Genomic DNA, 57,671 nt, shown 5'->3' with positions numbered 1-57,671 from the left:
GTTAAATAAATCCGAGAACACCGTCAGCGCTATCCCGCGTTGCCGGGTATCTCCAGTGGCGTAATAGGTCAGCTCCAGGGAGCAGCGACGTTTGCGGTCAAAAGTATCCACGTAGTCCTCTTGCACCCCGCGTACCCCGCGCATCCGTGCCCAAGAACAAAACTCCCGCAGTTCCTGGCCAACCTCCGGGGGTAGTAGCTCAGCCTCTGCTTTTACCTGGGACAAGATCTCCTCAAAGTCATCGCCGGGGTAATCCAAGAGTAGTGCGCAAGCCATAAGGGCAGCCGAGCGCTGCTCCGGCGCAAGTGCCACCGCGTTTACCGGGGGCGCCTCCTGCCGGGTAGGGATAAAGGAAACCTTCGCGCTCACCGCGGTGCCCTCCCGATTTCCACCGGGACTTTACCCGCGGACGCGCCCTGACCTACTGGGCAAATATATTCGCTGGGGGTGCGGGCAGCCTCCGGATGAGTGGTGGGGATAACGTAGCGATCTTTATATTTAGCGATCGAGAGCAGGCGGTACATAGCTTTTACCTGTTCTTCGCTCATGCCCACCGCCGCGGGGATATCCGGATTCGGCTGATCGCCCAGATTAATATCGCGCATATAGGAACGCATGGCGGCCAAGCGCCGCAAGGAGCGTTCCACTGGTCGCGGATCCCCAGCAGCAAATAGGTCTGCTAGGTACTCCAGAGGAATACGCATAGTGGCGAGAGCGGTCAGCAGGATCTTATGGTTCTCCCCGTCGGCTCCCGAAGCGGTTACTGCCTCTACTACCGGAGATAGCGGGGGAATGTACCAGACCATCGGCAGGGTGCGGAACTCCGGATGCAGGGGCAACGCCAGAGAGTATTCCACAATCAGCTTATAGACCGGAGAGTTTTGGGCGGCGTCGATGAAGGACTCCGGAATTCCGCTTTGCCGCGCAGCCGCAATTACTTCCGGATCTGTGGGATCCAACATGACATCGCGCTGAGCCTGGTAGAGATCGGTTTCCTCCTTGACTGCCGCGGCTTGGCTGACCCGGTCAGCGTCATAGAGGATTACCCCCAAGTAGCGGAGTCTGCCTACGCAGGTTTCGGAGCAAACCGTGGGGTCACCGGCCTCAATCCGGGGATAGCAGAGGGTGCATTTTTCAGCTTTGCCGCTTTTATGGTTGAAGTAAACCTTCTTATAGGGGCAGCCGGAAACACACATCCGCCAGCCGCGACAGGCATCCTGGTCAACCAGGACAATCCCGTCCTCGCTGCGTTTATACATCGCTCCCGAGGGGCAGGCGGCTACGCAGGTGGGGTTCAAACAGTGGTTGCAAATCCGTGGCAGGTAGAACATAAACGAATTTTCAATATCCGTTTTTACCTGCTGGTTCATCTTTTTGAGGATGGGGTCATCCTGCATGGTTTCGGTAGATCCGGCCAGGTTGTCATCCCAGTTCGGTCCCCACTCGATGTTCTTTAGGGGCTTGCCGCTCATCTGGGAGCGTGCCTGCGCCACCGGTAGTGCTTTAGAACCTGCCGGAGCCGACAATAACTTGTCATAGTCGTAAGTCCAGGGCTCGTAATAGTCGTCTATCTGCGGCATATTGGGGTTGGCGAAAATTTTAGCCAGCTGCGCTAGTTTGCCACCCGATCGCGGAACTAACTTGCCGGAGGCGGTGCGCCGCCAGCCGCCCTTCCACTTTTCCTGGTCTTCCCAGGTGCGCGGATAACCGAGTCCGGGACGAGTCTCCACATTGTTGAACCACATATATTCAGTGCCGGTACGGTTAGTCCAGGCCTGCTTACAGGTCACCGAGCAAGTGTGGCAACCAATGCACTTGTCCAGGTTCATAACCATGACCACTTGGCTCATTACTTTCATGACTGGTCTCCTTTAGAGAAAATGCAAACTGCCACTGACATTTAGAACTCCACCTCCTGGCTGCTGCGGCGAATATAGGTGACTTCGTCGCGCTGGTTGCCGGTAGGACCGGTGTAGTTAAAGGCGTACGAGAACTGCCCATAGCCGCCCAACAGGTGAGTTGGCTTGATAAAGATGCGGGTCAGAGAGTTATGGGTGCCGCCGCGTTTACCGGTTGACTGGTTAAGCGGAGTGTGGGTAATCCGTTCCTGCGCGTGATGCATAAATACCGTTCCCTCCGGGATACGGTGGGACACAATCGCACGGGCGCTAACCACCCCGTTACGGTTATGGGCTTCAATCCATTCGTTATCGCGCACCCCAATCTTGGCGGCATCCTGCGGAGACATCCACACGGTTTGTCCGCCGCGTCCCAAAGTGAGCATATAGAGATTATCGAAATACTGGGAGTGGATCGCCCACTTGTTATGAGGAGTGAGGTAGCGGACTGCGACCTCAGCACTGGGGGTGCCATCCCCGCGCACCATGCCCGGCGCGGGTTCCCCAAACAGGTGATGTAAATCCAGCGGAGGACGATAGGTGGGCAGGGATTCCCCGTAGGCACACATCCAGTCGTGATCCAGATAGTAATGCATCCGGCCAGTGAGGGTGTGCCAGGGTTTCAGGTACTCTACGTTTTGGCTAAACGCGGTGTAACGCCGGCCTCCATGCTCACTGCCTGACCATTCGGGGGAAGTAACGACTGTCTTGGGAGCCTGTTGCACATCGGTCAAAGTGATCTGGTAATCAGCGTGTCCGCGAGACATTTCAGTCATATCTCCGGCCGCGCCCACCTTTTCGGTGAGGGTCTTAAAGCCTTGAGTAGCCAGGCGTCCATTGGTGGTGCCCGAGAACTTCAAAATGAACTCGGCGGCAATCTGATCGGTGTCTAGGCGCGGACGCGGGCCAATCGCAGTCTCGATTTCTCCAAACTGTTCGCGCATTTCCTGCAGCTCTTTGTCGGGAGTGAAAGGCACGCCCTTAGTGCCCATCCCCATTTTTTCGATAACCGGCCCTAGGGAGTTAAATTTCTCCCCGATCTTGGTGTAATCACGCTCAATCGGGATAATCTTTGGCATATTGACTCCCGGCACCCAGCCACATTCCTCGCGGGGAATCACTACCCCCGCGGGATTAGCCAGCTCATCCGGGCTGTCGTGGTTCAAAGGAGCCGCCAGGAGATCCAGTTGGGTGCCCAGGTGATTGCCGGCCATCTTGGAGACTAGCTGTGCTAAATCTTGGAACAGCTGAAAATCAGTGCGGGCTTGCCAAGGCGGCAAGATCGCCGCGTTAAAAGTATGCGCATAGGGGTGCATATCAGTACTGGACAGATCATGTTTCTCGTACCAGGTGGCGGCAGGAAGCACCACGTCAGAATGCAAAGTGGTGGAAGTGTTACGGAAATCCGCAGTAACTACCAAATCCAACTTACCTTTCGCGGCCTGCTCGCGCCAACGAACGTTACGAGGACGCTGGCTTTCTGGTACTTCCTCCGCCTGGACGTCATTATCGGCGCCGATCATGTGGCGTAAGAAGAACTCGGTTCCCTTGGCAGATGACCCCAGCAGGTTGGTGCGCCAATTAAAGAGGACGCGCGGGTAGTTGACCGGGTTATCCGGGTCTTTCGCCGCGAACTCTAGCTTTCCGGCAGCTAGTTGTGCGGCTACATAGTCGGCAGGTTTTTGCCCGGATGCTTGCGCTTGCCGCCCCAGCTCCAAAGAAGACCGGTTGAACTGCGGGTATGCCGGCATCCAGCCGCGTTCAGTAGCTTCTAGTAAAGAATCCGCAATGTTTTGCGTGGGAACCTTCGCCGCGCTCGCGGGAGAAGTTAAACGGTCAGTGCTCAGGGAGTCGTAACGCCACTGATCAGTGGTTAAATACCAAAAACCGGTGGAGATCATTTGCCGCGCCGGACGCTGCCAGTCGAGGGCGAAAGAGTATTGCGTCCATCCGGTAATCGGCCGCACCTTTTCCTGACCGACATAGTGCGCCCAGCCGCCACCGTTAACCCCCTGGGTGCCACACATCGAAGTCAGCGCCAAGATAGTGCGGTAAATCTGGTCAGAGTGGAAATAGTGGTTAGTACCGGCACCGAGAACGATCTGGCTGCGTCCTTTAGAATCGAGGGCATTTTGCGCGAACTCGCGGGCAATCCGGATAGTGGCGTTAGCCGGCACTCCAGTGATTTCTTCCGCCCAAGCGGGAGTCCCGGGGTTGGAGGAATCCTGGTAATCCTCACCCCACATACCCGGGAGACCGGCACGTTTGACTCCGTACTGCGCTAGCAAAATATCGTAAACCGTGGTCACCAGGTGTCCGTCAACCTTGCGGATCGGCACCCCCCGCTTAATTGTGCCTGCACCCACGGAGCCACCTTTGCTTTCCCCGGCCACCAGGTCAAAGCGCGGCAAGGTAATTTCAGCGGTTTCTCCGCCCTCTTGATATAGGCTGAGCTGGGCGTTTACCCCCTCCATCTTTAGGTTCCAATGCCCTTTACCTTCCGCAGTGAATCGGTCAGCCAAGGTGCCACCCGGATCCTTGACACTGCCGTCGGCATCCATCACCAGGAAACGGAACTCCGGTTTTGGTTTGTCTTTAGTTTCTGCCGGCAGACTAGACACATCAGCGACGCTTAAGAATTTGCCCGGCACTAGTCCTTCGGGGGTTTCTTCTAGTTTCACTAGGAAGGGAGAGTCGGTATAGCTACGCATATAGTCCAAGAAATAGGGAGACTGTTTACCCACGTGGAACTCGTTTAGAATCACGTGTCCCATCGCGGTCGCCAGCGCTCCATCGGTACCGGGATTAACCCGCAGCCATTCATCCGCGAACTTGGTGTTATCGGAATAGTCGGGGTTAATCGACACCATCTTTTGTCCGTGGTAACGCGCTTCCGTCATGAAGTGAGCATCCGGGGTACGGGTAAGCGGCAGGTTTGAACCCCAAACTAGCAGATAGGAAGAGTTAAACCAGTCTCCGGCCTCGGGAACATCGGTTTGATCTCCGAATACCTGGGGGCTGGCGACCGGAAGATCGGCATACCAGTCATAGAAGGATAGGTTTACCCCGCCGATTAGCTGCAGGTAGCGAGCACCGGCACCGAAAGAAACCATAGACATGGCGGGGAGCACCGAGAATCCGGCGATGCGGTCCGGTCCGTAGTCTTTAATGGTGGCCACATTGGCGGCGGCTACGATTTCTAGGGCTTCCTCCCAGCTGGTACGCACCATGCCCCCTTTGCCGCGCGCCGATTTGTAGGCGGCGGAGGCTACCGGATCGGAAGCGACTGCTCGGAAGGCCTCTACCGGGTCGGGGTGGGTTTGCTTCGCTTTGCGGTAGGCGTCTAGCAGCACCGACCGTACGTAGGGGTGACGGATCCGGGTGGGGGAATATTCGTACCAGGAGAACGCGGCGCCGCGCGGGCAGCCACGCGGCTCATAGTCGGGCATATCCGGGCCGGTAGAGGGGTAATCGACTGCCTGCGCCTCCCAGGTGATTAACCCGTCTTTTACAAATACTCGCCAGGAGCAAGAACCGGTACAGTTCACCCCGTGCGTCGAGCGCACCACTTTGTCATGGCTGAAACGTTGCCGGTAGAACGCATCCGCTTCGCGTCCTCCGACCAGGAACATTTGGCGAGCGTCCTGGCTTACCTGCCCACGCCTAAGCTTCGCACCTAGTTTTAATAACGAAGAAACAGCCATTTTATTTTCCTTTAACTATTGTGCTTACTAAGTTTTTCTCCCGAGGACGCGCCCGCGCCCTCGAAAATAAATGCCTATCCGGGGAAGGGTGCGTTCTTGCGGGCGTACTGCCACCAACAGAGCGCGGAACCGATAACGCAAAAGACGGTGCAACCGTAGAAGAAGACGGCCGGAGAAATCATGGTCAGTGCTACCGACACTACGAAGGGACCGAAGGATGCTACTGCGGCAGTGAATCCGATGGCGCCACCTGCTTGGCGAGCGGGCATAATCATCGGCATCTGTTTGAAGGTGCCGGCATTGCCCAGGCCAGCGAAGAAGAACATCACCAGCATGGCAATCAGGAAACCGTAAAAGTCGCTCATGCCGTGGGGATTACTTAGGTAGAAGCCGGCAATGGCCAGGGTAACTGCCATTCCCACTCCAGAAATGAAAGTCCAGATCGCTCCGCCCATTTTGTCGCAGAAAGGCCCCCAGGCCATGCGGACCACTGAACCGATCAGCGGCCCCAGGAAGGCGAAGGAAGCGCCGGCAACCGCCAGTTTCAGGGGGGACTCGGCGCCGTAATTGTCATTAATGAGCAGGCCGAATACTGCCGATAGCCCCGAAAACAGTCCGAAGGTCATCACATACAGCACCGTCATGTACCAGGTGTTGGCGTTAGTGAAGATGTCGAGCTGCTGGCGAATATTGGCTTTAATTGGTACGTCACGTAGCAGGGTGAATGACAAAATGGCAGCTACGATGCACCAAGGCACGAAGAAAATCGCGGCGTTAGATACCCAAATACTTGCCCCGTCCGCGGTCTGCTGGGGGCTCATCCAGGTGAGTCCGAACAGTGAGAATCCCATTAGCATCGGGCCGACCAGCTGAATGATTGACATCCCGAGGTTCCCGATTCCGGCTTGCAGCCCCAAAGCAGTCCCCGAGAGTCGCTTGGGGAAGAAGTAGCCGGTAGAGGGCATATATCCAGAGAAGGAACCACCCCCGATACCGCACATGAAAGCTAAAGTTAGTAGCCACCAGTAGGGAGTGTTCGGGTTCTGTACCGCGAAGAACCAGCCCAGCATGGGAATCATATAAAGGATTGACGACCAGCCCACCAGTTTGCGGGTACCCACGATCGGTGGCAAGAAAGTGTAAATCAAACGCAAAAACCCGCAGGACAGGCCAGGCATCGAGGTCAGCCAATAAAGCTGCGCCTTGGTAAGGTCAAATCCGATCTCGTTAAGTTTGGGGGCGATTGCGGAGACCAGAAACCAAACTGTGAACGCCAAGATTAGGGAATAGGTAGAAATCGCCAGGGTGCGCCAGGCAAGACCAGAGTTTCATTTATCTGGATTGTTCGGTTCCCAGTCGGTTAGTACGTATTTAGACTTCTTCGTAGCTTCCATACCTAAAAACTTCCTTTAATGCTGGGTAACCCCTGTAGCCTTTCAGATTTTTACCGCTATTTCCGTGTTATGATGCCTCGCGATAGTATGTGCAGGTTACAGCGATATAGTTTCCTATGATGGTGACCCGGTTTGTGGAAAAATAATCTGGTAATCGCAAGCTTGCATTTGCGTAATTAATAGGAGGGATTCGCCTTGTCAGTAGACCCGCATGCGCATTTAAAAGAGAAAAAACTGCAAAAATTACGCGGTCGTGCCGCAGGTGCGGTAATAACGGTTTCAGACCGTTGTAAAATCGGCGAACGTCCAGATAGGTCGGGGCCGTTAGCGCAAGAGCTGTTGAGTAAGTACGGAATCAATGCTGATCGAGTGCGGGTAGTGAGCGACGGAATCGAGTCGGTGCAAAGTGAAATTCGCGCGGCTATTGCCGAGGGCGCGCGAGTAGTAATTACTACCGGCGGTACGGGGATTACCGAACGCGACCTGACGCCGGAAGCAACTGCCCCCTTGTTGGAGGCACGTCTGGACGGGATTGCCTGGCAAATCTGCCAGCAGGGTCTAAAAGCCACTCCGCTCGCGTCACTTTCGCGCGGCCTGGTGGGAATCACTGCTCGTGGCGCCGCGGGCGCGATCGTAGCCAATGCGCCCGGCTCGCGAGGTGGAGTGCGCGACACCCTGAGCGTCCTCGGCCCGTTATTGCCCCACCTATTAGAGCAGCTAGATCCCGAAGCTTTCCCCCTGGATTAAATATTCGGGCGCGCCCCCAAAGGCGCGGGGAATAGTTTTTCCTCCCGCCCAAAAAATAGGAAAATGACCAAAGCATTTTCCTATTTTTACGCCCGCCTAGCCGACTCGGATAAAACTTCTCCCCGCGCAGCAGATGTCTTCAGTAACCGGAAAGGGAGAAACACGCTTAGCTTGCAGGGGTGGGCTTGTACCGAGGGATAACTAACCGTAGCGGGGGAGTAGATTGTTCCGAGCAGGCGCGGTGGGCATAAGAATTCGGAAAACGGCGCTACGTTTTCCGAATTCTTGGGCAGGAGGGACAATCTACTCCCCCGCTCGACTTGCCCCGGTGTCCTCGTCTAGCTAGCGGGAAATGCGTAGCAGCTCGGTTACCGGGGCGATATCTGCGGGAGTGTCCACGTCGCGGGCATAGTTAGGGGAAATCTCGCTAGTGGCAAAACCGATTTCACCTAGTAATCCCCGCACTGAACGGTTTAAAGGATTAGATCGCGCCATCTCCATGAGCGCCCTCACGGTAAACGCCCCCAGGACATATTGGGTAACCTCTCCAACTTGCCCTAAAAGAATTTTTTCTTTTCCCGGTTCCTCCTCATTCATCTCCTGGAGTTGCCTGCCCAGCTGCCGCAAAGCAAAACCGGAAAGTGGAGCATCAACCGGGCAAACCCCGATAATATCGGAGGGCGAAAACACGAACGAGTCAGCTAAACGGTGCCAGCCTGCAACTATCCCGGCTGCCGGTCCCGAACCGGGGGGCTCCTCCATAGTGAGGAAAACCTTTTCGGGAACCTCAAGCCCCTCGGGCGCCACCACCACGGTGGGAACCTTCGCCAAGAAAGACAGTGTCCAGCTGATAAGGCGATCCCCGGCAATCAGCAGATCAGGTTTACTGCGCCCACCCAGACGTTTTCCCGTCCCGCCTGCCAGCACAATCATCCCATTGAGATGCTGCGGTGAACTAGTCATGATTTACATCCCTCCCGGTAGCATCCTGCTCGCAGCTGGGGCGCACCCAAGTACCCGAGCGTCCGCCTCGTTTTTCCAGGACGTAACACTCGCGGATAGATACCATCTTGTCGACCCCTTTCACCATGTCAATCAGGTTTAAAGCGGCCACGGAAGCGGCGGTGAGTGCCTCCATTTCGATTCCGGTGCGGTCAGCAGTGCGGCAGGTAGCGAGGATCTCTACCCCTTCCTCCGCCAGGTGGAGATCCACCGCGCAATAATGCACCCCAATCGGGTGCGCTAAGGGAAGTAATAGCGGGGTACGTTTGGATGCCGCGATTCCGCCGATACGCGCCACCGCCAAAGCATCCCCTTTCGGGACTTCTCCGGCTCGCAAAGCCGCCATAATCTTCGGAGAGCACTGCACAAAAGCGCGTGCCCGCGCCTCGCGCACTGTGGGTTGCTTGCCGGTAATATCCACCATATGTGCCTGCCCAGACGCATTTAAGTGGGGTAAGTGCTGTGCCTCTTTGTCTTCCATAACTGCTCCTTCTTCTTTCCTGGCGCCCGGACTGCTCTCTGGTGCTATAAATGTCTCCCTAACAGGGCAACACATCTACCAGACTCCATTGCTCCACTTCGGTTACGTCCTCCGGGATGATTGCCAGCGCATTCGCCTGATGTAGCGAAGCCACAAAGTGCGAACGCGCCCCTAATCGGTGAGTCGGAGTAACCGTGGGGGTGTCTCCTACCCGCTCTGCCTCGGTCAAATGTACCGGCACGAACTGTCGTTTACCGGCAGGGGACTTCCAGGCCACCTTAGTAGTGGCGGCGCGAGTCTGCAGCGCCGCACGCCCCTGTTTACCAGCCAAAGCAGCCAAAACCGGGCGCACGAATACGTGGAAAGACACGAACACACTGACCGGATTGCCGGGTAAAGTCGCCACATAAACCTTAGCCCCATCAGGAGCCGGAATAGTGCCAAATCCCTGCGGTTTCCCTGGCTGCATCGCCACTTTGGTAAACGCTAAACCTCCCGATAAACCAACTTGTTTAACCACGTCATAGGCGCCAGCGCTCACTCCGCCAGTGGTGACAATCAAATCTGCGCCCTGGGCCGCTAGACTCAGGGTTTTCGCGAACACTTCCGGTTCATCATCGGAACTGTAAACCCCCGACACGACTACCTCTTGGCGGCGCAGCAACGCTTCTAGCAGCACCGAATTCGAGTCTGGGATTTGCGCTCCCTTTAGGCTCGCGCCTGCCGGACGCAGCTCCAATCCGGTAGAGATTACGGCTACTCGCGGGCGGCGATACACCGGTAACTCTGAATAACCAATCGAAACCGCAGAAGAAAGTGCCGCGGGAGTAAGGACTGTTCCTGCCGTTAGTACCAGGTCACCCACGGCGGCGTCCTCGCCTGCTTTACGCACATTGGCTCCCGCACGCGGGCAACGCTCAATCGTGACCTCTTTAGGCAGGTCAAGTGGGCCAGGCGGCAGGGTAGTGTCCTCCACTTTAATCACGGTATCGGCACCGGCAGGCATCCGCGCCCCAGTCATAATCCGGATAGCATGCCCGGGAGTGAGCTGGTAATCCCCGTTATCGCCAGCGGCAATATCGGCCTCGACTGGCAGGGTTAAAGGCAAGGATTTTTGCGCCCCATCATCCCCGGGTGCGCTGGGCAATTCGGCTGGCCTGGGCGCACCGGCAGGCACCGGCTCTGCGGGTATTTCTGTTTGGGTAGCCGCCGGGATAGGCGTATTTTCGAGGACGTTAGGCAGATCGCCAGAACGTACCGCAAACCCATCCATCGCGGAATTAGTAAAAGGCGGAACCGGGAAACGGGCAAAAACATCTTCCGCCAAGGTAGCACCCAAAGCCTCCGCAACTGGCATCACCGTAGGTGGAAGCGAATTTACCTGGGCTAATACTTGATTCAGGTACTCATCTACCGGTTTCATGATTATTTATCCTTTCCGGATACCGTTGCTGGCTTTGGGGATCCGTTCCCAAAATGCACCACATTCCACTTTCCACTGGCGGCATCGACGATTAAGAGTTTTCCAATCAGTGGTTCGCCTACTCCCACGATCATTTTGATAGCTTCAGTTGCCAGAATCGATCCGGCCTGCCCGCAAACCGCTCCCAGCACGCCATTTACCCGAGAAGTGGGGGTAGTTCCCGCGGGTGGAGGCGCCGGATACAGGTCCCGCAAAGTGAGTCCCTCCGCGAATACTGAAATCTGAAAATTCATCGCTACCAAAGTTCCCCACAGGTGCGGGCGCCCCACCTCGGCGCAAGTATCCGCAAGCAAATATTTAGCGGAAAAATTATCAGTCGCATCAATCACCAAGTCATAAGCGCCGATAATACTGCGGGCATTGTCAGCAGTGATCTTCGGTTCCAATTGCACTCGCACATTCGGATTCAAAGCATGGACAGTAGCCGCAGCTGACACCGATTTTATTTGCCCCAAGCTAGAAGCGGGATGGATTACTTGGCGTTGCAGATTTGATTGTTCGACTCGATCGGGATCAGAAATACCCAAGGTGCCGACCCCGGCGGCACTCAAATAGGCCAGGGCAGGCGAACCTAAACCACCCGCTCCTACCACTAAAACCCGCGCGGCCTGTAGAAAATCAATTCCGCGTTCGCCGATCCCGTCCACGGTGGCGGTGAGGCGATCCCGCTCAAAAACCATGCGCGTCCTTTCCCGTAGCTACTGCCTTATACAATACCGGTAGAGTGCTTCAGGAGGGCGGCAGATGCTATTCGATGTAAAAATGACCGAAGAATCCCTGGCAGATCTGAGTTCATCTATGGGGGTAGCGGGTATTCCGGCCACTAGTGGCGCGCGCGTAGTCTTTAACGGCTGCGTCCGTAACCACGATGGCGGTCAAGGAGTTACCCACCTGATTTATTCTGCCCATCCGGAGGCCGAAAAGTTTCTGGTTAAAGCCGTCCGGGACGCGATCCAGATTGCTCTTTCCGAGGGCGAGGACGCGGTATCTGTCGAGGGTACTGGCGGTAGCGCTGAGAGTTTGGATGCAGTTTTTGTGCGTCACCGGATCGGGCGCTTAGAGATCGGAGAAACCGCCCTGCTAGTGGTAGTTGATGCCCCGCACCGCGCCGCCGCCTTCAACGTGAGCGCCGAAATCGTTGACCAGATCAAGGCGCAGGTGCCGATTTGGAAGGATCAATACTTCTCCAATGGAAGTAACCACTGGTCAAACTGTCCCTGAGTTCCGGGTCTGGCTCGGTAAAAGCACTCCGGGGACCCCGTGAGCTTCGCAAGGCTCAGCTCAAGCCCCTCTCGTATCTTTTACCGGCCGCGACCCTAATGTGGGGACAGGTTGACCAGTCTCGAAAAAAGAATTGGTTGTAAATCGGTGAGCTGGTGCGTATCCGAATCCTGGGAATGTGATTTTCTGTTTGTCCTGAGGCACAAATCCGCCCGGGCGCTAGCGCTGTTAGCGCAGCTTTTATGGCTTAACCCAGAGTTCCGGATGGTTAAGGAAGCGCTCGAATCCCAGCAGGCAAGCTCCCTGTGCGGCGGTGAAAGCTCCATGCTGTCCCGGTTTTACGGTTATGCTGGACCACCTGGAGGACAGTAACCGGTATTTCAGCTCCGACATGAGGATTACTTCCATATAGTCAAATAGCTGGGAGAAGTGACCACCCATGACCACAGTGTTTAAATCCAAAAGATTTAATACGTTAGCGATAGTGGTTCCCAGGGATTTCGCGCATAAATCAACAGTCTTTCGAGCTTGAGTGTTTCCCCTAACCATCTGCTCGATTAGGGGATCTACCGACTCATCCAAGGGGAGATTCGCGCGAGTAAACATCGCGTCTAATCCGGCATATTGTTCTAAGCAGCCATTGGAACCGCAACTACACTTCGGTCCACTGGTATCTACGCACATATGACCGATTTCTCCTGCCCATCCGTGCTGTCCGTAAAATAAACGACCTTCATATATCAATGCAGCACCTACCCCTACACCAGCCGATAAATACAGAAAATCGGAGGTATCGCCAATTTGGCCAGGATTTTTATACAGCACTGAATACGCGGAAGCATCCGCCTCATTTACCACTGTTAGCGGGGTAGCAGCATATTTGTGGGAGGTAAAGAAATCTGTAATTTCAATGTCAATCCAGCCCAAGTTTGGCGCGGTTACAATTCGATGTTTAGCGTCTGAAACTAAACCCGGGATAGCCATTATTATTGAAGCAATACGAACTTCTGTGGGTGCTTTCCACTCTTCTAGCATCTGCACACAGCGCCCTAGTATTACTTTTGGATCAGATAATCGAGCATTAATCGGTTGTGAAACTTTATAGAGTTCCGTGCCAGACAAATCTGTAACCACTAAGGAAATATATTGCAAGGCAACTTCAATACCCACAACGCAAAAAGTGCCACTTTTAGCAACCAATGGTGCAGATGGTCTCCCGATTGTGGTGCGAACCGGATCGAGTTCAGTAAGAATGTCTAAACCAATTAACTCATCTACTAGACGAGAGACCGTGGCCCGAGTTAATCCTGTCCTTTGTGCGACCTGCGCTCGTGATACGAATCTGTCTGCCCCCAAAACATTTTCCAGAATAAGAAGCAGATTTTCTTTTCTGATTGTTTGAGCGTTTTTCCCAGGTCTCATTTATCACTCCTTGAAGTAGAGCATAGGAAAAATGCCACCGAACTGGCAATACTTTGCTTCACAGCTATATTTATTCTGCCAGTTCGGTGGGGATTGATAAAAATTTATTTCGTTTATGCGAGTCTTATTTTAGGTTGCCCTTACGTAGACCATCCTCAATCTCCTCCAAGGAGCGATTACGAGTTTCGAAAACCTTGCTGTGTACAAACCAAATTGCCAGTACACAAGCTGCCGCATATCCGAAGAACAAGCTACCGGTCCCAAAGAAGTTGAGTAGGAAGGGGAAGGTTAGCGACACCACGGAGTTGGCACCCCAGTTAATGACCGCTCCGAAGGAGTTTCCGATACCGCGGATATTTAGAGGGAACATTTCCCCAATCATTACCCACATGACCGGTCCCCAAGTTGCTGAGAAAAAGGCGATGTAAATCGTTAACGCGATCGCGCAAATATACGCTGCGATATGTGATTGACTGGAAAAATGCATGCCGATGCTCATTACTAATAGAGAAATTGCCATACCGACAGCTCCTCCAATAAGCATTTTCTTGCGGTCAATTTTGTCCATTAACCAAATTCCGATTACGGTCACTATCACGTTGAAAACGCCGATTCCGATATGTGCAAGTAACGCTGCCGAAACCCCAAATCCGACATCAGTGAAGATAGTGGGGGCGTAATAAAGTACGGTATTACAGCCCATTATCTGTTGGAAAATCGCCAAGCCAATGGCTGCTATGAGAGCTGGACGGGCAGTCTTGCCAAACAGTTCGCTCCAGGTACCTTCTTCCATATCAACTTGGTGCTGAATTTCCTTAATTTTTGTCTCGACTTCGGCTTCATCACCTTTATACATAGCGCTCAAATAGCGCCTTGCAACTTCAGGGCGACCTACTTTAACTAAGTAGCGAGGACTTTCAGGTAGGATCAATGCCCCAATGAACAAAATGGCCGAGGGAAGCGCTGCGATACCGAGCATCCAACGCCACCCGGTGTATAAACTAGCGAAAGCGTAGTTAGTGACGTATGCCAGCAGAATCCCGGTCATCACCATTAGTTGGAACGAACCGGTTATGAAACCACGCTTGGAAACTGGCGACATTTCCGATAGGTAGGTGGGAATTAGAGCGGAGGCGGTTCCGACTCCCAAACCGAGGATTAGACGGGAAATAATCAGCACCGCAACCCCTGATGCGATGCCGGATCCAATGGCGCCAACGAAGAAAATTATGGAAGCCAGGAGGATGAGGCGGCGTCTCCCATAGCGGTCAGATAGGGGACCGATTACGGCGGCTCCCACTACTGCCCCTAGTAAGACGGAGCTAACTACCCAACCTTGACCCCAGGCATCAAGGTGGAGCTGGTCTTGAATAAATAGAATTGCACCTGAAATAACGCCGGTATCGTATCCGAAGAGTAGTCCTCCTAGGGAACCGAACAGGTATACGAAAGTCATCGAAATTTTATTTTTTCGCATTTTTATCACCGATTATTTGCCGCATCTTTGCAGCTTGCAGAGCTAGTTTTGTAAGTTCCTTTTGGGAACTCGTTTATTGAGAGTGGGGTTGGGTTCAGACAAAATGTCTGAACCCAACCGGCGTGACTAGATGTCAGTTAATAACTAGGCGTCAGCGAGAGCTTTTACCAAGTAGTTGTTCAAAGTAGCCTTGATGGTTTCTAGTTCCCCAGGTTCGTTGGCATTCATCAGTTCAGATTGCGTCTTGTCTAGGGAGTACTCCTCCAAATCTGCCAAAGTGAACTGACCGTCCTCAATCTTCTTGCCTATTCCCTGGTCAAAGGAGGAATAGCGTTTTTGTAGGATTTCATCGATGAAGCCATCCTTTTTTAGCTTGGCGGCAACCAGTAGGCCAGCCGCATAGGAGTCCATCCCCACGATATGTGCTGCGAATAGATCTTCCTCAGTGTAAGAGCTACGCCGCGGTTTCGCATCGAAGTTGAGACCGCCGCGAGGGCCGATGCTTCCTTCGGAAAGTACTTCCCACATTACTGCAGTGGTTTCGTACAGGTCGGAGGGGAATTCATCCAGATCCCAACCTAATAGTTTGTCGCCTTGGTTGGCATCTAGGGAGCCGAGCATCCCGGCAGAACGCGCAACCCTGATTTCATGCTGATAGCTATGTCCTGCAAGGTTGGCGTGGTTGCCTTCTAGATTGAGTTTGAAGCTGTCGTCCAAGCCGTAGGTCTTGAGGAACGCAATGCTGGTGGCGGCATCGAAATCATACTGGTGAGTGGTGGGCTCTTTCGGTTTCGGCTCAATCAGGAATTGGGAGTCAAGACCTATCTCTTTCGCGTAATCCACCGCAGCATGGAAGAACCTGGCCATATGGTCTTGTTCGCGCTTTAGATCTGTGTTCCACAAGTTTTCATAGCCTTCACGGCCACCCCAGAATACGTAGTTTTCTGCACCCAAACGTTTTGCAATTTCTAAACTGTGTTTAAGCTGGGCGCCCGAGTAGGCGAATACATCTGCAAAGGGGGAAGTTGCTGCCCCGGCTTGGAACCGCGGGTTAGTGAACAAGTTGCAGGTGTTCCAAAGAAGTTTTATTCCAGTTTCCTGTTGACGTTTTTCAATCCGGTCAACTACCTTGTCCAGGTTTTGATTAGTTTCCCGTAAAGTGTCGCCTTCGGGAGCGATGTCGCGGTCATGGAAGCAGAAGTATTCAACACCCAGTTTTTGATAAAACTCGAAGGAATAATCAACTTTGGCTAACGCCAGCTCCAGGGGGTCAGTTAGAGAGTCGTAGGGGCGTTGCGCGGTTCCCTCTCCGAAGGGATCCACCAACCGCTGTTGGAAGCTGTGCCAATAGGCGACTCCGAAGCGTAGCCATTCCGACATTTTCTTCCCCGCGACAACCCTGTCCGGTTGGTAGTAGTGGAATCCTAGTCCTTGTCGTGGATCGTCGTTTCCAACAAAGGGAATAGTATCCGTTTTCCATAAATCTGACATTTAAGTACCTCCTCGTACGAGCCCATCGGTAAGAGTGTTTTTTACACCTGAACCAGAGATAGACTATTTGTTGCGTAACAAAACAAAGCCTAGCACGGAGATAAAACAATTATCAAAGTGAGTTATATCACGCATATATCCTGCGAAAATAACCTTGACTAATCACTAATGGCTCAATAGCCTATGTTTGAGAATAAAACAAAGTAAGCATCGACGGAGTTGTCTAGCCCAGCGAAGGGTGAATAAGTACGCTCCATGCTATATAGGAGAAAAATGACTTTAGTAGCCGGGATAGATTCCTCAACTCAATCTTGTAAAGTTCTGGTAATCGAAGTAGAAACTGGGAAAATTGTCCGACAAGGGAAAACGCCTCATCCCGAAGGGACTGAAGTAGCACCTAGTTCCTGGTTAGAAGCATTTCGTGAAGCATCTACCCAAGCTGGCGGTCTCAATGATGTCGCTGCGCTCGCGGTTGGAGGACAACAGCATGGCATGGTGTTACTTGATGAAGCCGGAAAAGTGATTCGACCCGCGCAACTTTGGAATGACACCAAGTCAGCAGCAAGCGCAGCGGCATTAATCGAAGAAAAAGGGGCGGATTTCTGGGCTCAGGCGGTAGGTTCCGTTCCGGTTGCTTCCCTTACGGTTTCCAAGTTGCGGTGGCTAGCTGATCATGAAAAAGAAAACTTAAACCGGATCGCGGCAATTTGTTTGCCCCATGATTGGCTAACCTGGAAAATTCGGGGGTCAGGTGATTTACGTGACCTAGTAACGGACCTCTCGGACGCCTCTGGAACCGGTTATGTGGATTGTGAGGACGGATCTTATCGCTATGACATTTTGGCGCATGCGTTGCGAATATCCGAAGAAGAAGCGCGGAAAATAATTCTGCCGCGCATTGCGGACTCCTTCGAAAAAGTAGGTAACGCCAGCGCAGAGTTCGGTGGGGGTATTTTAGGACCCGGGTGTGGGGATAACGCCGGTGCGGCTTTGGGGCTAAACCTTCAGGAGGGAGAGGCTTCGCTATCTTTAGGAACATCCGGGGTAGTGGCGGCAGTTTCTAGCCATCCCCTCCAGGATTCCAAAAGCGGAGTTACCGGTTTCATGGATGCCACCGGAAAGTGGTTACCACTCGCGTGTACTATCAACGGTTCGCAAATACAAGACTACTTTTGCCGAATCTTAGGGATTAACTACCTCGAACTCGATGAGCTCGCTGCCAAGGGTGAAACCGGATGCGGAGGAATGACTTTATTGCCCTATTTTGCCGGGGAACGTACCCCGAATCTCCCTGAAGCAACAGCCAGTATTTTCGGGATGACTCCCGGGGCAATGACTAAAGAGAATTTCGCCCGTCTTGCATTTGAAGGTATAGCTTGCCACATGCGTGCTGCGCTTGAATCTGTGCGAGCTGGTGGGGTCACAGTAAATAAAGCGATGCTGATAGGGGGAGCAGCTAAGTCAGCGGTTTTGGCGCAGATACTTTCTGACATTTTGCAGATTCCGTTACGCCTGCCCGAGCCCGGCGAATATGTTGCTAAAGGAGCCGCCCGCCAGGCAGCAATCGTTGCTGGGGAAATACCCGGGCAAAACTGGGAGCCACAATTCAGTGCTGAAATACAGCCGAAAGAAGAAAATCCCGCGTGGGAACGCTATCTGCCCCTAATGGAAGAATTACTGTAGGTACATCCGCTTGGGCACTGTCATTGCTGCCGTCTCTTTTTCCGGTTCCGACCCTTGCGCGGAAAATAAGTTTTTCCCGCCTAGTGTCACGGGTCTGGCACGGTAAAAGCACTCCGGGGACCCCAATTTCCTCGCTTAAGCGAGGATAGGGAGTTGTAAGGAGAGGCAAATAGCTATGTTTCCGACTAAACAAGGTACCTGCGGCTTGCGTGTCCCTCTCGTATCTTTTACCGGCCGCGACCCTAACGGGCAGCAAGAAGTTTTCCCTCCCGCTGTCGTCCGCGTACAGGGGCGGATTTTGCCTCGCGCCCCGAAATCCGGAAAATGCTCTGGCATTTTCACGGATTTAACGCCCGCAGCCTACCCTGCGGCATAAATCCGCCCCTGCACGCTCAGCGCGTACCTTACGGGAATCTCGTACAAGCTGTACCCCTTGCGTGGGGGAGAAGTTTTATCCGATCAGGCTAGGCGGGCGTAAGAATCGGAAAATGACCAAGTCATTTGCCGATTCTTTGGGCGGGAGGAAAAACTTCTCCCCCACGCACTAGTCGGAGAACTGAAAACTCCTAGCCCCCCGCAAAGGGAGGGAGAACATCTAACTGTCCGTTAGTGGCGGATTCACCGAGGGGAGTGTCGCCATCGGCGAGGGCACCATCTACTAGGAAAGAACTAACCTCTAGGATCGATGCCAGATCGTTCTTGCTGGCTGCTTGGGCAATTTCTCGCAGAGTCTGGTTGGCAGTTGCCGGAACTCTAGCGCTGTCAACACCTGCTGCCTGGGCAGCCCCAGCGAAAAAACGTACCGTGATCACGCTTAGCCTCCGATCTGAGAAAGAGAATAGGTTCTGCGTCCTGCCCCTGCTATTTCGCGGTGACCAGCTGGTTTAGCTGCCTGAGCGGTGAGCCAAAGTTGAGCCAGCTCATCGTTAGAGGCACCTTGACGCAAAGGAGTAAGTAAATCGACAAAAGATAAAGAAAACAGGCAGGAATAGACTTTTCCATCGGCAGACAGGCGGGTGCGGTCGCAGGTGGCGCAGAAGGGCGCGGATTCGGAGGCAATAACCCCAATAATCCCGGCAGGATGGTCGCTGCCGGCCGCCACGTTCCAACGGCGCGCCGGAGCCGCCGGGTCAGTTTCAATCGGGGTGAGCGAAAAACATTCCTGCAGACGCGCGAGAATATCGCGGGCATGAGGGCGAGTCGCGGCGGAATCCCCTAAGGGGCCAATGGGCATAAATTCGATTGCCCGCCACTGGAAGTCGCGCCGCAGCGCAAAGCGAACTAGCTCCGGTATTTCCTCTAAGGACTGCTGATCTAAGATCACCGAGTTAAGTTTTATGGGTTTTAGGACGCTACCCGGTAGCTTGTCCAGTGCCGTGGCTACCTCGGGAAAACGGTTACGCTTTGCGAGGGCGAAATACCGTTCGGGATCCAACGTGTCTAAAGAAATGTTGATGCGCCCTAGTCCGGCTGCTATTAATGAATCTAACCGGGATGCTAAACCAATAGCATTGGTAGTCAGGGCAATATCTGCCGGCATCCCCGCCTGCATGAATGCCTGGTGAATCTGGTGGATAATCTCGGCTAAATCGGGGCGTAAAAGGGGTTCGCCTCCGGTTAGACGAACTTTACGAATTCCTAGAGACAGCGCCACCTGGGTTAGTCGCCCGATCTCGGCGGGAGTCAGTAAATCCTGGCGGGGAATCCAGCTGTCGGCGTCCTCGGGAAGACAGTAACTGCAGCGTAAGTTACACCGGTCGGTAACCGATAGGCGCAGGTCTGCTGCTACCCGTCCCCAATGGTCGAGTAGCTGTGACGAAGGCTCGTCACCTCCGGATTCGACGCGCATTACCCCTCCTGCCTGTATTACTCTGCGTGATGCTAGTTGACTAGTCTTCCCAGTTGTCAGCTAGTTCTTGCAGCTGGGCAATAACCTGCTTGGCGTCAGCGCCGTGACCAGCAAGATATCCGGCAAGAAAGGCAGTTAAAGGGGCTCCCGGGCGGGAAGGCCCATGGGCTACGGTTCCAATCAGGGACAGCAGTTCTGATTCCACCGCTTCCAGGGGATTATCCTCCAATTGCAGGTTTGTGCGCACTTGTTCTAACCAGCGATGCATCCGCGCCATCTTTTCTGGGTCGTCTTTCTTGCCGTGGCCGGCCATCATGTTCCCCCTTTCGCTTGCCGCGACCGGATTAAGGCCGCGCATCCGTCTTAAATATTAACGATACCAGGGAAGATAATCTTTGCTAAGGCTTTGTTTTCCGAGGGCGTAGGTCAGGAAAATAGGCGCGGATTTCGAGCAATCATTATTGCTTAGAAGCGGAGGATGCCTCGGAATGCTTCCGTTTTCGCAAAATCTTTCCGAAGTGCGAGCGCAGGCTACCTCCGGCTTTAATCCAGTCATTGATAGCGGAGATCCCCACTGCCAACAGGTAAAGCCCGATTAAAGCTGACATCTGGACGATCATCGGCCAGGCCGTAGGCAGGGGATTGGCGACTGCCGAGAAAACAGCGGCAATCACCACTGCCCACCGCCAGCCTTTGAGCATGGTTTTTGCTGTCATTACCCCCATAAAGTTCAGCGCCACCAAGATTTCGGGCGCCAGGCAGGACAGACCGAAGGCCAGCACCATGCGCATAAAGAAGGTGATATAGGAATCTGCCCTTAGCAGCATTAAGGCTCCGTCGGGAGTGAAAGAGTTAAGGATAGCAACTGCCTTGGGGATTACCCATATCCCAGACAGGGCGCCGCCGCTGAAAAGTAATACCCCTACTAAACCAAAACTGGCGATATAGATTTTTTCTTTGCGCTTCAATCCCGGGGCGATAAAAGCGCCAATTTGGAAAATCCACCAGGGCGCGGAAATCAATACTCCCAGCCACAGAGAAACCTGAATCCGCATATCAAAGGCGGCGCCAATCGTTTGGAAGTTAAGTTGCGGAGCTTGCTCACTGACGGCCAGTAGTGGTGCCTGCATCCAGTTCAAGGTAGGAGTAACTAAGAACCAGCCACCAATCGAGGCCATAAGTATCCCGGCCAGCGCCAACAGTAGGCGTTTTCGTAGTTCTACCAGGTGTTCGCTTACCCGCATGCGGGCTTGCGGGTTGTTCTTTTTTTGTCCCGGCATCGGGGGTTAGAGAACTATTTGGTTTCCGGCGAATCCGCGGTCTCGGACTGCCCGCTAGCCACTTCCGGAGAGGAAGCCTGTGTGTTCTGCGTGGGCGCCGGAGAAGAAGTCAAAATTTGTGGTGCCGGAGTTTCAGATGTTACCTGCTTGGGATTGTCGTCCTCGCTGAGATCTGAAAGTTCCGACTTGAGGACTTTCGCCGATTTGCCGATATTGCGGGCGATATCGGGCAGTTTGGAAGCTCCAAAAACGAGGATTAACACCAGGAGCAGAATCAGAATGTGTGTCGGTCTCACAGGGATGCCCTTCCTTTCTTGCAGACGGCATCGATAATTGCCTTCCCCAATTGTAGCGGGGTTCGCCGGCAAATAGGTGACTCCTATCGACAATAGCTAAAACTTCCCCGGTTAACCAGCAAATTTAAGGGGTAAATAGCGCTAGGTAGGTTAATGCTGTTTACCTCCGCGATAATCGTCCTCTAAACGGGGTAATCTGAGGGCGGGAGGCAAAACGTGAGCGAGTTCATTGAGGAAGAAATAGCGGGAGCCCAGGCCGTAGCGGATTTGATGGCGGGGAAGAAAACGATTGTGGTGGCGGGAGCCGGCATGTCCACCGATGCCGGGATCCCGGATTATCGCGGAACTGGTTCGTCGGGTATGCCCACCGTAGATATGGATCAGTTTTTAGGTGAGCTGTACTGGCAAAAATGGGTGTGGCGGCGTAATCAAGAAACCTGGAAAACGGTAGCGCGGCTGCAGCCCACCCCGGGGCATCAGGCTTTAGCGCGGCTAGAGGAGGCGGGGCTGATTAACTGCATCGCCACCCAGAACGTAGACGGCTTAGACCGGAAAGCGGGTTGTAAGAATGTGCAGCTGCTGCACGGCAGTTTTGAGGAGGTTCAATGCTTAGGGTGCGGAGCAGTATTTTCGCGTGACCATATTGACCAGGAGCTACGCAAACTTAATCCGGATGTAAAAGACGATCCCGATCCTAAAAATGTGGCAGTGCTAGCGGCAGCCGATGAGCAGGCAGCGCGTGCCTGCCAGTTCAACCTGCTGTCTTGTCCGCGTTGCGGCGGGACCATTAAACCGGGAATCGTGTTTTTCGGAGAATCCCTGCCCGGCGAGGCCATGGATCGTTCTTTCGCGGCGGCACGGGAAGCTGACGTGGTGCTGGCGGTAGGAACTTCCCTGGCGGTGCTTACGGGGCTGTGGGTGTTGCGGGAAGCCTGGGGAACCGGCGCCAAAGTGGCGGTGATTAACCGGGGACCTACGGCTGCAGATTCCCTCGCCGACGTGCGGGTATCTGGCGGCGCCTCTCAGGTACTAACCCAAGTAGCAGAGATCTTGCTGGATTAGCGCAGAGCAAGTAGTAACCACAGGTCGACTGTCGTGATATGTGGGCTAATGTCGAAAGGCGCACGCCCAGCAAGTGCACCCTGATCGGAAGCCCACAGGGAGCCTCCCGGCGAAATGATAAGGGAGCTTAAATGCCTAGAGTCGGTTCCACGCGCTCCCTCCTGCGCATATGCGGAACCGACTCTAGGTTGTAGTTTAGGGGTTATCTTGACACACGTTCCCCTAAAATAGCCGGAGCGACCAGCTTATATAAGTATAGCAAAAAGATGGAAGAAGCCTAATCTTTTTCATGTGCTACAAGTCATAAAATGCTACACCCTGTGGCTTTATCCGTAGCTAAGGTTACGGAGTTTTAAGAACTCTAAGCTAATGACAGGCTAGAATAGCATTCGACATTAATTAACTTCCAGGAAGTCGCGATGGAAATCTTTTCTCCTTTTCATTACCTGCCGGTAGCAGATTCTTCGGCAGACGTCTCCACTTTGCTTTCTGCGCTAGCTAAACAAATGACCGGGGACGCAGATCTCCCTCCTAATCTAAATCGCACTCGCCTGAAAAAATCGCAAGTACTTTTCCCTTTCCCCAAGAGTACGGGTCGCCCGAAGGGACTGGCAGACTATGAAACCCGCAAGCGTCAAGTGCCAGAATCCGCGGTCTTAGCCTTGCCGGCACCGGCAGGGGGTGCCGTTATTTGTTACTCGCAGCTCAGTATTAAAAATATGGCGGAAGCAGTAAATTCCGCGGTAGGTAGGCCGGGACGCTGGATTCTTACCGCTCCAGTCACCGAGATTGACGGCATGATGATCCTGGCACGAGCCATTGCGGTAAATATTCCTCCGATCATTGCCGCCAAAACCACACCGGCTAGCGCCCTCGAGATTGTGAGGGCCGTGGAGCGAGCGAAGGATCGCAGCGACAAAGATCAGGCACCTATCTATATGCAGATCACTAAGGAGCAACTAACTCAGCTCCTGGAAATTCCTCCTGCACAGCGCAGCGCTCTGAGCGAGGTATCAGTACTGATAGTTACCGGTTTAACTAGTCACGATCGTCTAAGGTGCGCCGCGAGAGAAGCGGGAATAGATATTATTCCCGGCTACGGGATCCCTGAATCGTGTGGACTATGCGTACTGGATGGCAAACCAGTAGCCGGAGTGCACGTAGCTACTATTGGGGATCGGATTTGGCTTTCTGGGATCTGCATGATGGCCGGTTATCTGGGTAAACCTGGACAGGTGGAGTGGGTTACGCGAGGACGGCGGCGTTGGATGCGTAGCAAAGACGCGGGTCATATGCGCGGGTCGCGTCTAGTCGTGGACGGAAAAATGCGCGATGTAATAGCCACTGCGGGAGTTCATATCCAAGCCTCCTTGGTGGAAAGAGTAATCCAGGATCTACCGCAAGTTGACCAGGTAGTAGTGGTGGGAGTACCAGATCCGAGGTGGGGTTCCCTGGTTACTGCAGTCATCAAGCCGGCATCAGATATCGCGGAGCAGCTGCTAAATCCTCAGCATAATTTAGCGGTAAAGCCAGCCGTTTCGGCAGGGCTTTCACGCGGATCCGTCATAAAAGTTGATGCTAAAAAAGTACGAGACCTGGCCGGGCTTCCTTCTACGGAGGTAGAGGAATCGAAGCCGCAACTAACTCCCTTGGAAGCGGCGATGGCCGCAATGGCCGCCAAGATCAGGGGAGCCGATGTGGATGTGGTTGCCGCCGCAGAAACCGGGGAACTGCCGGCCGGAATCTACGAGGTGGCGCGGGGAACCGCTAATCCCACTTCCGAAGGAGAGATTGTCTTTCCAGCTGCCGATGCTGCCCCCGCGACCCCGGTAACTCTGCCCGAGGATCTAGAGGGCGATTTAGAAGAAATGGAAATCGCGGCAACTGAGATCACGGGGAGCAGCAACCGTCCCGAAGCGGGAGACCGTCCCCATAGCGCCACGGTTCCTACCGAGGATGAATCCGAACCATCCACCGATTTAGCGATGCTGGTGCGAGCCTTGGTGACCGGCCAGCTGGATCGGGCACATGCCCCCCGCGCCCTCGTCCTTGTAAATGAAATTCCTACTGATCTGCAAGGAAATCTTGATCGTAGCGCCTGCCGGCAACTGGCTACCCAGCGAGTCGCAGCCGGGGAAGCTTGGATTAGATAATCCGGCGACAGTCAAAGAAGTTTCATTACTGTGAAAACGAAGAAAAGCGATAATGCACCGCGAATAGAAAGGAATCTAAGCCGTAATGGCAACTGGTTCACAATGGATTGAAGCTGCCCGCCCGAAAACCTTACCCGCCTCCCTGGCGCCGGTGATTATGGGGATTGGCGGGGCAATTGGCCTGGGACACGCCTCGCTAGGAAAATCAGTATTAGCCCTGTTAGTGGCGTTAGCCTTCCAGGTAGGCGTGAATTTCTCTAATGATTATTCCGATGGGATTCGTGGCACCGATGCGAGCGGAAAACGGGTAGGGCCCCAGCGCCTGACCGGTGCGGGATTAGCCGCCCCCCGCACGGTGTTACTCGCGGCCTTGAGCTGCTACGCCTTTGGAGGGATTTGTGGAATTGCCCTGTGTATCTGGGCAGGTAGCTACGGCTTGATTGGGCTCGGGGTGCTGGCTGCCTTGGCGGCTTGGTTCTACACCGGAGGAAAACATCCATACGGCTATTTGCCCGGGATATCCGAAGTCATGGTGTTCGCCTTTTTCGGTCTTTTGGCGGTGCAGGGAACTATCTGGGTGCATGCCCATATGTTGCCGTGGCGCACCTGGACAGCGGCCAGTGGTATCGGGCTACTTTCTTGCGCCCTATTGTTAATAAATAATCTGCGTGATATTCCCGGAGACCGTCAGAGCGGAAAAAATACGCTAGCGGTGAAGTTAGGGGATAAAGGCTCACGGTACCTCTTTGTTGCCTATCTTTATGTGGCTTTGGTGCTGGGGGTAGTATCCTTCAGTGTCCGTTGGGAAGCGCTAGTGTTTGGCCTCGCCCTGGTGATTTGGGTGAGTTATCCGCAGATGAAAGTGTTGCAGGGAGCGCGCGGGAAAGAGCTGATAAAAACCTTAAAACAGGTGGGGCAAATCACCTTGGGGTATGGGCTGGCTATCGCGGTTCAGTGGGCTTTCCACGGTATTTAGACAGACCAAAAAATTTATAGTTGTTAGGCTGGGAACATGGCTGCGGTAGTTATTGCCCTCGTACAGATTCTGCTAGCGGTATACGCGCTAGTAGATTGCTTGCGCACGGATAAATCTGATCTCCCCGGGCGACTTCCGCGGGCGTTTTGGCTGTTAATTATCATTGTCTTACCGCTTTTTGGTCCGCTCGCATGGATCGTGATTTCTTGGGCGAGCAAAGCCGAAAGCGCTGACGGCAGGATAGAGATTCCCCGCAATCCGCTGGACATTTTCCGAGGAAGCGGGCAGGGTTCCCGCTCGCAGGAAGTAGAGATACCTCAGGCGCCAGACGATAACCCCGATTTCCTGTTCTCATTAGAGGCAAAGATGCGGCGGGAGAAGCTGGCACGGGAAGCCGAAGAAGAGGCGCAGCGGCGAGCGGCGAAAAATCAGCAGAATCGCGATAATGGGCATGACGCCGCTGGCAGCGGGGAAAATACCTGGGGAAACGGGGAAACTACCTCAACAGAAGGCACCGGAGACGACGAAGCCGACCCGGACGCGAACCCTCCGGAAAAGCCTTCCGCTCACGATTAAAGCGCTACCAGTGCTCAGCGTAGCCACAGTAACTGCACTGGCCGGGTCATTTTCAGCCAAATACTCTGCGCATTATGGGCTCGGCCGGCGTTTAGTTTCCTTGATTTAGAGCGGCGGCGGAAGTTCCCGGTACCATATCGGAAGCCTGAGCTAATAGCGGAGCCGCCGGTTCGCAGTAGTCCAAACTGATCAGGGTGTTTCCTAAGAAAGTCAGAGAAGTAAGCGAAGCTAGGGCGCATTGCCGGCGGGTAGGAATATGCGCGAGCGGGCGACCTTCCACAAACAGGCGGAAAGACCAGATAGGCAGCTGGTGCGACACTATCAAGATTTCTCGAATCGTAGCGCCATCGGCGGAGCGGCCCAGGCGGGAAGGATCGGTAATCGGCAGGTGGAGAGCAGAACGCACCGCTTCGGTAACCCGGCTGGCTTGGACGGCGTAAGGCTCGCACCAGGAAGGACGGAAAACATTACGGTAGCGCGGCCAATTGCGCGGATGGAAGAGGGAGGCGCGGTTACCGTTAACCACTTCGCCCTCGAACATATTCATCGACTCTAAAAGCCGTTTATCGGTGTGAATAGGCAGATCGAATAGCTTAGAGGCCGGAGTAGCAGACTCGACCGCGCGCTCCAGGGGCGAGGAAACGATAGCCTCTAAATAGGCGCCCTTTTCCAAGAGGTATTCCGCGCTCATCTGCGCCATTTGCTTGCCGAGATCGGTTAGGTGATAGCCGGGAAGGCGCCCATATAAAACCCCATCCGGATTATCGACTTCGCCGTGGCGCATTAGGTGAATCGTGGTTAGGTTCTGCATATCCTCCACCCTAGCAAACCGGTTTTGCTAACTAGGGTGCGCAAAACCTAGCTAGACCGTTAGGCTAGAGGCGTGAGCGCAGAACCGAAGGTAGCAGCCTTCTTCGATCTTGACGAAACCGTGATTCGGGGAGCTAGTTCCTGGATACTCACTCGCGAGCTTTTTAGACACGGATTTTTTGGGATTTCCGACCTATTCTTTGCCGCGCGTCACGCCTTTCTCTATGTGGTGTTGGGAGAAGATCAAAAGCGTATCGAACAGGTAAAAACTCGGGCTTTACAGGTGATGGCCGGGCATACTTGCGAAGAGATTATGGCCATTTCGCAGCGGGTATGCGACCGATTAGAGAAAAAGCTTTTCCCGCAGGCACAAGGACTCATAAAACGACATCAGGCAGCCGGGCACGATATTTGGTTGATCTCCGCCGCGCCCTCGGAACTTCCCCAAATGTTGGCCGAGCGTTTAGGGATTACCGGAGGCATCGGCACCCAAGTTGCGGTGAAAGGTGGGATTTACGAGGCGCGGCTAGCATCCGAACTTATGCACGCCCAAGGCAAGCGGGATCGGGTGGAGGCGCTGGCGGCAGAGCGCGGCTACGACCTTCAATCCTGTTTTGCTTATTCAGATTCCGATAACGATATGCCGCTACTAACCCTGGTGGGCAAGCCTTCGGCTATTAATCCTGATATTTGGTTGCGGGTGCGCGCCTTGCAGCGCGGGTGGCCGGTGATCGATTTTCGCCGTCGCTCCCGGATCAGTAAAGCCCTGCAAAAAGCCAAGGCCAAGCGGCGCGGTTTTAACCTGGTTGGATTGGGGCAACGTTTCTGAGTAACCTGGCAAATGCCTACTGAGAAGGAGCCATTTTGAGCGAAAAGAAACCGCCGGCAGCCGCTGGTCTAGATAAGCAGCCCGAAGAAGTATCTGGAATGTTTGACCAGGTGGCCGCCCGTTACGACTTGACTAATGATGTGATGACTTTCGGGCAGCATCGGATTTGGCGGCGCTGTCTGCAGCAAGTGGTGGCACCGCGACCAGGGCAAAAGATTCTAGACATCGCCGCTGGCACCGGCACTTCTTCCCTGAGCTTCCACCGGGCAGGCGCCGAAGTTACCTGCTGCGATTTTTCGGCAGGCATGGTAGCGGAGGGGAAAAAACGTCACCGCGAACTTAACTTTGTTGTCGGTGATGCCCATGACCTACCTTTCGCGGATCAGTCTTTCGACACTGTTACCTGCTCTTTCGGTTTTAGGAATATGCATGATCCGGCGAAGGCACTGCGGGAACTGGCGCGAGTAACCAAGCCGGGAGGCAAGCTGGCGATTATGGAGTTCTCGACCCCGCCCTCATCCCTGATTGCCCGGCTATACGAGCTGTACATGCGCAACGTATTGCCCACTGCCGGACGCCTGGTCTCTTCAGATTCAGATGCCTACACTTACCTGTTTGATTCCATTTTGGATTGGCCAAACCAAGAGACTTTGGGGCACCTAATCCAAGAAAATGGTTGGGGTGAGGTCTCTTATCGCAATCTAACGTTAGGAACGGTGGCGATTCATCGCGCATTTAAAGAGAACTAATAGCTGATTACTCGGATAACTACGAATGGCTATGACCGGGAAATATGGAGATTTCCTGAAAGTCGTATCTAATTAAGTAATAAATCCCTTGCTTAATCACTTAGAATATGTCATGGACTTAGGTCCTGGAATAATTAGGTTTGCCAGCGTAAACCTCTGTGGCTTTAGGCAAATAAAAAAGCAGGTTAGCCTAGGACAGGCGTGAGGAGGCTGCCTAAAATCCTCGGTTTGCCTACCGACATCAAGGTAGAGGCAGGAACGAAACATGGCACGGGAGGGGCGTTCAGGCATGGCGGATCAGCTTGCAGGCGATCGCTGTCAGGTGCTGGTAGTGGGTGCCGGCCCGGCAGGGGCTGCCACGGCCTATCACCTAGCTAAAGCCGGCATTGACATCCTCGTGTTAGAAAAATCTGCTTTCCCACGGGACAAAATTTGCGGTGACGGTCTAACCCCCGGAGCGGTTAAAGAAATTTTGGCGATGGGGATTAATCCCTTAGCAGAAGGATGGCAGCCCAACTACGGGTTGAGCGTAATCGGGGGCGGACATCGGATTACTTTGCCGTGGCCGAAAAACGGATCCCTGCCCGCCTATGGTCTTACCCGCCAGCGCACCCAGCTAGACCACCGGCTAATTAAACAGGCAGTGTCCGCGGGTGCCCGGCTGGTGGAAAATACCGTGGTTCAGGACTTACTCACCGATGGTGATGGATATGCCCGCGGGGTCAGCGCCATAAAGCGCGATCCTAAGACTCGCAAGAAACAGGAAGTCAGTTTCAGCGCGCAATACGTGGTGGATTGTTCGGGAGCGAATGCCCGGCTGGCTTCGCGGCAAGGGCGCACTCCCCTCAAGAATCGTCCGCTAGCGGTAGCTGCGCGGGCGTATTTCCGCTCTCCCCGGGGCAATGAAACCATGATGGAATCGCATCTAGAGCTGTGGGATGGCAAACCCGGTAAATCCAATTTGCTTCCCGGGTACGGTTGGCTATTCCCGATGGGTGATGGGCTGGTCAACGTGGGTTTAGGGTCAGTATCCTCGGGAGCCCAATCCACCAAGTTGCCGTACAAACAGATCTTCCAACGGTGGGTCGCTAATCTGCCCGAGGAATGGGGACTGACCGAGGAAAATATGGTGGGGTCGCTGCGGTCTGCCCCCTTGCCAATGGCATTTAATCGCAAACCGGCTTACGAAAATGGACTACTTTTGGTCGGTGACGCTGCCGGAATGGTATCTCCTTTCAACGGGGAAGGAATCGCCCCGGGGATGTTCGCCGGACGGCGCGCCGCTGACGCTTTAATCCAGGCGCTGGGACGTACCACGCGCGCACAAGCAGAACTCGCCCTCCGGGAATACCCTCGTGACCTGCAAGATCAATACGGGGGTTATTACAGTTTGGGTCGTGTGTTTGTGCGTCTGATCGAGAATCCCAAAATTATGCATGCCTGTACCAAGTACGGGTTGGATAAACCGGCGCTGATGCGCTTTGTCCATAAGATGCTTTCTGATGGTTATGAACGCCGCGGCGGAGTAGCCTCCGACAAGATGCTGCGAATTCTGACTAAGGTGGTAATACCGTCATGAAGAACATCGGTCAGAAAGAACAACTAATCCGGAATCTAACCGGAAACTACAGCAGTAACTTCGCTAAAGCTAGCGGAGCGGATAAAAAGGATGTGGAGGCCAAATGAGTCCATCGGCATCACTGTTAATCATGGGTGCGGTCGCGATTGTGCTGGCCGTCGGCGGTTTGGTACTGTCGGCAGTTCTCGGCCCGGGGCGCAAGACCCGCACCAAACTGGCGACTTATGAATGCGGGATTGATCCCAATGTTCACGAGGACGCTCGCGGGCGTTTCCCGATTAAGTACTACTTGATTGCGATGACGTTCATTGTCTTCGACGTGGAAATGGTGTTCCTATACCCGTTCGCGGTATCAATTGGGCATTTTGGTCAGGTGATGGCCATTCCGGTATTGATCGACATCCTACTGTTCATTGTGTTGGTGCTGGTGCCCTATATTTATGAGTGGCGCCGCGGCGGACTGGACTATTAAGAGAGAGGTACAGCATGTCTTTTGATAATGAGCTGCCGGCAGGAGTCGCCCTCACCAGCCTAGACAAGTTTATGGGTCTTAACCGTAAAGCTAGTGTCTGGCCGGTGACTATGGGGCTAGCCTGCTGCGCTATCGAAATGATGGCCACCGGCACCCCGCGCTTCGATATTTCTCGTTTCGGGATGGAAGTTTTCCGCGCCTCTCCGCGGCATGCAGATCTGATGATTGTATCGGGCAGGGTTTCCTGGAAGATGGCGCCGATTATCCGCAATTGCTACGATGCCATGCCAGAGCCTAAATGGGTTATTTCCATGGGTGCCTGCGCTTCCTCCGGCGGGGTATTCAATAACTATGCGGTAGTGCAAGGCTGCGACCACGTAGTTCCAGTTGACGTCTATCTGCCCGGATGCCCCCCGCGTCCCGAAGCCCTGATCCACGCGATTATGGTGCTGTGGGATCAGATCCACTACCGCACTCCTATTACGCAAAAAGAACGGCTGGAGATCGCCCGTAAAGCCGAAAAGGCAGCCTTGGAAGCGACTCCTACCTCCCAGATGAAAGGACTGTTGGCGTGAGCGAAGACGACAAGACAGTAGTCCTCCATTCCGATGTTGAGGACGGGCCAGTAGCAGTCGAGGTAACCGCTCCGCGCGGTTTTACGGCCGGCTCAGATATGGGTACCCGCCATGGTCTATTCGGGGTGCACGATGACGGTGACACCACCGGTTTCACTGAAATGCAATTGCGTCGCCAGATGCCGGCTGAAAGCGGACGTCCCTATGGCTCTTGGTTCGATGAAGTGGTGGATATTTTAGAAGAGCTTATCGAACAGTCTGACCTGGAAATAGCACAGGTAATCGAGCGAGTGGTAGTCGACAATGATGAACTGACTATTTTTATCGCCCGCCAGCACTTGCCACAGGTCGCCAGATGGCTCCGCGACGATCAAGATCTGCGTTTTGAGCTATGCCTGGGTGTTAACGGCGTGCACTATCCGCATGACACCGGGAAAGAGCTGCACGCAGCCTATATGCTCTTTTCCGCAACCCATAACCGCCAGCTGCGTATAGAAGTTACCTGCCCGGAATCTGATCCTCGGATTCCCTCGGTGGTAGCTACCTATCCCGGAAATGACTGGTGGGAGCGCGAAACCTGGGATCTGATGGGAATTATCTTTACCGGTCATCCCGGTTTGACCAGAACTGCTTTACCCGACGACTGGGTAGGACACCCGCAGCGGAAAGACTATCCGTTAGGCGGTATCCCGGTGCAATTTAAGGGCGCGACAGTTCCGCCCGCCGATTCTCGGAGGTCATACAGCTAAATGAAATACACTGACGAAAAGAACAGCCCCCTGCTCCGAGCTGCCGGTCCCGCCCTCGACAGTCTAGTAACCGAGGACACTCCGCAATACGATCTGCATGGCGGAGACTGGGAAGAGATGGCGTCCGAAGTCGAAAAACTCGCTAATGAGCGGGTCGTGATGAATATCGGACCGGTTCACCCCTCGACCCACGGGGTATTACGCCTGATTGTGGAACTCGATGGAGAATACGTTCGCGATGTACGGGTGGGAACCGGATACTTGCATACCGGTATCGAAAAGAATATGGAATACCGTACTTGGACGCAGGGGGTTACCTACTGCACCCGAATGGACTATGTAGCCCCCTTCTTCCAGGAAGTCGCCTACTGCTTGGCAGTAGAAAAACTTCTAAAGAAAACCGCTGAGATCCCGGAGCGGGCTAACCTAATCCGCATCCTAATGATGGAGTTAAACCGGATTGCCTCGCATGTGGTGGCCATCGCCACCGGTGGTAACGAGCTCGGTGCTACCACCATGATGACTATCGGGTTCAGGGGACGCGAAGAAATCCTGCGGATCTTCGAACAGATCACCGGTTTGCGTATGAACCACGCCTATATTCGTCCCGGTGGGGTGGCACAAGATTTGCCGCCTGGGTGCACCGATTATATTCGTGATCTGCTCCCCAAGACCCGCCGTGATATCAACGAGCTGCAGGATCTAACTTTGCAGAACCCGATCTTTAAGGCTCGTTTTTGCGATGTAGCGGTTTTGCCTTTATCGGGACACATGGCGATGTCTATGACCGGTCCTTCCGTGCGGGCAGCTGGATATCCCCTGGATATGCGGAAGATGCAGCCCTATTGTGGATACGAAAACTTCGAGTTCGATGTTCCCGTAGCTGACCAGTCCGATGCTTATAACCGGACTGTGGTTCGCTTCGACGAATGTTACGAATCCCTCAAGATTATCTACCAGGTGCTGGATCGCCTGGATGAAACCGAGGGCGAACCGGTGATGATTTCCGATCCACAAATTAAGTGGCCGGCACAGCTGAGCGTAGGTACCGACGGGCAAGGTAACTCTCCCGAACACATTAAAGAGATCATGGGTAACTCCATGGAATCCCTGATTCAACATTTCAAGTTGGTGACCGAAGGCTTTAGAGCACCGGTTGGCCAGGCCACGCAGCTGGTGGAACACGCTAAAGGCGTAATGGGAGTACACGTGGTCTCAGATGGGGGCACTCGTCCCTATCGGGCGCACTTCCGTGACCCCAGCTTTGCTAACCTGCAGTCCTTATCCCTAATGGCACAAGGCGGTACGATCTCTGACTTGATCGTCACGCTGGCCAGTGTGGATCCCGTCCTGGGAGGTGTCGATCGCTAATGAGTTTTTACGATTTTGAGGTCGAGCAAAAGTTCCGTGCAGAAGCAGCGGAAATTATTGCTCGCTATCCACAGGGGCACGAACGCAGTGCTATGATCCCGTTGCTGCACCTAGTGCAGAGCATCGACGGATACGTCACCTCCAACGGTATCGGACTAATCGCCGATATTCTTAACTGCCAACGGGCGGAAGTCAGCGCGGTTGCCACCTTCTATACCCAGTTCAAACGGCACCCTAACGGTGAATACACCGTGGGGGTATGCACCAACGCCCTCTGCGCCGTCCTCGGAGGGGATAACATCATGGAGACTCTAGAAAAAGAACTAGAGGTCGGAAATGATGAGACTACCGCTGACGGCAAGATTACTCTTGAGGCACTGGAATGCAATGCTGGCTGCGACTATGCGCCGGTAGTCATGGTTAACTGGGAGTTCTTTGATAATCAAACTCCCGAATCAGCGGTGCAATTGGTGCGCGATATTAAAGCTGGAAAACCGGTGCATCCCACGCGAGGATCCGAGGCGGCTCCTACTTTCAAAGAGGCCAGCCGGATCTTGGCCGGATTCCCTAATCCCGAGACTGCAAATCAGGGCGTGGCTGCCGGTCCCGCCAGTTTGTGGGGACTAAAAGTAGCCGAAGAACAAGGTATGCAAGCCCCTGACCCCGGGCAGTTTGGAGAACCTGAAGCTGCTCAGGCTGGGGATACAGCTTCGGGCGGTGCTGCTAATGAGGCCGGAAAAGATCCGGTCGGCAAGGAGCATTCCTCTGCTGATCATAAGGAGGCGGACAAGTGAGCGAAAACGGAAAGTCTGAGATCCGCCGGGTTCCGCTGACCCCGATTATCACTAAACAGTATCGGGAGCCGGAGAGCTGGACGCTGCAGGCCTACCAGAAAACTGGCGGGTACGCCGGCCTGGAAAAAGCCAAGCAAATGGAACCGGCGCAAATTCTGGATGCAGTCAAGCAAGCCGGCGTGCGCGGACGTGGTGGTGCCGGGTTCGGTACTGGTCTGAAATGGTCGTTCCTACCGCCTGATGACGGCGGTCCGCGTTACCTGACCGTTAACTGCGACGAATCCGAGCCGGGTACCTGCAAAGATATCCCGATGATTTTGGCTAATCCGCACGCGGTTATCGAAGGGGTGGCCATCACCTGCTTGGCTATCGGTTGCGATCACGCTTTTATCTATATCCGGGGCGAAGTCGTTCACGCCTATAATCGCCTGCTAGTGGCAATTAAAGAGGCCGAAGATGCCGGGTTATTGGGTGATCTGAAGCTGATTGCCCACGCCGGTGCCGGTGCCTATATTTGCGGGGAAGAAACCGCGCTGCTGGATTCCTTAGAGGGCAAGCGAGGGCACCCCCGTTTGAAACCGCCCTTCCCGGCAGTCAAGGGGCTTTATGCTCGTCCTACGGTAATCAATAACGCCGAAACTATTGCCCAGGTATCTACGGTCTTCCGTAATTCGGTGGAATGGTATGCCTCGATGGGACAAGACAAATCTCTAGGTTACGGCATGTTTAACCTTTCTGGACACGTTAAACATCCGGGTCTTTATGAGGCACCGTTTGGAATTACCATGCGCGAACTGCTGGAATACTCCGGCGGGATTCGCGAGGGGCACACCTTAAAGTTCTACACCCCGGGTGGATCCTCGACTCCGCTATTTACCGCCGATGACTTAGATGTCCCCTTAACTTACGAGGACGTGGCATCCGCCGGATCCATGCTGGCAACCCGCGCCCTGCAAGTCTTTGATGAAACTACTTCCGTAGTACGGGTAATTAGCCGTTGGACTGATTTCTACCAGCATGAATCTTGCGGTAAATGCACCCCCTGCCGTGAGGGTACCTATTGGATGAAACAGATAATGCACCGCTTAGAGGCCGGCAAAGGTCAAGAGGGCGATGTAGACCTGCTTTACGATATTGCCGGCAATATCGCGGGACGCAGCTTCTGCGCCCTCGGTGATGCAGCGGCCACCCCGGTGCGTAGCGGAATCGACAAGTTCCGCGAAGAGTTCGAGGCCGGATATACGACTCCCTGGTGGGAGGCATTCCCGCCCGCCGCCTCGGAGGTTTTTAATAAAGGAGGCGCCCTGTGAGTGAGCAAGTCCAAATCAATATTGACGGCCAGGACATTGAGGTCGCTAAAGGTACACTGCTAATTCGCGCAGCCGAAAAACTGGGAATCCATATTCCGCGGTTCTGTGACCATCCGCTGCTAGACCCGGCAGGAGCCTGCCGGCAATGCCTGGTAGAGGTGGCGATGCCGGGACGTGATGGGGTAGTTCGTCCCATGCCCAAGCCTCAGCCAGCCTGCACGATGACCGCGATGGCCGGGATGGAGATAAAAACTGCCGCGACTTCGGAAGTAGCGCAGAAAGCTCAGCACGGGATTACCGAATTCCTGTTGATTAACCACCCCCTGGATTGCCCGATTTGCGATAAGGGCGGGGAATGCCCACTGCAAAATCAAGCCATGTCGCATGGCACTTTGCATACCCGCTTTAGTGATGAAAAGCGGCTGTGGCCAAAACCGGTAGAGCTTACTAGCCAGATTTTGATTGACCGGGAACGCTGCGTGCTGTGTCAGCGCTGTGTGCGGTTCGCTAACCAGATTGCGGGCGACTCTTTCATCGCTTTGCAAGGACGCGGGGGCGGTTCCTCTCCCCGTGACGATCACGATTTCATGGGTGAAAACATTGGCGCCTTTGACCAGAAGATCTTGGGAATCTCCGATTCTGACGGTTCTCACCCGAGCCTTCGCCTCAATCCCGGTGCTGAAGCGTTTTCGGACTCTCACGGCAAACCTGCTCCGCTTTCTTCCCCGGCCGCCATCGGCGCTGGCGTGGACGAGAAAGACCAGGCAGGCAGGCTGTTTAGCTCCTATTTCTCGGGCAATATCATTCAAATCTGTCCGGTAGGGGCACTGACCTCAAAACGTTATCGCTTCCGGGCACGGCCTTTCGATTTGGTTTCCACCCGGGGAGTCACCGAACAGGACGCTTCTGGTTCTGCTTTGCGCACCGATATTCGTCGCGGAACCATCACCCGACGCCTAGCGCAAAAGGATCTGGAGGTAAACGAAGAATGGATCACCGATAAAGATCGCTTTGGTTACCAGTGGCAATTCCAGTCTTCCCGGATTAAAACTCCGCTGGTGCGTGAGGACGGGAAACTGGTTCCTACCTCGTGGTCGGATGCTTTTGATCGCGCCGCTAAGGGACTGGCAGCAGCTGGGAAAGGAAAAGTTGGTTTCCTCCCCGGTGGCAGGCTAACTTTCGAGGACGCCTACACCTGGTCCAAGTTTGCTCGCGTTGTTTGCGGAACTAATGATATTGATCAGCGCACCCGCGCGGCTGGCCGGGAAGAAGAAACTTTCTTAGGCGCCTATTTCGCGGGTGCAGGAATGCCAATAACCTACTCTGACCTCGAAAAAGCCGGTCAAGTGCTATTGGTAGGTTTCGAACCTGAGGACGAATGCGGTGCGGTATTCTTGCGGTTGCGTAAAGGGGTACGCTCCGGAAGCGTAAAGGTAGCTACAGTGGCTCCTTTCGCCTCTCCCTCCTCGGTAAAAACTGCCGCCACCGTACTGTTCGCCGCTCCCGGAACTGAGCCGGAAGTAGTAGCCAATGTAAAAGCAGAGGCCGAAGGGGACTTCGGTACAGTTTTTGCCGGCCTTAAAGACGAGGACGCAGTAATCGTAGTTGGCGAACGCGCCGGTACCGTTCCGGGCTTACTAGCGGCTGTTAATGATTTGGCAGCTCGCAGTGGAGCCCGGCTAGCTTGGATTCCGCGCCGCAGCGGCGAACGCGGGGGAGTAGAAGCCGGCACTTTACCCGGCTTGTTGCCCTTTGGCCGCGATGCGCGGGACGCGGAAGCCCGCAGTGATCTAGCTGCTGCTTGGAATGCGCAACTGCCAGATACTCCTGGCCGTGATACGCAGAAGATTCTAGAGGGCGCATGCTCTGGGGAACTGTCTGCCCTGGTGCTCGGTGGTCTAGACTTGCGCGACCTGCCAAATCAGGAGTTAGCGCAAAAAGCCTTAGCTGCGGCCTCCTTCGTGGTTTCCCTGGAAGTTAATCTCACGCCGGCTGCTCAGGCAGCGGACGTAGTTTTCCCGGTGGCGCCAGTTTCGGAGAAACCCGGTACCTTTATTAACTGGGAAGGCCGATTGCGTCCCTTCGGACAGGCCCTGGTTTCCCATGACATGCCGGACTGGGAAGTGCTGGGCAAGTTAGCCCAAGTGATGGGAGTGGAATTGGGGATTGATTCCCTGAAGTCCCTTTACGCGGAAGCTAATGAGCTTATGGACTGGGATGGCAAACGGGTAACGTTTGCAGGTGCCACCCCTGCCGAGTTGGTAACTCCCCCCGATAAGCAAGTGGTGATCACTTGCCATAAGACTCAGATCGATGAAGGTCTTTTGCAGGTGGGAGCCACCGATATGCAAGCGGCTGGGCGCGCCTCGTTTGCGCGTATCAGCCCGGAAACTGCGCAAGAGTTTGGCATAACAGATGGCGGCGCTATCAGCCTGATAACGGACGGGGGACAAATCCAGGTGCCCGTGGTACTAACCAAAATGCCGCAGCGTGTCGTGTGGGTGCCCGAATGTTCAGCCGGCTCACACGTGTATGAATCTTTGGGCGTCACCAGTGGCGCCTTAGTCCAGTTAGAGCCCAATGCGGAGGTGCAGCAGTGAATACCACAATCCTGCTAAGCGCAAGTAGTACTGGTGCCGCTGATTTCAGTAATGACACCTGGTGGATAACCTTGATAAAGGCAGTATTCATCGTGGCATGGCTGATTATCAGTGTGATCATGGCCCTGTGGGTGGAAAGGCGCGGCCTGGGGCGAATTCAGACCCGACCGGGGCCGAATGTGCACGGTCCACTGGGGCTTTTCCAGGCGCTAGCCGATGCCATCAAGCTACTAACTAAAGAAGATATCTTCAAACGGAATGTAGACAAGGTGCTTTATCTACTGGCACCGGTTATTACCGCCGCTTGTGCCTTCTGCATTTACGCGGTGATTCCTTTCGGACCCGATCTGCATATTGGCAGTTTCTCCACCCCCTTACAGCTGACCGATTCTAATGTGGCGGTGCTTTATATGCTCGCCGTTGCAGGTCTGGGCGTTTACGGTATTATCCTCGGCGGCTGGGCGTCCAACGGGCACCTGCCGCTTTATGGTGCAACCCGCTCCGCGGCGCAGGTAATCAGCTACGAGCTGGCAATGGGAATGTCTCTGGTATCAGTATTCGTAGTTTCCGGTTCCATGAAAACCTCGGAGATTGTGGCTGCGCAAAGCCCCATGTGGTGGTGCGTCGCCCTCTTCCCCGCTTTCGTAATCTACGTGATTTCGATGATGGGTGAAGTTAACCGTTTGCCTTTCGACTTGCCTGAATGTGAAGGTGAGATCGTCGCTGGGCATATGACCGAGTACTCCTCGATGAAGTTCGCCTGGTTCTACCTGGCGGAATACATCAACATGTTTAACGTATCGGGGATCTGCGTGACCCTGTTCCTGGGTGGTTGGCGTTTCCCCGGTGGGGATGCGATTCTCGGGGGCGCGCTCAACAGCGGACTTTGGCCATTCCTGTGGTTTGGAATCAAAGTTTGGGCGGTCATGTGGTTCATGATTTGGGTACGCGGTACCCTGCTGCGGGTTCGCTATGACCAGTTAATGATGCTCGGTTGGAAGATTCTGCTGCCGGTATCGATCGCCTGGATGGTAGTGGTAGTCGTGATGCGGGTAGTTACCGTCTATGGAATCGGCAGTATTTCGCAAAGAATGATGGCGATTGCGGCCGTCTTCGTAGTTGCCCTTATCATTATTTGGATAACCGGGGGCAAGGCCGATCGCAAGGCTCTAGAAAAGCAAGCACAAAAGGATGCCGCAGCCAGCGAGCCCTTTGACGCTTTTAAAGGCGGATATCCGGTGCCACCTCTGCCAGGGCAAGTACTACCTCCCAGTCCGCGCTCCTTGGTGCGGGCGAGTGCCGGGGAAGATCACCTGGTAGCCAACGAAGGGGAATCAAATGAGTAAACGCAATCCCACCAGGGAAGATATGAGCTTTGAGCCCGATGAAAAGGGCGCGTTAGGCGAGTTTTTCGCTCCCGTAGCCGGATTCGGGGTTACTTTTCGCTCCTTCTTCCGTCCCACGGTAACTGAGCAATACCCCTATGAGGCGCCGCATGTGCAACCACGGTTTCACGGACGCCATCAGCTGAACCACTATCCCGATGGTTTGGAAAAATGCATCGGATGTGAGCTTTGTGCCTGGGCGTGCCCCGCGGATGCCATCTATGTAGAGGCCGCGGCTAATACTCCGCAGGCACAGTATTCACCCGGGGAGCGTTACGGCCGGGTTTACCAAATCAACTATCTGCGTTGTATTTTCTGCGGAATGTGTATTGAAGCCTGTCCCACCAGAGCTCTTACCATGAGCAATGATTTTGAGATGGCGGATTATCACCGCGAAACTATGATTTACGAGAAAGATCAGATCCTCGCTCCTCTTGAGGACGGGATGCTTTCGGCTCCGCACCCGATGGTGGAAGGAACCACCGATGGTGATTATTACCGGGGGAAGGTGACCGGTGTGACCCAGGCGCAACGTGATTGGGTCGCCGAGCACCGTCCAGACGATCCGACTCTTAAACAGTCGGGGGTTAAGGAGGTTCAGCAATGACATTGCTAGCCCAAGCCGCAGCTACAGATTTTAGTACGGGACAAACCGTATTCTTCTGGGTCACGGCAGTAATCATGGTGGCGCTAGCGCTCGGCGTACTGTTTTGCCGAACCGCAGTACACTCTGCGATCTGCATGGTAGGGGTAATGCTCTGCCTAGCGATGATGTACGCCTCGCAGGGGGCCTACTTTATTGGGGTAGTGCAAGTCGTGGTCTATACCGGCGCCGTCATGACCTTGATACTGTTCATTATCATGATGGTGGGGGTCGCTGCCTCGGATAACTACTTGCGTACCCGTCGTTTCCTCCGCTGGGGTGCAATTTGTGCCGGTGCTTTCGGAGCGATTTTCGTGGCAGTTATGCTAGTCAAGGCGTATTTACCAAAGTTTGGTCAAGTTCCGGATATGCCTACTGGCTCACCCCAAGGTACCACCGATTCTAACCCGGTCAAGATCGCGATGAGCCTGTTCACCGAGCATATTTACACTATGGAAGTAATCGGCTGTCTGCTGATCATCGCGGTAGTCGCGGCGGTGTCGCTAACTCACGGCGATCGTCTCCATAAGCTGTTTAAGCAGCCCGAGACGGCGCAGGCGCGGATGGAAGATTATGCTAAACGGGGTATTCATCCCGGTCAACAGCCCGCCGCGGGTGTTTACCAAACTACTAACGCGACCGACACTCCCAACATTTCAGGCGAAGATCAACGTCCGATCGTCAACTCGGTTTCCCCGGCGCTGCGTGCCCGCAACGCTGACCGCTCGCTGGGAGAAGCGGCACCTCACTTGGTAGAGAAGATTCGCGCCGACCTCGGAGCGAACCCCGCGCAAGGGGTACACTCCACTGCGGCCTCGAAAGCAGTTGCTAAATCTGGAGCCTGGGGGATGGCCGGCCAAGACGCTCCTAGTGGATTGAACGCCCCTAAGACCCGGGTAGTCACCCCCAAGATTGAGGGAACGCCCCCTAGCGATCCGCCGGCCGCATCCAACCTGGATGCCTCACAAACGGAGGTCAGTGAATAATGTCTTTGACTTCATATCTAGTATTGGCAGTCATCCTCTTCTTCATCGGTGCGGTGATCGTTTTGACCCGCCACTCGGCGGTAATCGCTCTGATGGGAGTGGAGTTGATGCTTAACTCCTGTAACTTGATGCTGGTGACTTTCTCCAATATGCATCAAAACATTGAAGGGCAAGTGATGGCCTTCTTCGTCATGGTGGTAGCCGCCGCAGAAGTGGTGGTAGGCCTGGCGATCATCGTCTCGATCTTTAGGACGCGTCGTTCGACCTCGGTCGATGAAGTGCGTTTGATGGGACGCTAGGGGGTATAGAAAGTAATGAACTCGTTGTTGCTAAATACCGCGGCAGAGCAAATGGCAAATGTGTCGGCTACGGGACTAGCGGAATACGCTTGGCTGATGGTGGCAATTCCACTGTTATCTTCCGCTTTTCTGCTGGTATGTGGTCGGGTTACCGATAAATGGGGACACTGGTTGGCAGTTGCTGCCTCCTGGAGCTCTTTCCTGATCGGCTTTATTATTTTCTGCCAAATGATCGGGCAGGCGCCAGCTGAAAGATCGATTTTAGCTCCGGTGTTTACCTGGTTTAAGGCCGGAGGCGGAAATGAGACCATTGAGCTTTCCTGGAATCTGCTCCTGGATCCGCTCTCGATGACCTTCGTACTGCTGGTTACGTTTGTGGGTTCTCTGATCCACGTCTATTCCGTGGCCTATATGGAACACGATCCGGATCGGCGACGTTTCTTCGCCTACCTGAACTTCTTCGTGGCCTCGATGCTGACGCTGGTGCTATCGGATTCCTATGTGGCATTGTTCTTCGGTTGGGAGGGCGTCGGCCTGGCATCCTACCTGTTGATCGGCTTCTGGAATCACGAACTAGCCAATGCGGTAGCCGCCAAGAAAGCCTTCGTAATGAACCGCGTCGGTGACCTGGGTCTGCTGCTGGCCATGATGGCCATGTACGCGGAATTCAATTCCATGAAGTTCGTCGATGTACTGGGAGCTTCTCGCTCGGGGGATATGACCGGCGGCTGGGCTACTGCCATCGGGCTGTTCTTGCTACTGGCTGCTTGCGGTAAATCCGCGCAGTTCCCGCTGCAAGCCTGGCTCGGCGACGCTATGGCCGGCCCCACCCCGGTGTCGGCACTAATCCACGCGGCCACCATGGTTACCGCCGGTGTGTACTTGATTGTGCGTTCTGGCGATATCTTTGTGGCCTCTCCGACTGCCCAGCTCTGTGTGGCAATCGTCGGGGCGATCACCTTACTGTTCGGGGCAATCGTGGGTTGTGCCAAGGACGATATGAAGAAGGTACTGGCTGCCTCCACTATGTCCCAGATTGGCTACATGATGCTTGGCGCTGGTTTGGGGCCCATCGGCTGGACACTAGCTATCTTCCACCTGTTCGTACATGGATTCTTCAAAGCCCAGTTGTTCCTGGGCGCCGGCTCGGTAATGCATGCGATGAACGAGCAGGTAGATATGCGTCGGTTCGGCGGTCTGCGTACGGTAATGAAGGTTTCCTGGATCTGTTTTGGTATTGCCTGGTTGGCGATCTTGGGGATTCCCCCGTTCTCGGGTTTCTTCTCCAAAGAACCGATTATCGCAGCTGCCTTTAACTCGGCGGCCTTTGGAACCACTGGGGCTTGGATCTTCGGATTGATCGCCATGGTGGGCGCGGGAATCACTTCGTTCTACATGTCGCGGCTGTTCTTCATGATTTTCCATGGCGAAAAGCGGTGGACAACCGAGTTTGACGGTGGCAGCGATGTGCATCCGCATGAAGCTTCCTGGTTGATGAACGGACCGATCGTGGTGCTGTCAGTGTTCTCTCTGGCCATGGGGATGGTGTTAGGCTTCACCGATAAGTTCACCCAGTGGCTCGAGCCAGTTACTGGCACTGCAGCTGCTACGGAAAACGCTTCGGTTTCCGTGCTATCCCACGTCGCGATTTCGGTAATCACTTTGATCCTGGTTCTTTGCGGGCTGGCTTTGGCGTTCGTAATGTACGTTCGCAAGCCGGTACCGAAAGTTGCTCCGGCCTCCAACGCCCTGGTGGAAGCGGCTCGAGTGGATCTGTATCAGGACACGGTTAACGAGTCGGTCGCCATGCTACCGGCACAGCTACTTACTGTCGGAGTTGGGGGCGCTGACCGCGGCCTCATAGATGGCATCGTTCGGGGGATCGCCTGGTGTGCTGGGGCTCTAGGACGTGCCCTTAGCCATGTACAAAATGGCTACATCCGTGCATACGCCAGTTACATTCTGGGCGGCGTGCTTTTAGCCCTGGTCCTGGTTGTCGGAAGCCAATTGGTTTAGGGGCAGGAGGAAAAGATAAATGGAAATTACAGTCTTGAACTCAACTTTCCCGGTGCTAACGCTGCTAGTAGTGCTGCCAGCCCTGGCGGCTTTGGCGCTGTGGCTGATAAAGCCAACACGGATTGCCGCGCGGCAGATCGGTCTCGCAGTATCCGCCTTGGTCTTGCTGGGCACCATCTACCTGGCGCTGAATTTTGACTACGGTAAAGCGGCCGCGTACCAGTTCGCAGAAACCCACAGTTGGATTCGCGCCCTGGGAGTTTCTTGGGCGCTGGGTGTAAACGGCCTCGGACTGGCAATGCTAGTGCTTTCGGCACTGCTCACTTTGATCGTGCTGATTGCTTCGGCGCATGATGTAGAAGGCGAGAACAAACCTTACGATGACGCCGGGTATGTGGGTCTTACCTTAGCCACCCTGGCATTTATGATGCTGATTTTTGCAGCTCGTGACGTCTTCGTGTTCTACCTGGCATTTGAAGCCATGCTAGTACCGATGTTCTTCCTGGTTGGCCGCTACGGAAATGGGGCAAAACGGAAAGCCGCAGCTATGAAGTTCCTGCTTTATTCCCTGGCAGGCGGACTGGTTATGCTAATCGGCATCGTGGGAATCTATGTTTACTCTCCGCTGGCTGCGGCCTCTAATGAGCAGCACGCTCGCCTGTACCTCATAGAGAACTTGGCCGGAAAGCTGCAAGCTAGCCCCGGGGTAGAAATGGCGCTAATGATCAGCTTCTTTATCGCGTTTGCGGTCAAAGCGCCGATGGTGCCAGTACACACCTGGCTTGCAGACACCGCCGAGAACGCCCGTCCGGGAACCTCTGCTCTGCTGGTAGGAATCCTGGATAAAATCGGTACCTTCGGGATGATCACTTTATGTTTGACCATCTTCCCGAATGCCTCCCGGCGTGCCGCCTTGGCTTTCATTATTCTGGCCGTGATCTCCGTAATCTGGGGTTCACTGACGGCTTTGGCGCAAAAGGATCTAATGCGCCTGATTTCCTTCACCTCGGTAGCGCACTTTGGTCTGATGGTGCTGGGTATCTATGTTGGCAACACCGTGGCGCTGGCTGGTGCCATGGTTTATATGGTGGCGCACGGCCTCTCGATCGCGGGTATGTTCTTGATTGGCGGGTTCCTCACTGAGCGCGGACATAGCCAAGACATTGAGGCTTACGGCGGTATGCAGCGGGTGACTCCGTTGATTGCCGGTACCTTCTTAATCTCTGGATTAGCTGCCATTGCCTTGCCCGGTCTTTCTGGTTTCGTGCCGGAGCTGATGGTACTGATTGGTACCTTCCGCCTCTACCAGTGGGTAGCAGTGCTCTGCTTGGTGGGAGTAGTCGCGGGCGCGGTTTATGTGCTTTTGCCTTACCAAAAGATTTTCACCGGAAAGGCTCCGGAACATCGCAAGTCGATTAAGGATTTGGATAACCGGGAACGTTGGGGAGTCGCTGCCCCGTTGATCGTGCTGATGCTGGTGATTGGTTTGCATCCACAACCGCTGGTTGATCCAATGTCACAGGTTGCCGATCAGGTGATTGTCACCCAGGATGTGGCGTTTCAAGTAGAAGGGACCGGAAAGTGAGCTTAATGAACGCTACCGTGATTAATGACTTTAGCGAGCTCGGTTTTAACTGGGCGCTAATGGCTCCGGTATTGGTGGTGCTTTTTGGGGCAATCATCGGGATTCTGCTAGAGGCATTCGTACCCGCAAAACAGCGCTGGGGCGTGCAATGTGCCTGGTCAGTTGCAGTAGTTGCGGCTGCCTTGCTGGCGTTTGCGCCCTCATTCGGGGCCTTCGATCTGCAAACTGGTCAGCGGCTAGTACGCGGAGAGCTAATCGTGGATGGATTCTCCATGTTCTCCCAGCTGGTGATGCTGATTGTGGGTTTGCTGGCGCTGCTTCCGATGATTGATCGTACCGGAAATCGGGTTTCTGCTTTCGCCGGACAGCCCTCAGATATTCCCGGTTCTTTCCAAGAAGAACAGACTGAGAGACGTGGCTATCAGCGCAGCGAGGTGCTGCCGCTCAGCCTATTCTCCCTAGGGGGAATGATGCTGTTCCCCATGGCAAACTCGATGCTCACCTTGTTTGTGGCACTAGAGATAATTTCGCTGCCCCTATATGCGATGAGTGCCATGGCGCGTTACCGTCGCCTCCTCAGCCAGGAAGCTGCGCTTAAGTATTTCGTGCTGGGAGCCTTCGCTTCGGGATTCATGCTCATGGGTATGTCTTTGCTATACGGCTACTCCGGGTCCCTGCTGTTGGATCAGCTAGCATTAGCGATTCCTTATCGAGTAGCTTCTCCGGCACTGCTGATGACTGGTGCTGCATTGATGATGGTAGGTTTGCTCTTCAAGATTGGTGCTGCTCCCTTCCACGCTTGGACCCCGGATGTGTATCAAGGTGCGCCTACCCCGGTGACTGGTTTCATGGCTGCGGGAGTTAAGGCGGCGGCATTCCTCGCGATGCTGCGCTTCTTCTCCACGGTGGTGGTACAGTTCGAGGCGAACTTCAAGCCCTTCTTGTGGACAGTCGCCATTTTGACCATGGCGGTAGGGACATTCTTCGGTTTGGTGCAAGATAACATCAAACGGATGCTTGCCTACTCCTCGATTGCCCATGCCGGCTTTATTTTGATTGCCTTCACTAAGGGAGCCTTAAACGCTAATGGGGCAGTCCTGTTCTACCTGTTGACCTACGGGATCGCCACCATTGGTGCCTTCGCGATCATCTACCTGGTTCGGGTTAGCAATGAGGACGGGGTCGGAACTGCAGAGCAACATTCCATGTCCGCATGGGCTGGTTTCGGGAAGACTCACCCGGTTTTAGCTGGCTGCATGATGCTGTTCTTGCTGTCCTTCGCAGGGATTCCGCTGACTGCCGGGTTTGTAGGTAAATTCCTAGCCTTTAGTGCTGGTGTGCAAGGCGGGGCAACTGCGCTGGTTATCTGTGCGGTGATTGCTTCTGCGATTACTGCCTTCTACTATTTCCGCCTGGGTAAGATCATGTTCCTAGATCCGGTGGCAGAAAATACTACGGTAGCTCCCCATGCCGAGATCACTTATGTGGCGATAGGTATGTGTGCTCTCTTGACAGTGCTTCTGGGGATTTTCCCGGGATCAGTTCTCGATATTTTACAAAATACCGCTATTGTTATCCCGTGAGTAACTTGTCCCAGTCGCGTATCGACGAGCTCGAAGATCAGATTTCCGATGGCCTGGCTCAGGTGGAGGAGCGCCTGAGCCAGGTACTATCAGATGACCGCGGGGTGCTTGACGATATTGTCGGGCACTTGGCGAAAGCCGGTGGCAAAAGAATGCGTCCCGGTTTGGTGCTCCTGTGCTCCCATCTGGGTGAGCGTCCTTCCTCTGAACAGATTCTGCGTGCCTGCGTGGTTGTCGAGCTTACCCATCTGGCTACTTTGTACCACGATGACGTAATGGATTCGGCTCCCACCAGGCGCGGGGTGAACGCGGTGCAACGCGTGTGGGGTAATAACCGTGCGGTACTGGCAGGTGATTTAGTCTTTGCTCGCGCCTCACAAGTGGTTGCCACTTTAGGGCCGGACGCAGTGTTGCAGCACGCGGTAACTTTTGATCGCCTATGTCGCGGGCAGTTGAACGAAACTTTTGGCCCGGAATCCGGTCAAGATCCGGTGGAGTTTTATATCCAGGTGCTGGCGGATAAGACTGGTTCTTTGGTAGCGCAGTCGGCGCGCTTTGGCGCGGAGCTTTCCGGAGCCTCGGAGGCCGTGACGGAAGCGGTAGTCCAGTTCGGCGAAAAGATCGGGGTAGCGTTCCAGTTGGCAGATGATGTTATTGATCTGTCCTCTGACAGTGCCGATTCCGGTAAAACTCCCGGCACGGATTTGCGTGAGGGCGTAGATACTATGCCGATTTTGCTGCTGAGGCAGGATGCGGCGCGCGGGGTTCTCGATGAGGACGGGCAAAAGATTTTGGCGGAGCTTAGCCGAGGCACCTTGGTTAGCGATGATGCGGCACTGGAGCAGGTAGTGCAAATGCTGCGAGCGCACGCGGTGCTGGAACGTACCCGACAATTGGCTTTTTCTTGGTGCGAGGACGCGAAAGCAGCGATTGCATTTCTTGAAGATAACGAAGTTAAAGCCGCGCTGGAAAAGTTTGCCGACACTTTGGTTGATCGTATCGCTTAAGTGTGGCGAGTGCCTTAGCGCGGCTGACCTAGAAGGCACTGGCTGCCTACTGGAAAATCTACTAGAAAACTACTAGAAAATTTTCCAGTAAAATATATTCAGCAGGTTTATACTCTAGGTATGTCGCCGAACAATATAGACGCCATTCTTGCTTCCAATATCGAGGACCGCACTAGACAGTTATGTTTGCGGGACGAAGATCAGTGGTTTGAACGTAAAGCGATAGAAGTATCCCCAAAAATGTTGGCTCGCACTCTCATTGCATTCGCCAACGCCGAGGGCGGTACGGCAATAGTGGGAGTTAAAGACCAGAACATTCAAGACTTAAGTAGGTACACAAAAAAGATTAACGAGCTACGCCTTGCTCCCAGTGCGCAGTTTTGCAGTCCGCCGATTGATTGCGAGGTAAAGGAAGTAGCCACAATTCTCCAAGATGGTGGTTCTAAATTTGTTTTAGCTTTTTTAGTAACTCCTAGTGGCCAGGTGCATCACGGTACTGACGATAGTTGCTACCTACGTCGTGGAGACCGTTCGTTGCGTCTGAGCTCGGAGGAAATTCGCCGTTTAGAGTACGACCGAGGAGCTAGGCAATTCGAAGCGGAAACTGTCCGCGACCTCACCATCGATGATTTACCTCAAAAAAATATTGCCCCTTTCCTGGAAGCTACTGGTGCTACCCGCGGGAAAAAGCACCTGCTTCGTTCACGTGCACTTTGCGACAAAGATGGACGCATCAATAATGCGGCATTTTTACTGTTCGCTGATTCTCCACTTGCACTCCTACCAGGAGCTTATGTCCGGGTGTGTCGTTTCCAGGGAAATGAGCGCTTGACTGGAGAAAGCCAAAATATCGTTTTCGATCAGCGATCCGAACTGCCTATACCTCAGGCAATAGACCAGGCAGTTAAGTGGATTGAGCAAGTAATACCCCGACGTCGCGCCTTGGGACAAGACGGCAAATTCGCTGATATGCCGGTTATTCCTCGAGGTGCCTGGTTAGAAGGTTTAGTTAATGCGGTGATACATCGTGCCTATGACCTGATGGGGGATGGGATTAGGGTTGAAATATTTGATAATCGGATTGAAATTAGCAACCCTGGTAGTTTCCGAGATAGAAAGCTCGCCGCTAAAGCACCCCTAGAGATAGCCAGGTACGCAATAAATCCTAGGATTGCTCGCACTTGTTGCGACCTGGGGTATGCCCAGGAGCTGGGGGAGGGGATTAAGCGTATATTTGCACAAATGGATGAGGCCGGATTATCTGATCCGGAATATCGGCAAGAGCCTATGCATGTAGTCCTAACTTTGCGCTATCAGCCGCGACTTGCTGATGTGGGGACGGGACTATCGCGCAGTGCAACAGCAGTTCTATCAGCTTTGCAAGCTCTCGGAGGTTCCGGAGGAACCGGCGGTATCGCGCAGTTTGCGTTGCTTACCAGACCAACAACGCGGGCAGCTTTGAAAGATTTGAAAGATCTGGGGCTAGTTTCTTGGCAAGGGAAAAGTGTGCGTGACCCGCGGGCAACTTGGCATTTGAACTAGAGGAGGGCGCGCAGATTACCTAAATCTAAAAGTGCTAACTTCCCTTGCCCGGAGCGTCGTTCTAGCTACTGGAAAATCTACTGGAAAGTTTCTTTTTCTAGTAGCTCAAAAAAATATCCTGTCTATCTGCATAAATGGCCTACTGGAAAATCTACTTGAAAACTACTGGAAAATTTTCCAGTAAAACCAGCAAGCGAATTCCAGCAACGCTAACAACCGGGGTGAAGGTAAAACCGTCCTCGAAAGTTGAAGCTAACAGAGCACTAGAGGCGGTCAATAAATTCGGTGGCAACGTCTTCGGGGACGCCCTCTTCGCGCATCACGTCCCGGATCGCGTCCCAGCGTTGCAGGCGTCCTTGATCGCGCATCTGGCGTAACTTATCGCGATCAGCTTGCGAGGTTGCCAGCAGATTATCTACGCTGCCGATTTCTTGTTCGAAATGCGATTTGCGAGCACGGTCACGAGCATTTAGACCTCTCACGTTGCGAGCCACCAGGAACACTAACGCGGCTCCACACAGAACAAAACCGATCGTCAATAAAACACTCATGCGCAGATTGTCTCATCCCGGCCTGAAGTAGTCCTGAAAACGACCTGAAAATAAGTTGTTACCAGGGGGTTAGGGATTCGCCCAGCCGTTGGGAATACATCCCATATTTTGCCCGCCATCTGAGCTTTGCTGTTGCATTACCGGAGCTAAGCCCCCTGGCTGGGGACAGAACAAATGTCCATGTCCCAGCCAATGCCCGGTTTCGTGGGAAACCTCGTAGATGCGGTAATCGGTGATGGTTTTACCCTTTTGGAACCACATCTGTGCGCCTCCAATCCACCGGTGGGCATTGAGCACCACATTATCGCCATTGCGACAGTTGGAAACCCCATTGGTGGTCAGGGGGGCGCAAAGCCGGTCGGTTAGGGCGGGGCTGGCGATAACTATCCGAAAATCAGCTTGCCCATCGGTGCGGGTAAAAGAGATTTCCCCCTGTTTTCCACCCCACCCGCGCGGATCATTCAAGATAGCGTGAATGCTTTTTGCGGCAGTTTCACCGTTGATAGGTAGTCCGTTTTCTACCTCTACCCGATAAAAGTAGACTTTGCCGGTGCCGCGTCCTTGCCAGGTTCCGGGTACTACCGAGGTGTTTCCGGAAGCCGAGGGGGGGACGTCTTTGGAAGTTTCTCCCCCCGGTAAGTCCCCTTTTACCTGCAAGGCGATCGCCGGCTCTTTAGCTTGCTGTTTGGGATTAACCAGCGGAACCGCAGTCCAGCGTAAAGTGGGCGCGGTTTGGACTGCCTCGGCATTCTTAGGAGCCCGCGGCATTGCGGAAATGATCAGAATAAAGGTGATAGTCAGTGCAATCGCGAGGGAGGAGGCGCGAATAAGCAAATTCCAGTCCGAGCGCCTACGTGAACGGTTGGCTCGAGACTGCAGGCGCTGCCTCCTTGGGGGATACTCTGACACATTCAATAGTTTAAGCGATACCCGGAGTCAGTTTTACTGCCTCGCTGTGGAGGTGGTCATTGGTGAGGAATGACTAGCACAGTGCCGGTGTTAAATGCAGAAAACTTTGTCTGTTGCCGGCGTGTTTCCTGCAGGTAAAGTAGCCTTGGTTTCAGTTTCGGGACCCAAGGCCTAGGATTTGGCTTCCACCTGTTAGGATTAGGTACGGAAGTATCGCTTTTTAGCGCAGTCGAAATTCAATATGGAGGCCATTAACCTATGGCAAAATATGTCTACACGTTCGCCGAGGGCAACAAGGATATGAAGGATCTGCTGGGTGGCAAGGGTGCCAACCTGGCAGAAATGACCAATCTGGGTTTGCCCGTTCCCCCTGGTTTTACCATTACTACTGATGCTTGCCGGGCATATCTCAAACATAACGAGGTTCCCGAAAGCTTGGTTCCGGAAGTTACCAAGGCTTTGCGGGGGGTGGAAGATCAGATCGGACGCACCCTCGGAGACAAAGATGAGCCGCTATTGGTTTCAGTGCGTTCAGGTGCGAAGTTCTCGATGCCGGGCATGATGGAGACCGTCCTCAACGTGGGACTTAATGACGAGTCGGTGCACGGGCTGGCGAAGATGTCAGGCTCGGATCGTTTCGCTTGGGACTCTTACCGCCGTCTGGTGCAAATGTTTGGCAAGACAGTGCTAGATATTGATGGCGATTTATTTGCCGATGCACTCGATTCCATGAAAGAAAAAGTTGGCGCGCGAGCCGATGTGGATTTGACTGCCGAAAACCTGCAAGATCTGACGGCACAGTTCAAACAGATCGTTAAAGAACAGACCGGGAATGATTTCCCGCAAGATCCTCGCACCCAAATGGATATGGCGATTGAAGCCGTATTTAGGTCTTGGAATACCGAGCGGGCAGCGATTTATCGTCGCCGCGAACGGATTCCGAATTCCTTGGGGACCGCGGTGAATATCTGCACCATGGTCTTTGGGAATATGGGTGACGATTCGGGTACCGGTGTGGCCTTTACTCGGGATCCTTCAACTGGGAAATCAGGTGTTTACGGTGATTTCTTGATGAACGCTCAGGGCGAGGACGTGGTTGCCGGTATCCGTAACACCGAGCCTCTTTCTCACCTCAAGACGGTAAATGAGCCGGTTTACAATCAGCTAATCAAGATTATGCGCAAACTGGAAACTCACTACCAGGATATGTGCGATATTGAGTACACCATCGAGAAAGGCAAGCTGTGGATGCTGCAGACCCGCGTGGGTAAGCGGACAGCAGCGGCTGCTTTCCGGATTGCGGTTCAACTGAACGAGGAACGTCTAATCACCAAGGATCAGATGCTAGAGCGCGTCACCGGTGAACAGCTCACCCAGTTGATGTTCCCCCAGTTCGATACTGATGCCGTGCGGGTACGGCTAACTCGCGGTATGCCGGCTTCTCCCGGGGCTGCCGTGGGCGGAGTTGCATTTAATAACGAACAGGCCGAGGCCGCAAAGAATGCCGGTAAATCCTGTATTTTGGTGCGGCGGGAAACGAATCCTGACGATTTGGCAGGTATGGTCGCTGCTGAGGGCGTGCTTACAGCGCGCGGCGGTAAGACATCTCACGCCGCGGTAGTGGCTCGCGGTATGGGCAAGACCTGTGTTTGTGGCGCGGAATCTCTAGAGATTGATGCAGAAGCCGGGACTTTGACCGTTGAAGGCAAGACCTTCCACGAAGGCGACATGATCGCGATTGATGGCGGAACCGGTGAAGTGTTCGAGGGTGCGGTTCCGGTTCAAGACTCCCCGGTAACTACCTATTTGGAGAGCGGTCTAACTGCGGGTCTTGAAGCTTGTGACAACGATGCTGATTTGCAAGATTTGGTGCGTTGCGTAGACCGGATGATGGAACTGGCAGATAAGCGTGCCCGCTTGCAGGTGCGCGCTAATGCCGATAATCCGCAGGACGCACAGCTAGCAGTAGATTTTGGAGCTAAAGGGATTGGGCTTTGCCGTACGGAACACATGTTCTTAGGCGATCGCCGTCCGCTGGTTGAACACGCTATCCTTTCGGAGCCGGGTTCGGCTGACCGTAAAGACGCTCTCGGTCAGTTGGGTCAGCGTCAGCAGCAGGATTTTGTGGAAATGCTGCAGGTTATGGACGGCAAGCCGATGACGGTGCGGTTGATTGATCCCCCGCTGCACGAATTCCTGCCAGATTTGACTGGTCTAGAGGTTAAAGTGGCTCTGCAAAAAGCTGAAGGCAAGGTAAATCCGGATGACCAGCGGATGCTCACTGCAGTGCGAAAGATGCATGAGGCTAACCCGATGCTAGGTTTGCGTGGGGTGCGGTTGGGCATGTGGATGCCGGGTCTGTTTGAAATGCAGATTCATGCATTAGTGTCTGCCGCCGCAGAGTTGAAGAAGCAGGGTCGGGATCCGCGCCCGGAGATTATGGTGCCCTTGGTGGGCTCGATTACTGAGCTGGGAATTATCCGTGACCGCGCTCAGGCGATTATTGACGAGATTTCTCAATCAGTTGGTGTGGAATTGGATATCCCGATTGGTTGTATGATCGAGCTTCCGCGCGCTGCGATTACCGCCGAGTCTATGGCTAAAGAAGCTGATTTCTTCAGCTTCGGAACCAATGACCTAACTCAGACTACCTGGGGTTTCTCTCGCGATGATTGTGAGGGTGTGTTCTTCCCCAAGTACATTGAAGAGGGCGTATTTGGAACTTCTCCTTTCGAAACGATTGATACTCATGGTGTGGGTCGTTTGGTCAAGGAAGGTGTCGGCCGCGGTCGCTCTACTAAACCAGAGCTGAAGATGGGTGTTTGTGGTGAGCATGGTGGCGATCCAGAATCGATTCATTTCTTCCACAAGACCGGTTTGAATTACGTGTCCTGCTCGCCGTTCCGGGTAGCAGTTGCCCGCCTGGAGGCTGGACGCGTAGTGGCTTTGGAAAATATCGAGGGTTCCGGAGAGGATGCTACTGCCTAAAGAGGACGCTTGGGTGTACCTATCTGGTTCCCAACAAGGGGAGGGAACCAGATAGGTTGACCGGTTGAGTCGGTGATAGCTACTGACTCTTGGGACTATCGTGATGGATGTTGCTGACCCACTGGTCTAGTTCATAAGCTATTTTGATAACACCCCGGGGAGTCGGCGGGATTATCCCGCCGACTCCCTTCATTTTTCGCCATTAGCTCTACTAGCTCTCTTGTCCTCCATTAGCTCTGCTAGTCCTGACGCTTCCACGCCCTACTGGTGACAAAAATTCTGCGTCGGGTTTTATCGGGTATTACTCGTGCTGACAGTTCCGGACAGCGTTTACCTGGATAGATAATCTAAGTGTCAGCCTTGACGCCCGGAAGTGTCAGAAATAATTATTTCTGACACTTTATTTGCTAGGGTGGAGATATGAAAACTCCCGCGATGCCTCCGGACTATATTGAGGAGTTTGCCGGTGCCGCAAAAACCCTCGGCGGTGATCTTGCTGCAGCCTTGGGGCAAAGCTCTCTTGAGCCCTATGATCCTTGGGATAAGTTTCGCCACCAAACCCCTCCCTTTGATTTAAGTATTTCTCAATGGTGGGGGATCGTTCGGTTGCAGCGGCAAAATAATGCGATTCCGATTGACCTCAAGCAGCAGTCGGGAAAACCCTTCCATTATTGCCTTCCCGCTTTTATTTCTCGAGAATGTTACTTCTTGAGTCAAAAGTTATCTAGTTTGGACACGAGCGTATCTGAGTATCAGCGTGACAAGTTCATTTACAACGGATTGACCGATGAAGCCATTTATTCTGCCCAGCTAGAGGGGGCATCTACCTCGCGGCGGGTTGCCCGGCAGCTGCTGGAACAAAACCGTGAGCCTAAAGATGTCAGCGAAAGAATGATAGTTAATAACTATTTGGCAATGGAGAATCTACAGGGCTTGCTGGATTGTAAGGCTACTCCCGATTTCATTAAAGACCTGCACCGCACCGTTACGGAGGGAACTTTAGAGATAGCAAGTGATGCGGGCACGATACAGTCTGATCAGAATGACCGGGTAAAGATATTTGGAGACTCAAACCAGATTATTTATGTTCCGCCGCCGGCAAGTGAGTTACCTGCCCGTATACAGGAGCTGTGTGACTTCATAAATAATTCTGATCCGTGGATGCACCCGCTACTGAAAGCGATGGTTGTACATTTCATGGTGGGCTACGATCACTATTTTGCTGATGGCAACGGCAGAACTGCGCGGTCCCTGTTCTATTGGATGCTATTGAAAGCAGATTTTCCGGCAGCCAGATTTTTGGTGGTTTCCTCGCTGCTAAAGAAAGCTCCCGCCCAGTATGCGCGGGCTTTCTTGAATGTAGAATACGACGGCGGAGATCTTACCTATTTTCTTATTTATCAGCTGCAAATCCTCCGCAGAGCAGTGGAGCAACTGGAGAAGTATCTAGCGGATGATCTCCGTCAGGTAGCGGAGCTTAAGGGCAGGTTAAAAGATCGCGCCGACTTAAATAATCGGCAAATCGATATCTTGTTGGAATCTCGGGGGGAGCCAGAAAAACTATGGACGGCGCAGATGGTGGCGGAGCGATTCCGGGTATCTCGTCCTAGCGGGCATGGTGACTTAAGTTCTCTGGAAGAGATGGGGTTTTTAAGTAGAGGACGCAAAGGCCGCTGGGTTGTTTGGCGGGTAGTACCGGGGTGGCAAAAATCGCTTAGTTCGGGCGCCAATGATCACGTTGACAGTTAGAAGAGGGTTATTACCTGGGGGAATGCTCTGAGTGTCAGCCTTGGCGCCCGTAAGTGTCAGAAATGATTATTTCTGACACTTCATTCACTTCGTTTACGTTACAGCTATTCGCGCATAGTGCAAGAAAGCTGCTGGCTGTTGAAAAACGCACTGCGCCAGGGGGCTGGGAATGGGACAGGCTTTAGGGGTTAAGCCGGAAACCGATAGGATTGGGCACAGAAGTAACGAAAGGCGAATCATGGGTATCAAGGCAGGTGACTACCATAGATTTCGCTCTATCTTGCGCGAAAAATTTCGCGGCGAACTCCTAGATTCCCGCGCTGACCGTGCCGTCTATGCCACGGATTCCTCGAACTATCGGATTCCTCCCAAACTTATTGCCTGCCCATTAGATCAAGACGATCTGCGGATACTGCTGCAGGCTGCTCGGGAATGCCGAGTAGCAGTGACGGCGCGAGGAGCAGGTACCTCGTGTGCAGGAAATGCGATTGGCCCGGGAGTAGTAATCGACTACTCGCGCCACTTGAATCGAATCATAAAAATTAATCCCGAAAAGCGTTATGCCATCGTAGAACCAGGGGTAGTCCAATCCCAGTTACAGCAGGCGGCCGCGGAATACGGCTTACGATTCGGGCCCGATCCTTCCACCTCTTCTCGCTGCACTATCGGCGGCATGATTGGTAACAATGCTTGCGGGCCCCACGCCACCGCCTATGGGCGCACCTCCGATAACGTTTTAGAGTTGCGGTTAATTGATGGGCTAGGGCGCGAGATTATCGCCGGGCAGACCCCGCAAAATGCCGACTCAATTCCCCCGCATGACCCGTCCTCGCACAGCGAACAAATCAAACAAATTCCCGGCTTAAAATCCCTGGTAGAAGCCAATCTAGCTACGATTCGTACCGAGTTTGGACGCTTTGGGCGACAAGTATCCGGTTATTCCCTGGAACATCTGCTACCAGAAAATGGCTGCGCCCTCGCCCCTTTCCTGACCGGAACCGAGGGTACTTTGGGGGTTCTCACTCAGGCAACCGTGCGCCTCGTACCGATTCCCAAAGCTCCCGTGCTGGTAGCGTTAGGTTTCCCCGATATGATTGCCGCTGCCGCCGCCGTACCTAAAATCCTCCCCTTAAAGCCCCTGGCAGTGGAGGGTATGGATGCTCGGCTAGTGGAAGTAGTGCGCCAGCATAAAGGTCCGGGCGCAGTCCCAGATTTACCCCACGGTAGTGGTTGGCTACTGTGTGAGGTCGGCGGAGGAGGTATAGATGAGGACGCGACTATGCGACGGGCGCGAGAACTCGCGGCAGCCTCCGGAGCGAGCGGGAATGCAGTGATGATTTATCCCCCCGGCGCCGATGCGGCTGCTCTCTGGCGGATTCGCGCAGATGGAGCGGGACTGGGGGGACGCACTCCTAAAGGTGACCAGGCCTGGCCAGGTTGGGAGGACGCGGCAGTACCACCTGAAAATTTGGCCGCCTATCTGCAGGATTTCCAAAAGCTGCTAGAAAAGTTCGGGTTGGATGGACTGCTGTATGGGCATTTCGGGGACGGATGCGTACATGTACGGCTCAATATGCCCCTGGGCAGCGCCGCAGGACTCGGCAAATCGCGAGATTTCTTATTTGCCGCCGCGCAGCTAGTCGGAAAATACGGTGGCTCGATTTCCGGAGAACACGGGGACGGACGGGCGCGCTCTGAGCTGCTGCCCAAAATGTACTCCTCGCAGACAGTAGATTTATTTTCGCAGGTGAAAGCCCTATTTGATCCTGAAAATCTGATGAATCCCGGGGTGTTGACCGGCCCGGCAGGTCCGGATGGAGTGGAAGTAAATATGCGGCGTACCCAGGCACACGCCCTGAAAGCCCACCCGGAAGGTTTCGCTTTTTCCGAGGACGCCGGCAGCCTTACCGATGCTTTCCATCGCTGCACCGGGGTGGGAAAATGCCGTGCCGATAACAGCGGAGCCGGCGGGTTTATGTGTCCTTCTTTCCAAGCAAGCCAGCGGGAGCAGGACGCTACTCGCGCCCGGGCGCGTATCCTGCAAGAAGCCACCAATGGGGGACTAATTCACGGATTGTCAGACCCCGAAATCTGGCAGGTACTCGATTTGTGTCTGGCCTGTAAGGCGTGTTCAGCAGATTGTCCTGCCGGGGTGGATATGGCCAAGTGGCGCAGCGAAACCTTATTCCGGCGCTACCAGGGACGGCCGCGTCCGCTTTCCCATTATGCCCTGGGATGGTTGCCGCGTTGGCTGCGCCTAATGGCAAAAATACCGGGAGCCAGGCAGCTAGCAAATTTGGCTACTAAGATTCGCCCGCTAACCCGGGCTGCTCTAAAGCTGCTCCACTTGGATACCGCCCGGACGCTTCCTCGTTTCGCGACTCACTCTTTAGAG

The 57,671-nt window shown here is 54.1% G+C and carries 47 protein-coding genes and 1 pseudogene (2 of these 48 cut by a window edge); 29 read left to right on the top strand and 19 right to left on the bottom strand.

Annotation, left to right across the window (positions count from 1 at the left end):
• The 4 genes and pseudogenes from narJ to L0M99_RS04890 form a co-directional block, all read right to left on the bottom strand.
• Positions 1-369, bottom strand: partial view of a nitrate reductase molybdenum cofactor assembly chaperone gene (gene narJ / locus L0M99_RS04905; RefSeq protein WP_238127942.1) — the 5' portion only. The gene continues 357 nt to the left of window position 1, outside the view; only the first 369 of its 726 coding nucleotides appear in the window; its start codon is at positions 367-369; its stop codon lies beyond the left edge, outside the window.
• Positions 366-1,859 (bottom strand): nitrate reductase subunit beta, encoded by a 1,494-nt coding sequence (gene narH, locus L0M99_RS04900; RefSeq protein ID WP_238127941.1) that lies wholly within the window; start codon positions 1,857-1,859, stop codon positions 366-368. The genes narJ and narH overlap by 4 nt, the downstream gene beginning before the upstream one ends.
• 41 nt (positions 1,860-1,900) lie before the next feature.
• Positions 1,901-5,602, bottom strand: a complete 3,702-nt coding sequence (locus tag L0M99_RS04895; protein WP_238127940.1) for a nitrate reductase subunit alpha — start codon at positions 5,600-5,602, stop codon at positions 1,901-1,903.
• 74 nt (positions 5,603-5,676) lie between these two features.
• A pseudogene (locus L0M99_RS04890) lies at positions 5,677-6,996 on the bottom strand (nitrate/nitrite transporter).
• A 195-nt stretch (positions 6,997-7,191) separates the two neighbouring features.
• Between L0M99_RS04890 and L0M99_RS04885 the strand changes: the two are divergent.
• Complete coding sequence (locus tag L0M99_RS04885; protein WP_425304305.1) at positions 7,192-7,743, top strand: MogA/MoaB family molybdenum cofactor biosynthesis protein; 552 nt, start codon at positions 7,192-7,194, stop codon at positions 7,741-7,743.
• Positions 7,744-8,085: 342 nt separating this feature from the next.
• Here the strand turns inward: L0M99_RS04885 and mobA are convergent, their stop codons facing one another.
• Genes mobA through L0M99_RS04865 form a run of 4 tightly spaced genes read right to left on the bottom strand, consistent with a single transcriptional unit; the run spans position 8,086 to position 11,389 of the window.
• Positions 8,086-8,706, bottom strand: a complete 621-nt coding sequence (mobA, locus tag L0M99_RS04880) for a molybdenum cofactor guanylyltransferase (protein ID WP_024059925.1) — start codon at positions 8,704-8,706, stop codon at positions 8,086-8,088.
• Positions 8,699-9,226 carry a cyclic pyranopterin monophosphate synthase MoaC gene (moaC, locus tag L0M99_RS04875; RefSeq protein ID WP_024059924.1) on the bottom strand — a complete coding sequence of 176 codons (528 nt, stop codon included), beginning with the start codon at positions 9,224-9,226 and terminating at the stop codon, positions 8,699-8,701. Before moaC ends, mobA begins: the two co-directional genes overlap by 8 nt.
• Before the next feature lie 58 nt (positions 9,227-9,284).
• Complete coding sequence (gene glp / locus L0M99_RS04870; RefSeq protein ID WP_238127939.1) at positions 9,285-10,649, bottom strand: gephyrin-like molybdotransferase Glp; 1,365 nt, start codon at positions 10,647-10,649, stop codon at positions 9,285-9,287.
• A gap of 2 nt (positions 10,650-10,651) precedes the next feature.
• Entirely contained in the window at positions 10,652-11,389 is a 738-nt protein-coding gene (locus tag L0M99_RS04865; protein WP_024059921.1) for a HesA/MoeB/ThiF family protein, read from the bottom strand.
• Positions 11,390-11,453: 64 nt separating this feature from the next.
• Between L0M99_RS04865 and L0M99_RS04860 the strand changes: the two genes are divergently transcribed.
• On the top strand, positions 11,454-11,930 hold the full coding sequence (locus L0M99_RS04860) for a molybdenum cofactor biosynthesis protein MoaE (protein ID WP_024059920.1): 477 nt from the start codon (positions 11,454-11,456) through the stop codon (positions 11,928-11,930).
• 240 nt (positions 11,931-12,170) lie between these two features.
• On the opposite strand, the gene L0M99_RS04855 is transcribed toward L0M99_RS04860, so the two are convergent.
• From L0M99_RS04855 to xylA, 3 genes are all read right to left on the bottom strand, one after another.
• Positions 12,171-13,352 (bottom strand): ROK family protein, encoded by a 1,182-nt coding sequence (locus L0M99_RS04855; protein WP_238127938.1) that lies wholly within the window; start codon positions 13,350-13,352, stop codon positions 12,171-12,173.
• A 124-nt stretch (positions 13,353-13,476) separates the two neighbouring features.
• Positions 13,477-14,829 carry a sugar porter family MFS transporter gene (locus tag L0M99_RS04850; protein WP_024059918.1) on the bottom strand — a complete coding sequence of 451 codons (1,353 nt, stop codon included), beginning with the start codon at positions 14,827-14,829 and terminating at the stop codon, positions 13,477-13,479.
• 144 nt (positions 14,830-14,973) lie between these two features.
• Positions 14,974-16,320, bottom strand: coding sequence for a xylose isomerase (gene xylA, locus L0M99_RS04845; RefSeq protein WP_024059917.1), 1,347 nt, complete (start codon positions 16,318-16,320; stop codon positions 14,974-14,976).
• A gap of 273 nt (positions 16,321-16,593) precedes the next feature.
• Here xylA and L0M99_RS04840 point away from each other — a divergent pair, with 273 nt between their 5' ends.
• Positions 16,594-18,003 carry a xylulokinase gene (locus tag L0M99_RS04840; RefSeq protein WP_024059916.1) on the top strand — a complete coding sequence of 470 codons (1,410 nt, stop codon included), beginning with the start codon at positions 16,594-16,596 and terminating at the stop codon, positions 18,001-18,003.
• A gap of 566 nt (positions 18,004-18,569) precedes the next feature.
• Here the strand turns inward: L0M99_RS04840 and L0M99_RS04835 are convergent.
• The 5 genes from L0M99_RS04835 to tatA form a co-directional block, all read right to left on the bottom strand.
• Positions 18,570-18,815, bottom strand: a complete 246-nt coding sequence (locus L0M99_RS04835; protein ID WP_024059914.1) for a MoaD/ThiS family protein — start codon at positions 18,813-18,815, stop codon at positions 18,570-18,572.
• 2 nt (positions 18,816-18,817) lie between these two features.
• Positions 18,818-19,852 carry a GTP 3',8-cyclase MoaA gene (moaA, locus tag L0M99_RS04830; RefSeq protein ID WP_024059913.1) on the bottom strand — a complete coding sequence of 345 codons (1,035 nt, stop codon included), beginning with the start codon at positions 19,850-19,852 and terminating at the stop codon, positions 18,818-18,820.
• A 40-nt stretch (positions 19,853-19,892) separates the two neighbouring features.
• Entirely contained in the window at positions 19,893-20,168 is a 276-nt protein-coding gene (locus L0M99_RS04825; RefSeq protein ID WP_238127936.1) for a DUF6457 domain-containing protein, read from the bottom strand.
• A 142-nt stretch (positions 20,169-20,310) separates the two neighbouring features.
• Positions 20,311-21,132 (bottom strand): twin-arginine translocase subunit TatC, encoded by an 822-nt coding sequence (tatC, locus tag L0M99_RS04820; protein WP_024059911.1) that lies wholly within the window; start codon positions 21,130-21,132, stop codon positions 20,311-20,313.
• A 14-nt stretch (positions 21,133-21,146) separates the two neighbouring features.
• Positions 21,147-21,428, bottom strand: coding sequence for a Sec-independent protein translocase subunit TatA (gene tatA / locus L0M99_RS04815; RefSeq protein WP_038110330.1), 282 nt, complete (start codon positions 21,426-21,428; stop codon positions 21,147-21,149).
• 270 nt (positions 21,429-21,698) lie between these two features.
• Here tatA and L0M99_RS04810 point away from each other — a divergent pair, with 270 nt between their 5' ends.
• The 4 genes from L0M99_RS04810 (at position 21,699) to L0M99_RS04795 (ending at position 26,195) form a co-directional block, all read left to right on the top strand.
• Positions 21,699-22,490, top strand: coding sequence for an SIR2 family NAD-dependent protein deacylase (locus L0M99_RS04810; RefSeq protein WP_238127956.1), 792 nt, complete (start codon positions 21,699-21,701; stop codon positions 22,488-22,490).
• A 419-nt stretch (positions 22,491-22,909) separates the two neighbouring features.
• Positions 22,910-24,643 (top strand): AMP-binding enzyme, encoded by a 1,734-nt coding sequence (locus tag L0M99_RS04805; protein ID WP_238127935.1) that lies wholly within the window; start codon positions 22,910-22,912, stop codon positions 24,641-24,643.
• An 85-nt stretch (positions 24,644-24,728) separates the two neighbouring features.
• Positions 24,729-25,619 carry a 1,4-dihydroxy-2-naphthoate polyprenyltransferase gene (locus L0M99_RS04800; protein ID WP_238127934.1) on the top strand — a complete coding sequence of 297 codons (891 nt, stop codon included), beginning with the start codon at positions 24,729-24,731 and terminating at the stop codon, positions 25,617-25,619.
• A 36-nt stretch (positions 25,620-25,655) separates the two neighbouring features.
• A complete protein-coding gene (locus tag L0M99_RS04795) occupies positions 25,656-26,195 on the top strand; it encodes a PLD nuclease N-terminal domain-containing protein (protein WP_238127933.1) in 540 nt (179 codons plus the stop codon).
• 91 nt (positions 26,196-26,286) lie between these two features.
• Here the strand turns inward: L0M99_RS04795 and L0M99_RS04790 are convergent, their stop codons facing one another.
• Positions 26,287-27,006 carry a histidine phosphatase family protein gene (locus L0M99_RS04790; RefSeq protein ID WP_238127932.1) on the bottom strand — a complete coding sequence of 240 codons (720 nt, stop codon included), beginning with the start codon at positions 27,004-27,006 and terminating at the stop codon, positions 26,287-26,289.
• Between the two features lie 72 nt (positions 27,007-27,078).
• Here L0M99_RS04790 and L0M99_RS04785 point away from each other — a divergent pair, with 72 nt between their 5' ends.
• The 19 genes from L0M99_RS04785 (at position 27,079) to L0M99_RS04695 (ending at position 49,079) form a co-directional block, all read left to right on the top strand.
• Positions 27,079-27,834, top strand: coding sequence for an HAD family hydrolase (locus L0M99_RS04785; protein ID WP_238127931.1), 756 nt, complete (start codon positions 27,079-27,081; stop codon positions 27,832-27,834).
• Between the two features lie 35 nt (positions 27,835-27,869).
• Positions 27,870-28,583, top strand: a complete 714-nt coding sequence (locus tag L0M99_RS04780) for a class I SAM-dependent methyltransferase (protein ID WP_024059903.1) — start codon at positions 27,870-27,872, stop codon at positions 28,581-28,583.
• Between the two features lie 289 nt (positions 28,584-28,872).
• A complete protein-coding gene (locus tag L0M99_RS04775; protein ID WP_238127930.1) occupies positions 28,873-30,162 on the top strand; it encodes a geranylgeranyl reductase family protein in 1,290 nt (429 codons plus the stop codon).
• Positions 30,163-30,265: 103 nt separating this feature from the next.
• Positions 30,266-30,634 carry an NADH-quinone oxidoreductase subunit A gene (ndhC, locus tag L0M99_RS04770; RefSeq protein WP_024059900.1) on the top strand — a complete coding sequence of 123 codons (369 nt, stop codon included), beginning with the start codon at positions 30,266-30,268 and terminating at the stop codon, positions 30,632-30,634.
• Between the two features lie 14 nt (positions 30,635-30,648).
• Positions 30,649-31,209 carry an NADH-quinone oxidoreductase subunit B gene (locus L0M99_RS04765; protein ID WP_024059899.1) on the top strand — a complete coding sequence of 187 codons (561 nt, stop codon included), beginning with the start codon at positions 30,649-30,651 and terminating at the stop codon, positions 31,207-31,209.
• A 98-nt stretch (positions 31,210-31,307) separates the two neighbouring features.
• Positions 31,308-31,958, top strand: coding sequence for an NADH-quinone oxidoreductase subunit C (locus L0M99_RS04760; RefSeq protein WP_238127955.1), 651 nt, complete (start codon positions 31,308-31,310; stop codon positions 31,956-31,958).
• Positions 31,959-33,329 carry an NADH-quinone oxidoreductase subunit D gene (locus L0M99_RS04755; protein WP_024059897.1) on the top strand — a complete coding sequence of 457 codons (1,371 nt, stop codon included), beginning with the start codon at positions 31,959-31,961 and terminating at the stop codon, positions 33,327-33,329.
• Positions 33,329-34,123: an NADH-quinone oxidoreductase subunit NuoE gene (gene nuoE / locus L0M99_RS04750; RefSeq protein WP_238127928.1), complete on the top strand. Its 795-nt coding sequence runs from the start codon at positions 33,329-33,331 to the stop codon at positions 34,121-34,123. The genes L0M99_RS04755 and nuoE overlap by 1 nt, the downstream gene beginning before the upstream one ends.
• Positions 34,120-35,433 (top strand): NADH-quinone oxidoreductase subunit NuoF, encoded by a 1,314-nt coding sequence (gene nuoF / locus L0M99_RS04745; RefSeq protein WP_024059895.1) that lies wholly within the window; start codon positions 34,120-34,122, stop codon positions 35,431-35,433. The genes nuoE and nuoF overlap by 4 nt, the downstream gene beginning before the upstream one ends.
• Positions 35,430-38,033, top strand: coding sequence for an NADH-quinone oxidoreductase subunit G (locus tag L0M99_RS04740; RefSeq protein WP_238127927.1), 2,604 nt, complete (start codon positions 35,430-35,432; stop codon positions 38,031-38,033). Before nuoF ends, L0M99_RS04740 begins: the two co-directional genes overlap by 4 nt.
• Positions 38,030-39,379 (top strand): NADH-quinone oxidoreductase subunit NuoH, encoded by a 1,350-nt coding sequence (nuoH, locus tag L0M99_RS04735; RefSeq protein ID WP_024059893.1) that lies wholly within the window; start codon positions 38,030-38,032, stop codon positions 39,377-39,379. Before L0M99_RS04740 ends, nuoH begins: the two co-directional genes overlap by 4 nt.
• Positions 39,372-40,025, top strand: a complete 654-nt coding sequence (nuoI, locus tag L0M99_RS04730) for an NADH-quinone oxidoreductase subunit NuoI (protein ID WP_238127926.1) — start codon at positions 39,372-39,374, stop codon at positions 40,023-40,025. The genes nuoH and nuoI overlap by 8 nt, the downstream gene beginning before the upstream one ends.
• Positions 40,022-41,047, top strand: coding sequence for an NADH-quinone oxidoreductase subunit J (locus tag L0M99_RS04725; protein ID WP_238127925.1), 1,026 nt, complete (start codon positions 40,022-40,024; stop codon positions 41,045-41,047). Before nuoI ends, L0M99_RS04725 begins: the two co-directional genes overlap by 4 nt.
• On the top strand, positions 41,047-41,346 hold the full coding sequence (nuoK, locus tag L0M99_RS04720; protein ID WP_022864652.1) for an NADH-quinone oxidoreductase subunit NuoK: 300 nt from the start codon (positions 41,047-41,049) through the stop codon (positions 41,344-41,346). The genes L0M99_RS04725 and nuoK overlap by 1 nt, the downstream gene beginning before the upstream one ends.
• 15 nt (positions 41,347-41,361) lie before the next feature.
• Positions 41,362-43,362: an NADH-quinone oxidoreductase subunit L gene (gene nuoL / locus L0M99_RS04715; RefSeq protein ID WP_238127924.1), complete on the top strand. Its 2,001-nt coding sequence runs from the start codon at positions 41,362-41,364 to the stop codon at positions 43,360-43,362.
• A gap of 19 nt (positions 43,363-43,381) precedes the next feature.
• Positions 43,382-44,947 (top strand): complex I subunit 4 family protein, encoded by a 1,566-nt coding sequence (locus L0M99_RS04710; RefSeq protein ID WP_024059889.1) that lies wholly within the window; start codon positions 43,382-43,384, stop codon positions 44,945-44,947.
• 5 nt (positions 44,948-44,952) lie between these two features.
• On the top strand, positions 44,953-46,530 hold the full coding sequence (nuoN, locus tag L0M99_RS04705; protein ID WP_238127954.1) for an NADH-quinone oxidoreductase subunit NuoN: 1,578 nt from the start codon (positions 44,953-44,955) through the stop codon (positions 46,528-46,530).
• Entirely contained in the window at positions 46,527-47,537 is a 1,011-nt protein-coding gene (locus tag L0M99_RS04700) for a polyprenyl synthetase family protein (RefSeq protein ID WP_024059887.1), read from the top strand. Before nuoN ends, L0M99_RS04700 begins: the two co-directional genes overlap by 4 nt.
• A 120-nt stretch (positions 47,538-47,657) precedes the next feature.
• Complete coding sequence (locus L0M99_RS04695) at positions 47,658-49,079, top strand: ATP-binding protein (protein WP_238127923.1); 1,422 nt, start codon at positions 47,658-47,660, stop codon at positions 49,077-49,079.
• A gap of 263 nt (positions 49,080-49,342) precedes the next feature.
• On the opposite strand, the gene L0M99_RS04690 is transcribed toward L0M99_RS04695, so the two are convergent.
• Together L0M99_RS04690 and L0M99_RS04685 are read right to left on the bottom strand one after the other, a co-directional pair.
• Complete coding sequence (locus L0M99_RS04690; protein ID WP_024059884.1) at positions 49,343-49,630, bottom strand: hypothetical protein; 288 nt, start codon at positions 49,628-49,630, stop codon at positions 49,343-49,345.
• 69 nt (positions 49,631-49,699) lie between these two features.
• Complete coding sequence (locus tag L0M99_RS04685; protein WP_238127922.1) at positions 49,700-50,539, bottom strand: DUF3152 domain-containing protein; 840 nt, start codon at positions 50,537-50,539, stop codon at positions 49,700-49,702.
• A 258-nt stretch (positions 50,540-50,797) separates the two neighbouring features.
• On the opposite strand from L0M99_RS04685, the gene ppdK reads away from it, so the two are divergent.
• The 3 genes from ppdK to L0M99_RS04670 form a co-directional block, all read left to right on the top strand.
• Positions 50,798-53,527, top strand: coding sequence for a pyruvate, phosphate dikinase (ppdK, locus tag L0M99_RS04680; protein WP_024059882.1), 2,730 nt, complete (start codon positions 50,798-50,800; stop codon positions 53,525-53,527).
• Positions 53,528-53,947: 420 nt separating this feature from the next.
• Entirely contained in the window at positions 53,948-55,276 is a 1,329-nt protein-coding gene (locus L0M99_RS04675) for a Fic family protein (protein ID WP_024059881.1), read from the top strand.
• Positions 55,277-55,445: 169 nt separating this feature from the next.
• On the top strand, positions 55,446-57,671 hold the 5' portion of the coding sequence (locus tag L0M99_RS04670; RefSeq protein ID WP_024059880.1) for an FAD-binding and (Fe-S)-binding domain-containing protein. The gene runs 864 nt beyond the window's last position; only the first 2,226 of its 3,090 coding nucleotides appear in the window; its start codon is at positions 55,446-55,448; the stop codon falls past the right edge of the window.

This window comes from Varibaculum cambriense (assembly GCF_022133705.1).
GTDB classification, from domain to species: domain Bacteria; phylum Actinomycetota; class Actinomycetes; order Actinomycetales; family Actinomycetaceae; genus Varibaculum; species Varibaculum cambriense_A.
The sequence above is the reverse complement of the archived record's forward strand: the minus strand, read 5'-3'. Positions and strand labels throughout refer to the sequence as shown.

What these genes read in the sequence shown, in the direction of transcription:
- L0M99_RS04895 (WP_238127940.1), bottom strand. Translation starts at nt 5,602, where the DNA reads ATGGCTGTTTCTTCGTTATTAAAACTAGGTGCGAAGCTTAGGCGTGGG.
- L0M99_RS04865 (WP_024059921.1), bottom strand. Translation starts at nt 11,389, where the DNA reads ATGGTTTTTGAGCGGGATCGCCTCACCGCCACCGTGGACGGGATCGGC.
- L0M99_RS04725 (WP_238127925.1), top strand. Translation starts at nt 40,022, where the DNA reads ATGACATTGCTAGCCCAAGCCGCAGCTACAGATTTTAGTACGGGACAA.
- L0M99_RS04795 (WP_238127933.1), top strand. Translation starts at nt 25,656, where the DNA reads ATGGCTGCGGTAGTTATTGCCCTCGTACAGATTCTGCTAGCGGTATAC.
- L0M99_RS04675 (WP_024059881.1), top strand. Translation starts at nt 53,948, where the DNA reads ATGAAAACTCCCGCGATGCCTCCGGACTATATTGAGGAGTTTGCCGGT.
- narH (WP_238127941.1), bottom strand. Translation starts at nt 1,859, where the DNA reads ATGAAAGTAATGAGCCAAGTGGTCATGGTTATGAACCTGGACAAGTGC.
- L0M99_RS04810 (WP_238127956.1), top strand. Translation starts at nt 21,699, where the DNA reads ATGGCGGGGAAGAAAACGATTGTGGTGGCGGGAGCCGGCATGTCCACC.
- L0M99_RS04765 (WP_024059899.1), top strand. Translation starts at nt 30,649, where the DNA reads ATGTCTTTTGATAATGAGCTGCCGGCAGGAGTCGCCCTCACCAGCCTA.
- ppdK (WP_024059882.1), top strand. Translation starts at nt 50,798, where the DNA reads ATGGCAAAATATGTCTACACGTTCGCCGAGGGCAACAAGGATATGAAG.
- L0M99_RS04695 (WP_238127923.1), top strand. Translation starts at nt 47,658, where the DNA reads ATGTCGCCGAACAATATAGACGCCATTCTTGCTTCCAATATCGAGGAC.
- moaC (WP_024059924.1), bottom strand. Translation starts at nt 9,226, where the DNA reads ATGGAAGACAAAGAGGCACAGCACTTACCCCACTTAAATGCGTCTGGG.
- L0M99_RS04855 (WP_238127938.1), bottom strand. Translation starts at nt 13,352, where the DNA reads ATGAGACCTGGGAAAAACGCTCAAACAATCAGAAAAGAAAATCTGCTT.
- nuoN (WP_238127954.1), top strand. Translation starts at nt 44,953, where the DNA reads ATGAACGCTACCGTGATTAATGACTTTAGCGAGCTCGGTTTTAACTGG.
- L0M99_RS04755 (WP_024059897.1), top strand. Translation starts at nt 31,959, where the DNA reads ATGAAATACACTGACGAAAAGAACAGCCCCCTGCTCCGAGCTGCCGGT.
- L0M99_RS04825 (WP_238127936.1), bottom strand. Translation starts at nt 20,168, where the DNA reads ATGATGGCCGGCCACGGCAAGAAAGACGACCCAGAAAAGATGGCGCGG.
- L0M99_RS04860 (WP_024059920.1), top strand. Translation starts at nt 11,454, where the DNA reads ATGCTATTCGATGTAAAAATGACCGAAGAATCCCTGGCAGATCTGAGT.
- L0M99_RS04710 (WP_024059889.1), top strand. Translation starts at nt 43,382, where the DNA reads ATGGAAATTACAGTCTTGAACTCAACTTTCCCGGTGCTAACGCTGCTA.
- mobA (WP_024059925.1), bottom strand. Translation starts at nt 8,706, where the DNA reads ATGACTAGTTCACCGCAGCATCTCAATGGGATGATTGTGCTGGCAGGC.
- nuoE (WP_238127928.1), top strand. Translation starts at nt 33,329, where the DNA reads ATGAGTTTTTACGATTTTGAGGTCGAGCAAAAGTTCCGTGCAGAAGCA.
- L0M99_RS04850 (WP_024059918.1), bottom strand. Translation starts at nt 14,829, where the DNA reads ATGCGAAAAAATAAAATTTCGATGACTTTCGTATACCTGTTCGGTTCC.
- L0M99_RS04690 (WP_024059884.1), bottom strand. Translation starts at nt 49,630, where the DNA reads ATGAGTGTTTTATTGACGATCGGTTTTGTTCTGTGTGGAGCCGCGTTA.
- nuoL (WP_238127924.1), top strand. Translation starts at nt 41,362, where the DNA reads ATGAACTCGTTGTTGCTAAATACCGCGGCAGAGCAAATGGCAAATGTG.
- glp (WP_238127939.1), bottom strand. Translation starts at nt 10,649, where the DNA reads ATGAAACCGGTAGATGAGTACCTGAATCAAGTATTAGCCCAGGTAAAT.
- moaA (WP_024059913.1), bottom strand. Translation starts at nt 19,852, where the DNA reads ATGCGCGTCGAATCCGGAGGTGACGAGCCTTCGTCACAGCTACTCGAC.
- L0M99_RS04790 (WP_238127932.1), bottom strand. Translation starts at nt 27,006, where the DNA reads ATGCAGAACCTAACCACGATTCACCTAATGCGCCACGGCGAAGTCGAT.
- tatC (WP_024059911.1), bottom strand. Translation starts at nt 21,132, where the DNA reads ATGCCGGGACAAAAAAAGAACAACCCGCAAGCCCGCATGCGGGTAAGC.
- nuoK (WP_022864652.1), top strand. Translation starts at nt 41,047, where the DNA reads ATGTCTTTGACTTCATATCTAGTATTGGCAGTCATCCTCTTCTTCATC.
- L0M99_RS04760 (WP_238127955.1), top strand. Translation starts at nt 31,308, where the DNA reads ATGGGTACCCGCCATGGTCTATTCGGGGTGCACGATGACGGTGACACC.
- ndhC (WP_024059900.1), top strand. Translation starts at nt 30,266, where the DNA reads ATGAGTCCATCGGCATCACTGTTAATCATGGGTGCGGTCGCGATTGTG.
- L0M99_RS04800 (WP_238127934.1), top strand. Translation starts at nt 24,729, where the DNA reads ATGGCAACTGGTTCACAATGGATTGAAGCTGCCCGCCCGAAAACCTTA.
- L0M99_RS04805 (WP_238127935.1), top strand. Translation starts at nt 22,910, where the DNA reads ATGGAAATCTTTTCTCCTTTTCATTACCTGCCGGTAGCAGATTCTTCG.
- L0M99_RS04840 (WP_024059916.1), top strand. Translation starts at nt 16,594, where the DNA reads ATGACTTTAGTAGCCGGGATAGATTCCTCAACTCAATCTTGTAAAGTT.
- nuoI (WP_238127926.1), top strand. Translation starts at nt 39,372, where the DNA reads ATGAGTAAACGCAATCCCACCAGGGAAGATATGAGCTTTGAGCCCGAT.
- xylA (WP_024059917.1), bottom strand. Translation starts at nt 16,320, where the DNA reads ATGTCAGATTTATGGAAAACGGATACTATTCCCTTTGTTGGAAACGAC.
- L0M99_RS04775 (WP_238127930.1), top strand. Translation starts at nt 28,873, where the DNA reads ATGGCGGATCAGCTTGCAGGCGATCGCTGTCAGGTGCTGGTAGTGGGT.